The following is a 57,671-nucleotide window of genomic DNA, read 5'->3' as shown; positions in this document are numbered from 1 at the left end:
TTCAGCGAACTTGCAGCGGAAATTGACGCAGTTGAGCCAGACTATCTTGACCTTCGGGACAGGGGTGGCTGGACCAAGGATACGGGCGATTTGCTACCCAAAATGTCCGCACTGGTCGCGGAAAGTGCCCTGACTGTCCCAGCAGCCAAGACGCTGGATGTGCATTCCAATGGGCTGTGCCTTATTATTGGCACAGCTGAAACTGCCCTACCCGCCGCTGAGCGGTTGCGGGACATTTTGGGTGTCACCGTCTTGTTGACTGATACTGCAGAGCCGCCGATGCATCGGGGCTTTGACGTGATCCGTGGCCGCCTTCACAGCGCCCAAGGAGCCTTGGGTCAGTTCACCCTGCGGATCGATGCGCTGCAGCAATTGGACGTGACCGGGCGCGCGTGGGACTGGACCCCGCCCCGGGATGGTGGGCAGTCGGAATGTGATATTCTGCTGGATCTGACCGGGAGCACACCGCTGTTTCCGGCACCCGAAAAACGCGAAGGTTACCTGCGTCCCGACCCCAAGAACCCGCAAGCTGTATCCGACGCCATTCTGACGGCCAGCCAGCTGATCGGCACCTTTGAAAAACCGCTTTATATCCGCGCTGAACCCCTGTTGTGTGCGCATTCCCGCGCCAGCCAATCCGGCTGCAATCGGTGTTTGGACGTCTGCCCAACCGGAGCAATCACGTCGCAGGGCGACCATGTCACGATTGATCCGATGATCTGCGCGGGCTGCGGATCCTGTTCATCGCTCTGCCCTTCCGGCGCGCTGACTTATGATGCGCCACCAACCGACAGCCTGTTTGTCCGTGTTCAGACATTGGCGAAATCCTATCTGGCCGCCGGCGGCGCAGCCCCACGTCTGCTGGTTGTCGACACACATGGCATCGAGATGATCGCCTTGGCCGCTCGTTTTGGCCGCGGCTTGCCCGCCGATGTGATCCCGATGCAGGTGGAAGCGCTCAACAGCTTTGGCCATGCCGAAATCCTGGCGGCACTGGCTGCCGGGTTTGCCAAGGTCGACATCCTGCTGTCCCCCAAGGTCGAGCGCGACGTGCAAGAACGCGAGCAGGCCTTGGCTGCGGCCATCGCAGGCCCTGCCACCAGCGCAATCCTGGATCTCAACGATCCCGACGCGCTGTCGGATGTTTTGTTTTCAGATCAGGCACCTGCCCCACTGGAAACCCCCATTCGCCCCTTGGGAACGCGTCGCCAGATCACCCGTCAGGCCGCCAAAGCGCTGGCTCCGGAAACAGAACAGCTGCAGCTGCCACAGGGTGCCCCCTATGGTGCGGTTCTGGTCGACACAGATGCTTGTTCGCTTTGTTTGTCATGTGTGTCGCTTTGCCCCTCGGGGGCCTTGGGCGACAACGAGGACAAGCCCCAGCTGCGCTTTCAGGAAGACGCCTGTTTGCAATGTGGCATCTGCACCAGCGCCTGTCCCGAAGAGGCCATCACATTGGAGCCCCGCCTGAACCTGACGGATGCAGCCCTGTCCCAAGACGTGCTGCATGAAGAAGAACCGTTTGAGTGTATCTCCTGTGGCAAGCCGTTTGGGGTGAAGTCCACCATCGAAAAGATCACCGAAAAGCTTGCTGGGAAACACGCGATGTTTGCCAATCCAGATGCGGCCCGGATGATCCAGATGTGTGACAACTGTCGGGTAGAGGCACAGTATCACCAGCAAAACGCGCCGATGGCGGGCAGCCCGCGCCCTGCGGTTCGCACCACCGATGACTATTTTAGCAAACGGCGGGACCACTGAATTCGCATGGAGCGAAGGCCGCACCGCGTGGTGCCCTGCGGCGTTCGATGCTAAACCGATATCAACCGATTTCGCGCGGGCATAATCCGCGCGCCCACCAACGAAGGAGCAGACCTGCGTGTCCCTCACCCGTGAAGCCGTTCTTGAGACGCTGAAAACCCTGACTGACCCGGCCTCTGGCCAAGACATCGTTGCCGCCGGAATTGTTCGCGCCCTGAACATCGAAAATGACAGCGTGCGGTTTGTGTTTGAAATCGATCCAGCCCGGGCGCAGGCCTATGAACCGTTGCGCGCCGAGGCCGAAGCAAAGGTCACAGCCCTGGCTGGCGTGGCCAAAGTCACGGCGATGATGACGGCCCATACCGCCAAGGCACCGCCGCCTGATCTGAAACCCTCTCGCCCGGCGGAACCCAAAGGGCCCCAGCACATCCCCGGCGTGAAGAAGATCATCGCCATTGCGTCGGGCAAAGGTGGCGTTGGGAAATCCACCGTCTCTGCCAATATTGCCTGTGCGCTGGCGCAGGCCGGGAAATCCGTTGGCCTGTTGGATGCAGATGTCTATGGCCCCTCACAGCCGCGCATGCTCGGCGTCTCTGGTCGTCCGGCCAGCCCGGATGGGAAAACCATCCTGCCCCTGCGCAATCATGGTGTGACCATGATGTCAATCGGCCTGATGACCAACGAAGATCAGGCGGTTGTCTGGCGCGGTCCGATGCTGATGGGCGCATTGCAGCAAATGATGATGCAGGTGCAATGGGGCGCGTTGGATGTCTTGATCGTGGACCTGCCGCCCGGCACCGGCGATGTGCAGATGACCCTCAGCCAGAAAGCCAATGTAGATGGGGCCATCATTGTCTCGACACCCCAGGACGTCGCTCTGATCGACGCCCGCAAGGGCATCGATATGTTCCAAAAGCTGAACGTGCCGATCCTGGGCATGGTTGAGAACATGTCGACCCATATCTGTTCCAACTGCGGCCACGAAGAGCATTTGTTTGGTCATGGCGGCGTCGCAGCCGAGGCCGAAAAGCTGGGCGTGCCCTTGTTGGCCGAGGTGCCACTGCATCTGGATGTACGTCTGGCGGCGGATGGCGGCGCACCCATTGTGGTCTCCAAACCCGACAGCGCACAGGCGCAAGTGTTCCAGCAGCTTGCCAATGATCTGATTGAGGCCGCCGTCGTATGACCACGCCAACCTTCCCTCCTTTGATGTCGGGTTACGCTCTCAGCGGGCAGGAAGACCCGTTTGAGGTCGCCCGGCAAAAGGCGGTTCTGGGCTGTGACGCGGGGCTTGTGGTCTATAACCTCGGCCACGATCTCATGGCTGCAGCCCTTGTGCTCACCCCCGAAGTGGCATTGCAGCAGGCCATGGCCATGATGCCCGCCTGCGGGGTTGGGTTTCAAAACGCGCTCGGCGCGCTTGCTCCGCCCGAGGTTGCTGTGCATCTTGAATGGAACGGCGCTATCCGCATCAACGGCGCCCGCTGTGGCCGCCTGCGCGCCGCTGCCGTTGAAGGCTCACAGGACCAGATCCCCGATTGGCTGGTGGTGGGCTTTGAGCTCCGCCTTTGGCCCGCAGGCGAAGAGACCGGCCTGACCCCGGATGACACCGCGCTTTATGCCGAAGGCTGCGCCGACGTCAAAGCGCCGGAACTGTTGGAGGCCTGGACCCGCCATACGCTGCACTGGATTTCCCGCTGGGAAGAGCCAGGCGGGGCCAAGGCGCTTCACAGCGAATGGCGCGGGCTTGTGCATGATATGGGCGAAGAGGTGCACCAAGGGGGCAAGACCGGTCAATTTCTTGGTGTAGACGAAGATTTCGGCATGCTGCTGCGCGACGGGCCCACGACGCATCTGTTGCCCCTGACTGACCTTCTGGAGGAATAAGCCATGCTGTTGGCACGCGCGATCCATTTTGACGAAAGCGACATGAATGTCTTTGCCAGCCCTGCCCGCACGGGGGAATGGTGTATCTCTGGCGGGTTTGAATTCTCCAACTGGAGCCAAAGTGATCTGGTCGGCAAACAGCGCCAGGCCTTTGCCAACGGCTGGATGGGGCTAGAGACGGGCGGACGTGTGACCTTTGTTGCGGTGACGCAGATCGAAGCGGCGGAATTGGAACAACTGACCGCGTTACTGGCGCAGCATTTCGTCACCTACTATGGCGCGCCGGATCTGGATGCGGCGCGGCCCGTCGCCGCTGAAGAACTCGCGCATATGGCGGAGCTCTGTGCCGATCACGCGCCCAACACCTTGTTGACGGTCGCGCGCGAGCTGACGGATGCAGGCATTAAGGAAAGCTACCGCATGATCGAGGCACAATCGGCAGATCTGGAACAATTTGCGATCCATTCCACACCCGATAGCTGAGCCAAAACCGCCTTGTTAAACCCTTGTTGATCGCTGCGTGCTATACCGCCTGCGGACACAATCAGGAGCGGTTTATGTTCAAACTATCAGCAACAGCGCTGCTGGCCAGCGTCATTGCATCCGGCGCGTTGGCTCAAGGAAACTATTTCGAAAGCGGCAACTGGGCCGTTGTTCGCATGGGCAAGACGTGCCAGATGTTCACCCTGCGCGCAGACCGCCACACCAGTGGCATGCTCTCGTTTCGGTTTGACGAGCAAGGGTACAACGCCGGATTTTCCTATGAGTACTACCCTTGGTCCAATGACGAAGGTGCGCCCTGGGACCAAAGCTCGGATTACGTCGAGCTCTATGTCGACGATGCCGCGGTCTGGCTCGGGGATGAAATGTTCCTGGGCACCCATATGGGGCGCGATGGCGCCAGCATGACTTCCGGTTTTGTCGGAGAGATGATTGATGCCCTGTCCAAGGCCAAAAACAACATCAGCGTCGCCGTGCATATTTCCGCCAAGGGCGAGACCTGGACCTACGGCGGTTTTTCCACAGACGGCTTTACCGCCGTTGCCCAGCAAGCCGGGGCAATGTGTGAGTTCAACCCCTCGGCGTTGCCTGCATCCTGATCCGCGCATCCTGATCTTCAGCTTCACAAACACAAAAGCCCCCGCACACAGCAGGGGCTTTATCAATTACACAATGGCTAAGCTTACTGTTTGGCGTTAAAGACAAAAAGTGTCTCACCGTTGATTTTATAGCTGTTGATCAACCCTTTCGCCTTGTCTGAAACCAGCCAGCCTTCCAGCTGCTCTGCCAGTTCGGATTTCACATGGGGGTGTTTTCCCGGGTTCACAGGAAGATAGGCGTATTGATTAAACAAGACCGGATCGCCGGAATAGAGCAGCTCCAGATCGCCCTTGTTGCCAAAGTTCAACCAGCTCGCACGGTCCGACATAATATAAGCCCCCATGCCTGAGGCTGTATTTAACGCAGCCCCCATACCTGCGCCCACAGCGCGATACCAATCCCCAAATCCCTCGGCGTCCAGATCCGCCGCATTCCACAGGCTCAGCTCTTTCTTATGGGTGCCGCTGTCGTCCCCACGGCTGACAAAAACAGCCTCAGCACCGGCGATTTTTTGCAGGGCATCCGCTGCGGTTGTTGCGTCATGCACATGGGCTGCATCCCCCTTGGGGCCGATAAACACGAAGTCATTATACATGATCTCGCGGCGGTGGGTGCCGTGGCCCGCTGCCAGAAACGCTTCTTCGGCTTTTTTCGAATGGACCAGAATGGCGTCCACATCCCCGGCTTCGCCCAACCGGATTGCCTGGCCCGTGCCGACCACCAACAGCTGCACCTCCAGGCCAAGATCCGCTTTGATCTCGGGCAGCAGGATCTCTGCCAGGCCCGAGTTGTGAAACGACGTTGTCACCGCCAGTTTCATCTCATCCGCCCAGGCGGCCGTGTGCACCGTCAGGGCAGCAAGCGCGCTCCAAATTACATGTTTCATTCCACAATATCTCCTCTCAAAAACGCGCGTCCCTCAGGGGTTTCGGGTCCAGCGAAAAAATCGCCAGCCGATCTGTGTTCCTGGATCTGGCCACGGGCCACCAGGATAATCTCATTCGCCAATCGCAGTGCCTGGCCCAGATTATGTGTCGACATCACCAGACGGGTGCCTGCGGCCACCGCATCCTGCAACAACGCCTCGATCTCGCGCGTGGCGCGCCCGTCCAGCGATGCGCAGGGTTCGTCCAGAAACAGAACCTCAGGCTTGCGGATCAAGGCACGCGCCAGCGCGAGTTTCTGGCGTTCGCCGCCCGACAGAACATTTGCCGACCGATCCGCGGCCGCTTCCAAGCCGATGCGTTTGACCCACTCCAGCGCCTCTGCCCGCGCGGCGCGACGGGGCACGCCGATCAGGCGCAGCGGATAGGCCACATTGTCCACCACCGAGCGGCGCATCATCACCGGCTGCTGAAACACAAAAGCCTGCCGCTCGCGCGCTTCTTCCACCGGGCAATTCCAGCTGACCGAGCCGGTTCTGAGCCGCACAATGCCATGCAGCATTTTCAACAAGGACGTCTTTCCCGCGCCATTGGGGCCAATCACAATGGTGACCCCCTGCCCGTCCAGACGCAGATCAACCGGCCCGATCAGAACCTTCCCTTGGCGACGCACTGAGGCCCCCGTGGCAACCATAGGCAACAATGACATCACCACCGCCCCGTCCGTTCTGTCTGCCCAAGCCAGTGAATGCAGAGGTTCACCGCCACCGCGAGCCCAATCAGCACAAAGCCAAGCCCCAGCGCCAAGGCGAATTCTCCCTTACCGGTTTCCAAGGCAATCGCCGTCGTCAATACGCGGGTGTGGTGGTCGATATTGCCGCCCACAACCATAATCGCGCCCACTTCGCCAATGGCGCGGCCAAACCCCGCCAGCGCGGCTGTCAACAAGGCGCGCCGCCCATCCCACAGCAACGTGCAGATCCGTTGAAACTGCGAGGTATGCAACGAGATCAGGAGATCGTGGTAGTCGCTCCACAACTCCCGCAGGGACTGATGCGCGATCGAGGCAATCAGCGGTACAATAATGATCACCTGTGCGATGATCATCGCGGTCGGCGTAAACAGCAAACCCAGGACCCCCAGCGGCCCGTCGCGCGACAGAACCACATAGACCAGCAGCCCCACCACAACAGGCGGCAGCCCCATCAGCGCATTCAGAACCGCAATGGTGGCCCGGCGCAGCCAGAACCGGCGCACGGCCAGAACAGCCGCCAGCGGCAGGGCGATCAGCGAGGCGACCACCAGCGCGGACAAGGTCACCCGCAAGGACCGCAAGGTGATCTCTACCAAATCCGCATCCAGCGTCACCACCAACCAGATGGCGCGCGTGATCCCCTCCCAAAGTTCTGACATCGCAGCCTGTGTGCCCCTCTCCGGATCTGCTCACTTCCTCGTCAACCATCTCTTGTTGCTAAGCACAGCCATTGGCAATGAAAAAGCACAAAAATACCATGGCATACCGATTTGGACAAAATGCCCGCGCGGGCCCGCTCTGTCCCAGGGGCTGCGGGCAGAATGACCCGATCCGAAGTGGGGCCTATTCAAACCACTTGGCCCAACCGTCCAGATAATACCCGACCAAGGCATGTGATTGCAGACGGTTTACATCGGCCTCGATGGGGCCTGTATCCGCGCCAAAAACGTGTGACTGTTGCCAGATCGCGGGCGTCAGATATTGCAATCCCGGTGGCACCGCCAAATCGCCTGTCTTTGGCGCAAAAGGTGCCGCCATGACAAAACCCCAATCGCCAAAGCTTGGCACATAGGTATGATAGGGCAATGTCCACGGCCCCGCGCCCACCTGCACCGGGTTACGTGCCGCCGCAACCGTCTGCACAACCGACCAAAACGCCTGGCGTGCATAAAACGGCGACCCCGCCTGTGTCACCATCACGCCGCGCGGGCTGAGGCGTTCCATCAGCAGGCTATAGAACGCGCGGCTGTAAAGCTTTGACAAGGCCAGGTTCTTGGGGTCCGGCAGATCCACAATCACCACATCAAATTGCGTATTTGCGTGTTCGACAAATTGCCAGGCGTCCTGGTTCAGCACGCGCACCCGTGGATCGCGCAGCGCGTTGTCGTTCAAGGCGGCCAGATCGTCGTGACTTTGGAAAAGGCCGGTGACGCGCGGGTCCAGATCCACCAGTGTCACCTGCGCCACATCTGCCCAGCGCAGGACTTCGCGCGCGGCCATGCCATCGCCGCCGCCCAGGATCAACACATCCGCGCGGCGACTGGCGTGGCTCATCGCAGGATGCACCAGCATTTCGTGATAGCGGTATTCATCAAAACTGTCGAATTGGATCGAGTGATCCAGAAACAGCCGCACCCGATCCCGAAAACGGGTCACGGTGATCTGCTGATAGGGCGTGGTCTCGCTAAGGATGATGTCATCTTCATAAAGCGCAGCCTCCGCCACAGTGACCAGCCGTTCCGACTGCACCAACCCTGCGCCCGTCAGCAACAAGGCCAAGGCCCAGACACCCCATTGGCTGCGGGTGGCATCGCTGCGAAACAGCCACAGCGACAGCCCCGCAACGGCGAGGTTCAGCGCGCCAAACACAAGGCTTGCGGACATCAGCCCCAACTGCGGCACAATCAGCAGCGGAAACGCAACCGAAGCCGCAAGCGCGCCGACGTAATCCACGCTGAGGACGTTTTCAAATCGAAATTCCGGCGCGCCGATCTCTTTTAACACGCGGGCGATCAAGGGGATCTCCATCCCCGACAGAATGCCAACCGCGATCAACAGACCAAACAAAGGCAGCTCTACTGCACCGGTCCACGCATAGGCATAAAACACAACGGGCGCGAGGAAGCCGCCCAGGATCCCCAAAAGGATCTGCGCCCAGATAAACCCGCGCAGCGCCTCGCCCACAAATCGCGACAGGTAGGCGCCCACCCCCATGGCCGAGAGGAACACACCGATTACAAGGGAAAACTGACGCACGCTGTCGCCCAGCAGATAGCTGGAGAGTGTGGCCGCGATCAGCTCATAGATCAGCCCGGCCACCGCCACCAAAAAGGTGGCCACCAGCAACCAGATCTCTCGCCTGCGCGCGCCCGTTGGCGCGTGGCTCATGACAGGATCACGGCCGCGATGATGATCGAGATCGACACAAACAACAGGCCGATCAATACAGCCAGCGCCATGTTCTGATCTTTTTCAATCTCTTTCAGGATTGGAAAAGGCGTCATCCAATCAATCACCTTCCACACCAGGAACATCAGCACCACACCGATAAACGTATAGAAAAAGGTGCTGATCACTTCGCTCAGCTGAATGGCGGAAAATAAATCCATAACGTTCCCCGTTATTTGACGTTGCCACCGAAGCCGCGGCCACCGCTGGCAGCTCGGATCGAGTTTGAGATGTCCCGGCTTTCGCCGCCGACCCCATTATAAGAAAGATATGCTGCCCCCGCGACTGTGGCGGTGGCCATAACCAGAAAGATGATGCGAAAGAGGTTCATGGTTTAATCGTCATCCTCCCAATCGCTGCCACGCCACCGCAGCCGGTTGTGCCGCCACGCGCGCCACAAGGGCCAGCCCCCCATCAGACCAAAAAGCAATGCAGCCCAGATCATCCAACCCCATGTCTTGTGCCCCGCTGTGGCTGAGATCCGCAAGGATGTCCATGCCGTGGGGGACGACCCCCCAGAAGAGCGCCAATCCCCGTCACCATCCAAGGCAACACTCAGGCTGTAGTCGCCGTCAAACGGCGCACGAAACGTGGCGCGCGCGCGATTGCTGCCCTCGGACCAGCTGCCCTCGGAATCCCGACCGTTGTAACGTTCAACCGCGCGGATGGTGGAAAACAAGAGCTCATCGTCCGGGTCACTTACTTCCAGTTCCAGTTCAGACCAGGTGTTGATCCCATTGCCCGCCAGATTGACCCGCACCAATTCGCCTGCTTTGACCCCCGGAAGACTTGCCTCAAGCGGCAGATCCGGCCGGCCTGCCTCCAGGGTCGGCAGAACATGCCGCACCGGCGCGCCTGCGATGACGCCCGCGACAATCAGACAGACCAACGCATAGGCAATGCTGGCATACATCTGAAAGCCCGTGTTCTTACCCGATTTATGCGGTTCAAGCGGGTGGACCCAGTCCGGTTTCAGACCGGGGTCAAACCCAAACCCTTTGACGATATCTTCGGCACTTAAAAAGAAGGTCTGCTCCACCTCACGCTCAGTACCGGTTGCGGAAAAGGACAACATGCGCGTATCGCTCATGGCGGAAACGGTGGTGGTTCGGTCTTTCCTGCTTGGCCGCCACGAAAACTCGCCCTCGGCGTAATGAACCTCATGAGTGCTGGTCTCATAATATCGAAACTTTTCACCTGCGTCCCAGACCACGGGGCGATGTTCGGCCCGCGCGGCCTGGTGCTTTGAGATCCAAACCGAACCACGATGGCGCCGGGAAAAGGTGCAATGCCCCTGATCCAGGGTCAGCCAGGCATAGCCATGGGTCGGGGAATAAAGCTGATGATCCAGCCAAGCATAGGTGCGCCCGGCCCAGCGTTCGACCTGTTCCAACAGGCCGATGACCGTATAGTCCACGCCGTGGATTGTCCCTTGGGTTCCAATGGGAAACGGCGTCTTGGGCCGGGCTGTATCGTTGAACCGTTTCAACGCGCGGTAATTGTCGGTCGCATCCAGCTCTGTCCCGCAATAGGGGCAGATATGCGTCGTGACACGCCCGCCGCCCAGCACATCCAGCCCCGCTCCGCAGGAGGTGCAATTGATCGCCTTGACTGCCGTGAGGGTCATCTGTGCACCTCAACCTCAAAGGGATCATACCAGCGGCCCAGATACCAATCCTGCTGATCGCCCTCGATTTCGGCGGACAACAGGCTGCCCATGTGACCTTGAAGGTTGATGTAATCATAGCTCTGGCCCACGGCCAGCGGCTCATCAAAACTGCCGCGCAAGGCAACACATTCCGCCCCTGCAAGCTCAACCACCGTAAAGCGTTCGCTCAGAAACTCGATCTGCTGCCCCAGCTTGAGATAGCCGTCAAACCGGGGCCATTTGGCGGGCGGGATTTCCTGCTGCAGGACCACATCCCCCTCATCCAGTGAGATCCAGGCCACTTGTCCGTCCGGGTCCAGAGCGCAGAATTCATCCCATGTACCGCGCCCATAGGAAAACCGCGCGTGACCCACGATGTGATAGCTGTCAGAGCCAAGGCGAATGTGATCGCCCAACCCAAAAAGTTGCGGGTGGTCGTGCATGACCCCCTGCTCTCCGGCCAAGCGGCTGGCCTGATCGGACAGGAACAGAGAGGATCCGCAGGAGTCACAGGTCACCATTTTGACCTGCTTAAAGGCGGGGGCGACAGGACTGCCGCAGTTGGGACATTGAAATTCAATCATGAGTATTTTCAATCGCTATGGTCCACAGATAACCATTTAAGGCACATAAGCAATGTCTGCAGCCCCCAATCCAAGGGGAATCTGTTGCCTGGATTGCGCGCGTCATGGATGCAACGCGTTTCGTCGCGAAACCACCGGGTTGTGTTTGCCCCACGCCCAATCGCATTGGCCCAAAGATGATTTATTTTTGTGGTTACTTTTAATTCCGTTAGCGCTACCAATGCAGCAAGAGTTCCGAAACTGATTCGCGCTACTAGGGAAACATTTGTGACCCTCTTCTTGGGCGTCGTGTTATGATCCACATGTCGGCGCAAAAGTGCAAAGCATCACTTGGGCGATCGGACGGAAAACCAGAGCAACCCTTTGTTGCCACTCGAGAAAGGCGAGAAGCTGAACCATGGTATCACGCGTTATCCCTGTAGACTCCTTTGATCTGGTGCTGTTCGGCGCGACCGGAGATCTGGCGCGTCGCAAAATCCTGCCAAGCCTGTTTCACAGGTTCATCATCGGCCAGTTTGACCATAACAGCCGTGTCATCGGCGCATCCCGCAGCGAAATGGACCGGGCCGCGTTCTGTGACCTTGTGGCCAAGGCGTTGAATGAATTCGCACATCCCGAAGACACCAGCGCCGACAATATCAAAGCCTTTCTGGATATTCTGGACTACGTGGCGATTGATGCCAAAAGTGAAAATGGTTGGACCGAGCTGGGTGAACATCTCCGCGACGATGTGGTGCGCGCCTTTTACCTGTCGGTTGCACCGGGGCTTTTTGCCGATATCGCGGGCCGTTTGAAAACCACCGGCATCGCCACCGATGACAGCCGCGTGGTGGTCGAAAAACCCTTTGGCAATGATCTGGCCACAGCCAAAGCCTTGAACGCCGCGCTGAGCGCGCATTTCGAAGAGCATCAGATCTATCGCATTGACCACTATCTGGGCAAAGAAACCGTGCAGAACCTGATGGCGCTGCGCTTTGCCAATTCGCTGTTTGAGCCCTTGTGGAACTCGTCGCAGATTGATCACGTCCAGATCACCGTCGCCGAAAGCATCGATGTGGCTGGCCGAGGCGAGTATTACGACAAATCTGGCGCGATGCGCGATATGGTGCAGAACCACCTGATGCAGCTTTTGTGCCTCACGGCGATGGAGCCACCGGCCCGGTTTACACCCAATGCGGTGCGCAACGAAAAGCTGAAGGTGATCGAGGCGCTTAATCCCGTCACCCAGGATGATATCGCGCGTGGTCAGTATCGCGCACGCGAAGGTGGTGACAGCTACCACGATCATGCAGGCGACCCGGACAGCACCACCGAGAGCTTTGTCGCCATGAAAGTCGAGGTCGCGAACTGGCGGTGGGCTGGCACGCCGTTTTATCTGCGTACCGGCAAATGCCTGCGGCAGCGTTCCTCTGAGATTGCGGTGTTTTTCCGCGACCCGCCCCATAACATCTTTGAGGCGGGCCACCCGGTGGCAGGCAATGTGCTGGTCATTCGTCTGCAACCGGATGAAGGCATTACGCTTCACACCACGATCAAGGATCCCGGTCCCGGTGGCATGCGCCTGACCACGGCCAAGTTGGACATGACATTTGCCGACAGCCTGCCCGAAGCGGGCCGTCCGCAGGATGCATATGAACGGCTGATCATGGATGTCATTCGCGGCAACCAGACGCTGTTTATGCGCGGCGATGAGGTTGAGGCCGCCTGGGCCTGGGCAGATCCGATCATCGATGGGTTCGCGGACAACGGCAAAGCCCCCCAGCTTTATGACCAAGGTGGCTCAGGCCCCGATGATTCCCTGTTGCTGATGCACCGTGACGAACGTCGCTGGCGCGAAATCGGGAGATAACCAGACATGTGTACTTCAGGCACCTCTCAGTTTGAAAAGGCCCCCAAATGAGCTTGCACCAAACCGTCAAAACGGTGACCGACCGGATCATCGCACGCAGTGAAACCACCCGTGGCACCTATCTGGAGCGCATGCAGGCGGCCCAGAAAAAAGGGCCCGCGCGCGCGCATCTCAGCTGTTCGGGGCAGGCGCATGCCTATGCCGCCGCGGGTGAGGATCAGGCGCAACTGGCCGAAGGCACCGCGGGTCACCTTGGTATTGTCACCGCCTATAATGACATGCTGTCTGCGCACCAACCGTTTGAAACATACCCCCAGCGGATCCGCGACGCAGTGCGCAAGATCGGCGGCACCGCACAAGTGGCGGGTGGCGTTCCGGCCATGTGCGATGGGGTCACCCAGGGCGAGGCCGGCATGGAATTGTCGCTGTTCTCCCGCGATGTGATTGCAATGGCCGCGGGTGTGGCGATGTCGCATAATGTCTTTGACGCCTCTGTCTATTTGGGTGTCTGTGACAAGATCGTGCCGGGCCTGGTGATCGGCGCACAGTCCTTTGGCCATGTGCCAGCCGTCTTCCTGCCTGCGGGGCCAATGACCTCTGGTATTTCCAACGATGAAAAAGCCAAAACCCGCCAAGCCTTTGCCAAAGGGGAGATTGGCCGGGATGAGCTGTTGAAGTCCGAGATGGGATCCTATCACGGGCCGGGCACCTGCACATTCTATGGCACCGCCAACACCAACCAGATGCTGATGGAGTTCATGGGGCTGCATCTTCCCGGTTCCTCTTTCATCAATCCAGGCACCGAGCTGCGCGATGCGCTGACCGAGGAAGGCGTGCGCCGGGCTCTGTCTTTGTCTGCGCTTGGCAACAATTATACGCCGGTCTGCGACGTGCTGGACGAGAAAGCCTTTGTCAACGGGATCACCGGGCTGATGGCCACGGGGGGCTCGACCAATCTGCTCATTCACCTGATCGCCATGGCGCGCGCGGGTGGGATCATTCTGGATTGGCAGGACTTCTCGGATCTGTCGGATGTGGTGCCGTTGTTGGCGCGCGTTTATCCAAACGGTCTGGCGGATGTGAACCATTTCCACGCCGCAGGCGGCCTCGGTTACCTGATCGGTGAATTGCTGGGCGCAGGCTTCCTGCATCCGGACACCAAAACGGTGGCGGGCGAAGGGCTTGAGAATTACGTCATGGAACCCTTCCTGTCCGAGGACGGGTTGACCTGGCGACGCGGCACCAACACCAGCCTGAACGAGGCGATCGCCCGTCCGGCCACAAATGCATTCCAGAAAACCGGCGGGCTGAAACGCCTGACCGGCAAGCTGGGCACCGGGGTCATCAAGATATCGGCTGTGGCTGAGGAACATCAGGTGGTCGAAGCCCCTGTTCGCGTCTTCCACGATCAGGATGAGGTGAAAGCTGCGTTCAAAGCCGGTGAATTGACCGATGACGTGATTGTTGTTGTGCGCTTCCAGGGCCCCAAAGCCAATGGCATGCCCGAGCTGCATTCGCTGACGCCAATGCTGTCGATCCTGCAGGGGCAAGGTAAGAAAGTCGCGCTGGTCACAGATGGCCGGATGTCGGGTGCCTCTGGCAAAGTCCCCGCCGCAATCCATGTTGTGCCCGAAGCGTTGGACGGCGGACCAATTTCCAAGCTGCAAGACGGCGATATCGTGCGGCTGGACGCGCCCAATGGCGTGCTGGAGATCTTGACAGAGGGCGTTCTGGACCGCGCCGCTGTCACTGCGGATCTGTCGGCCAATGAATTTGGCACTGGCCGCGACCTGTTCCAAGCCTTCCGTCGCAGCGTTGCAGCTGCGGACAAAGGCGCAAGCGTATTTGGAGTGTAAAACCCATGCCCATCACCCCCCAAGAAGCCAGCAAACAGACCCGTAACCTGTGCGGCCTGGCCCCCATTGTCCCGGTTCTGGTGGTCGATGACGTGGCCGATGCCCGCCCTCTGGCTGAAGCGCTCGTGGCCGGTGGCCTGCCCGCGCTGGAAGTCACCCTGCGCACAGATGCGGCGCTGGATGTCATCCGCGAGATGGCGCAGGTCGAAGGCGGCGTGGTTGGCGCGGGTACTTTGGTCACGCCTGCGGATGTTGAGGCAGCGGTCGAGGCCGGCGCAATGTTTGGCGTGTCCCCCGGTGCAACCGCGAAGCTGCTGGATGCGGCCGAAGCCTGTGGACTGCCGATGCTACCAGGTGCTGCCACCGCATCCGAGGCGATGGCTCTGCTGGAGCGTGGCTATGACATGCTCAAGTTCTTTCCCGCCGAAGCATCCGGTGGCGCGCCCGCCCTCAAAGCCATCGGCGCGCCCCTGCCGCAGATCAGTTTTTGCCCAACAGGCGGCGTCAGCCCGCAAAACGCGATGGATTATTTGAGCTTGCCAAATGTAGTCTGCGCAGGCGGAAGCTGGGTTGCACCCAAAAACCTGGTTAAAGCCGGTGATTGGGATGGAATCAAAGATTTAGCCGCTGAGGCAAGTCAACTGTCTGCTGCCTGATTTTGTGACCTAAATAAAAACTAAGTTCTATTTTTTACGATTGGCCGGAGTTTCCCGGCCAATTTTCGTTTTCGCGACCCGACAGTTTTGCACTTTAGACGGAAAATTTACGACTCCTCGGCATCAATTCAGAAAAGCTGAATTTCAGCAGCTCCTTGTTTCATTGAATCGACACCTTTTTCGACCGAGGATGGCCTACGATGACTGTAAAATTATTGTCCCAAGACAGCTGGCTTGTGCGAGCGCTCGGCAGCATCGGCGCAAAGATCTTCTTGATACTCCTTGCCATGGGCACCACGTCCGCCATCGGTAGCCTGATGATCACCTCGGCCTTTGACCGGATTACAACAAATGTTGGCGATCTGACCGAAAAACGCCTGCCTACGCTGGCGCAGACTTCGGATGTAGGCGAAGCCGTCAGTCAAGCGCAAAAGGCGTTGATCAGCCTACTTTTAGCCTCGAACGATGAAGCGCTGCAAGCGGCTCATTCCGGAGAAGCAGAAGCCTTGCACCTGATCGAAGAAGTTCTCCCCAAGTTGCAAAGCGACGAGACCCAAGATTTTCATGCACAGTTGACTACTGTGAATGCAGCATTGAAGTCCCTGGTGGAGAACCGAAGTCGTGAGTTCCAAGCTGCCTTGGACATCCGCGAACAGGTGAACGGTCTATCACAGGCAACACTGGCTGCCCAAAGCCAATTGGCCCGTGCGGCCCAAGACGCCAAGGTCCGTATGCGCAGCAGCAGTCGCGAAATTGTCGAATATATGGACAGCTCGCTGAGCAATATGGTTGAGCGAGAGTTCGCTGCCGTTCAAATGATAATGCAACTGCGAACCGATCTGGCGCTTTTAGCTGTTGATGCGCTCGAAATTGAAACCGCGCAATCCGAGCAAGAGCGTACAGCACGGATCAAAACAGCCGAAGACCATCTCGAACTAACACGAGCGAGTTTGCAAAATGTGCTGGGCCACCCCGCGATCCGCAGCCCACTGGAGGAGACACAAGCGTCTGTAAACGCATGGCAACAGCTTATTCAGTCTGCAAACCGCACCCATTTCACGTTGCTGCATGACGCTGAGGTGCAGCAATTCAAAGCTGATGATGAGCTGTCCAGCCAGATCGACAGAATGATGACGATGCTACAATTTGCATCCGAACATGTCGGGGCAGCAAATCTGGAAGCAACAAACGATCTGTTTGGCAATGAAGTGAGCAACTTGTTACAGCTCCTGAACATCAACAACCGTTTGGGGTTGCTGCGGTCGACATCGCTTGAAGTTGCAGTGGCCGACAACCAGGAAGCCGCGCACAAGATGGGTAAGCGTTTGCCTGGCCTGTACAAGGGGCTCCTAAAAGAAATCAACAAGGCCGAAGTTGTGCTGCGCCAAGATGCAAAAGCTAAGATCGACGCGTTGGTAGCCGAAGGTGGATTGCTAGACACCAAAATTTATGCGCTGGACTCGCGAGATGCTGCGCGAGCTGCGTCACTGTCCGCAGCCTCGGCGATGACCGCAATTGCAGAAACTGCCACTCACCTGAGCCAAACAAGCCGGGAGGAGATCAGTCAGATCGCAACTGCGATTTCTGGCGATGTCGGCTTTGCTTCTGACCGTTTGAACGCCATTTTGGTCATCTCGATGGTGGTTATTGTTCTTGGCCTGATCGCGACACAGTTGTTCATTCTGCGACCATTGGTCCGGTTGAGTGAAACAACAGAACGTCTTGCAGGTGGAGATATGCGCCCGGTTGAGAAGTTCAATCGCTCTGGCACCGAGATTGTGCGTATTGCTCGTGCCCTCACCGTGTTCCGCGACGGGCTTGTTGAAAAAGAAGAAAGTGAGGCCCGCACCAATGCGGAGCGTGAGGCACGACAGGCGCAGCAATCTCTGGCTGTCGACTCGCTGGCCACAGGTCTTGAACGCCTGTCCGAAGGGGATCTGACCGTGCGGGTCACGGCCGAGCTGGAAGGGGCTTATAAAAAGCTGCGCGACGATTTTAATGCGGCTGTTGAACGTCTCGAAGACTCGGTGCGTATGGTGTCAAACAGCGGACGCTCCATTGTTGGCAACAGTGCCGAGATTTCGACCGTCGCACAGGATTTGTCGCAGAAATCCGGAGAAACCGCAGATACATTGGCAGATACGGCCGCCTCACTCAGCCGTTTGTCGGGCTCCATCAGCAACACCGCCAAAGCGTCCGGTTCTGTTTCAGTCTCTGTCAAAGAGGCGCAGGATACAGCCAGCGCCAGCATCCAAGTGGTGGATGACACCATCAAAGCGATGCAGGATCTGCAGCGCAGTTCGGAAAAAATCGCTCAGATCATCGGCGTGATCGATGGGATCGCCCAACAGACCAATCTCTTGGCGCTGAATGCGGGTGTAGAGGCCGCGCGCGCGGGCACGGTGGGCAAAGGTTTTGCCGTTGTGGCATCCGAGGTGCGGCAGCTGGCCAATAAATCCAAAGACGCCGCAAATGAGATCACCCAGCTTGTGCGTGAGAGCAGCGAACAAGTGGAACTGGGATCGGAACTGGTGCAACGCACGGGTCGCGCCATTGGGGAGATTTCAGACTCGGTGTCCCACGCTGCGCAACAGATGAGCGAAATCGCCGCTGCTGCCGAAGAACAGTCCGGCGATCTGCAATCGATCAACCACGCCATGATCGGCCTCGACAATACGACCAAGACCAACGACCAGCTGTGCCAAGGGGTCACCCATTCCAGCGTGGGCCTGTCCGAAGAGGCGCAAGCCATGCAGGCGGCCATCGACCGTTTTCAGGTGGGTTCTGCAGATCGGGTTGTGCGCGAGGACGCCCAGGACGTGGCGTTTCTCAGCGCGATGCCCTAACGGGACGGGTTGCGGCCTGAACCTTTCAGGCTGCGCCCCGTGCCGCTGGCAGCCCACCGATATCTGCCAAAAGCTTTGCTATCTCTTGGACCCCTTCGCCATGGCGCAGGCTTGAAAACACAAACGGCCGACCGGCGCGCATCCGGGTGGCGTCGCGCTCCATCACCTCAAGCGAGGCACCAACATAGGGCGCCAGATCCGTTTTGTTGATGATCAAGATGTCCGAACGCGTGATCGCAGGCCCGCCTTTGCGTGGGATTTCCTCACCGGCCGCCACGTCGATCACATATAGCGTCACATCGGCCAATTCGGGGCTAAAGGTCGCCGACAGATTATCGCCGCCGCTTTCAATCAGAACCATATCAAGATCTGGATGTCTTTTCTGCATCTCGGCCACGGCGGCCAAATTGATCGATGCATCTTCGCGGATCGCCGTATGCGGGCAGCCCCCGGTTTCAACCCCGATGACCCGATCCTGCGGCAGGATCTGCAGCCGCATCAGAGCTTCGGCGTCCTCTTGGGTATAAATGTCATTGGTGATCACGCCAATGGAATGTGTCTGCGCAAAATGACGTGCCAGATTGGCAGTCAAGGTTGTCTTGCCAGCCCCAACCGGGCCACCAATGCCAATGCGAAGCGGGCCGTTCATGCTGCTCATGATCGGAAAATCCTTGAGTATTGGGTTTCATGTTTCATTGCTGCAATATCCGCCAAAAACCCGGCCGAGGCCAGTTCGGACAGATCACCGGTCATCCCACGTTTGGCGGAGGCCTGGATCGCCGGTGTCAACGCACGCAAAATGTCCTGCCCCTGCGACTGGCCGATCGGCAACAAACGCTGGGCGGCGGCAATCAGATTGGACACAAAGGCCTGAAGATAAAGCGGCAAAACCAGTTCAAGCGCGATGTCATGGGCGGCAGCGGCTGCCCCCAGCGCCACCGGGTAACAACGCACGTCCAGATCCGCCTGCCAGACGGCGGCCAATGTGCGCACAAAGGCCTCCCCCTGTTGGGTCATCTCAAAGGCGCGCTCTTTTGAAGGTTGAAAAGCCAGCGCCTGGGCGTCGATCGTGGCCAAGGCCTGCGCATCCGCAGCGTTATAGGCTGCAGATAGGAACAAAGGATCGCTGCGGCCCGCACCAAACGCCAGCAAGTCCTCCAGCCAGCTTTGCACGCCTGACGCATCCGAAATCCAGCCTGCATCCACCGCGCCTTCTATGCCATGGGAATAGGCAAAAGCCCCCACTGGAAAGGCTGGCGACAACCACTGCTGTACCAAAAGCGCGCTATCAATGTTCATGGGTATGACCGGCATCCGGCCCATGACCGTGGCCGTGATCATGGGAATGGGTGCGCCCATGCCCATAGGCTCCGCCTTCTGGCGTAAAAGGTTCAACAACCTCCGCAACCTCAGCGCCCAAAAGTTTCAGCATGTCGCGAATGACGTGATCATGCTGGATCAATAGACGGTCCGTCTCGATCTGGCATGGGGTGTGTCTGTTGCCCACATGCCAAGCGATACGCGTCAGGTGCGATGCGCGAATTTCCAACAGCGGTTCTGCTGCGGCTGCGACTTCTATCTCATCTCCGGCCTGCGTTATCAAAACGCCACCGTGATCTAGCGATGTTGTCTGTTGCAAATCCACCAACAGACGTTCGCCACTCTCAGTCATTAGAACCTTGCGGCGCAGGAAACGGGCCTCATAGTCCAAAATCACACGGTCCACCGGGTCTTGGTGAGCGTGACCGTGATACGTTTGTGCGATCATCTGAGGCACGGTCATTTGCCGCACCCCGTATGATCATCCAAACTCAAATGTAATACTTGTCCGCAAATACGTGCTGGACGATGTCTTCGCGCTTCAGACCGCGCTCTGCGAGCTCTTCGTCGGTCATCGCCATCAAAGCGCGCAGGGCTTTCATACGTGCGTCCTGTTCGGCCAGTGTGACCAGAAACTTGCCCACGGCCGCAAACGGTTTCAGCAAGACCGAAAAGTTCAGGCGGGTGTTTGCAGTTGCTAGAGTTGCCATTGGATATCTCTCCTAATTCAGTGATATCCTCCCCTTGTGAGACAACATAGCTGACCTTTCGTACCAGCGGTAGGCCCGCTTCGGAATAGCCGTCATGCAGATTTTGCAAGGCCAAGTACACTTATTTAACCTCTTGTCTTAGAACAGGAAATACCGCTGCGCCATCGGCAGCTCTACTGCTGGCTGACAGGTCAACAGCTCCCCATCGGCGCGCACCTCATAGGTTTCAGGATGCACTTCAATCTCGGGTGTTGCGTCATTCAGCATCAGATCCTTCTTGCCGATCTGGCGGGTGTGTTTCACCGCAACCGTCTGTTTGGCAAGACCCAGCTTGTCCGCGATCCCTTCGGCCTGCGCTGCCTCGGATACAAAGGTGACCGCAGAATGTTCCACCGAACGGCCATAGGCCCCCCACATCTGACGGGAATAGACCGGCTGCGGCGTCGGGATCGAGGCATTTGGGTCCCCCATCTGCGCACAGACAATGGTGCCAGACATCAAAACCATCTCGGGTTTCACGCCAAAAAATGCCGGATTCCACAGCACCAGATCCGCGCGTTTACCCTCTTCGATCGAGCCGATCTCATGGCTGATCCCATGCGCAATCGCCGGGTTGATGGTGTATTTCGCCACATAACGACGGACGCGAAAATTGTCGTTCTCGCCCGTTTCTTCGGACAAGCGTCCGCGCTGTTTCTTCATCTTGTCGGCGGTCTGCCAGGTGCGGATGATCACTTCGCCGACGCGGCCCATGGCCTGGCTGTCTGACGCAATAATCGAAAACGCGCCCATGTCATGCAGAATGTCTTCAGCCGCAATGGTCTCGCGCCGGATCCGGCTTTCGGCAAAGGCCACATCTTCGGGGATCGATTTGTCCAGATGGTGACAGACCATCAGCATATCCAAATGCTCCTCAACCGTGTTGACGGTAAAGGGCCGCGTTGGATTGGTTGATGACGGCAGGACAAAATCCTCACCGCAGATCTTGATAATATCTGGCGCGTGTCCGCCCCCTGCCCCTTCGGTGTGAAAGGCGTGGATGGTCCGGCCTTTCATGGCCGCAACTGTGTGTTCGACAAAACCGCTCTCGTTCAGCGTATCGGTATGGATCATCACCTGCACATCCATCGCATCGGCCACCCCCAGACAACAGTCAATCGCCGCCGGCGTGGTGCCCCAATCCTCATGCAATTTCAGCGCGCAGGCGCCGCCCTTGATCTGCTCTTCCAAAGCGCCCGGCAGCGACGCGTTGCCCTTGCCCGCAAAGGCCAAGTTCATCGGGAACGCATCTGCGGCCTGCATCATACGACCCAGGTGCCAGGCACCGGGGGTACAGGTGGTGGCCAATGTCCCATGGGCTGGCCCGGTGCCTCCGCCCAGCATGGTGGTCAGACCGGAATGCAGCGCATCGTCAATCTGTTGCGGGCAGATGTAATGGATATGGCTGTCAAAGCCGCCCGCCGTCAGGATCCGCCCCTCGCCCGCAATCGCCTCGGTTCCGGGGCCGACGATAATATCCACGCCCGGTTGCGTGTCCGGATTACCCGCCTTGCCGATCTTGTGGATACGCCCATCTTTCAGCCCCACATCCGCCTTGTAGATCCCGGTGTGATCAACAATCAGCGCATTGGTGATCACGGTATCCACGGCGCCCTCAGTTCGCGTTGTCTGCGCTTGCCCCATGCCATCGCGAATGACCTTGCCACCGCCAAATTTTACTTCCTCGCCATAGGTGGTCAGATCTTTCTCCACCTCAATCACAAGATCCGTATCAGCCAGCCGCAACCGATCGCCGGTCGTGGGGCCAAACATGGCGGCGTAGTCGGAACGAGAGATTTTTGCGGGCATGTTTCTTCCTCAGTTCAGCGAATTGATGGCGCCGTCTACGGCAGCGCGGTTCCGTTCATCGAGCGGTTTCTCTGTGCGGAGAACCCCAGTTATCACTTGGGCAAAACTCCAGTCCTTGGTTTCTAAAGATTGGAGAGGCGTATCAGGGCACGAAACTTGTATTATTTGTGGCCGACCATTTTGCAGTCCTGGCGTAAAGCCAGAACAAGCCACACCGTCGGCACGCCTTAGTCGTACATTGCAGCCTACGAAGCAGAAGCCTTGGCGTCCTTCGAAGAGGAGCTCACCTGACGGGTCTGCAATTAAAAACTTAGGCGAACTGCAAGCCGTAAGGCCAAACAGAAGGAGGCTAGCAAGCGCTTGTAAGCCAGTTAATCGGCCCGGACAACAGGCCGGGCCGCGCCCGATCCTCCCCTCGGGAGGACGCTTTCCCCCGCGTTCGCTAAACGCATGCTTCAAATAGCGCAGTAGCGTTGAGGCGGTCTGGCAATGGATCCATGCCCTCCCAGGCTCAGACCCGGCCCTCGGCACTTGCATCACAGCCCCCCCATGACCTTCTGGTTGAAGCCGAACACTTTCCGCGCGCCGGAAATGGGGATCAGCTGTACTTCGCGCGCTTGGCCGGGCTCAAACCGCACCGCAGTACCAGCCGCAATATCCAGCCGCATGCCATGGGCCGCGGCCCGGTCAAAATCCAGGCCTGGATTGGTTTCCGCAAAATGATAATGGCTACCCACCTGCACCGGGCGGTCGCCGGTATTGGCTACCATCAGCGTCACCGCCTCAGCGCCTTCATTCAGGGTAATCTCACCCTCTGCCGGAAACAGCTCTCCAGGGATCATTTGCGCCCCCACAAATAGCTGGCCGCAATCGCCACAATGCCTGCCGCCAGCGCGCCTGCAATCCAGACCTCTGCCCCATGCGGATGAACATGCGCCCCACCATGGGCCAGCGCCGGACCTGCGGTGAGTGTGGTGGCAAATGCGAGAGCGTGCAGTCGTGTCATTTCGCTATATCCTGTCAAAGGTCCCAAAGCCCCAATCGTTCGGGGCCGGGTGAGAGTGGTTTATCGAATAGGGTTGTGTACGGTGACCAGCTTGGTGCCATCCGGGAAGGTGGCTTCCACCTGGACCTCGTGGATCATTTCGGGAACGCCTGCCATACATTGATCGCGACTGATGACCTCGGCCCCTGCCTGCATCATCTCGGCCACCGAGCGGCCATCGCGTGCGCCTTCCACCACAGCGTCGGTGATCAGCGCAATGGCTTCCGGGTGGTTCAACTTGACGCCGCGCGCCAGCCGTTTGCGTGCCACTTCCGCAGCCATGGCCACCAAAAGCTTGTCTTTTTCACGCGGTGTCAGGTTCATCGAAATACGCCTTTCACGTCAAAATCTCATCTCTCACAGCCGCCAACTGCGCGGCAGGCTGTGCTCGGTCAGCATGTCCAATATCGGCACCAGGGATTTGCGCAGCTGAAACCCGTCACGCGCCACAATCCGCAGCGCCATCACATCCTCCCCCAGCAAGGAGGCACCACCGGTTTCAGGCAACAGTTCGCGCAGCGGATCAATCAGCGCCTCCACCGTCGGCGATACAAAGACAACAGAGGCCATGGCACATCCGCCACCGGCCACGGCGGGCCGGTTCAATTCGGCCTGAATGTCCGGTCCCATCTCCAGACCATCCAGATAAATGGGCACGCCGTTACGGCGCAGCGCGATCCGGTCCCACAGCCGGGCGTTATGCACCGTCTCCCCCATCGCGGTGCGGCCAAACACCAATGGCTCCACCATCAGAAACCGCGCGGTCTCGGCCAGATCAACGGACAGGCGGCGGCGGAATGCGGAGCCTTCAAAAATCAAGGTCTCTTGCGGCAACCAGCGCAGAAACGCCCCTTCTTCAACTCTCAAGTTGGTGGTCAGCTGCCCAATCTGTCCCACAGGGGCGCGATAGGCACGTTCAGCCGCTTGGGTGGTGATCGTCAATTGGCTGCCCGCCTCAGCGGTCGCTGTCACCTCAAATCGGTCGCCGCCCGTAATGCCGCCGGAGGTGTTGACCATGACCGCTTCCAGATCCCTACGCCCATGGGGAAAGACCAGACGCAAAGCGCCCGTTTGAAAAAGTTCACCCAGAACGGAGGTCGCGCCACGGGCCTGTTGCAACAGGCGGCTTGAAACCTGCGCTTGCCCGACCGAGCGCGGCGGCTGCAGTGCCGTTTCATTAGCTGATGCCAGCGTTATGGGCGCGCAAACAGTAATTGTCTCACCTGTCATCAAAGGAGTTCCGACACAGATTGACCATTTCTTCAGCGTCTTGACTATTTCCCCTGCGTCGCGGCACCCAACCCAACGCGACGATGCACAAAATTTAATCACATCGGGAAGGGGCGCGCAATTCTTGGACACAATTTGCGTTAACGCCCCCTTCGGCCGAAACGGTTGATCCGCAGCACATCAGATCCGATGCGAAATGGTCTGAGAAAACGATGCGATCAGCCCCGACAAGGATGGGTTGTGAACATGGGCCGCTGCTTGATCCGCCGGATGCCAGGCCCGCGCCCTGCGGTTTTCAGCCCATTCGCTGTTATCCAGTTGCCCCTCCACGCGCATCGCATGCAGTTGGACAGAACACACGGCGCCCCACTTGGCCACTTTGTAATGACCCAGAACATGATCCGACACGGGACCGGTTATTCCGGCTTCCTCCAGCGCTTCCTTGGCGGCGGAGACCTGGGGCGACAAGCCCGGTTCGCAAATCCCTTTTGGCACCCCCCAACGTTGGCGGCTCTTGTTTGAAATCAACAAGATCCGCGCACCGTCCTTGGTCAACTGATAGGGCACGACGCCAGACTGGGTATAGTAATAGGCAGGCCGGGGACGGCGTTCATCGGATCCCGGAGCCGGAAAGGGGAACCCGTCCGGCAAGGCCCTGTCGCTTTTGATCCGGTCAAGCTCTGCCGCCGCGATTCGCCCCGTGCGCCCGTCCAATTCAATTGACAGCTGCGCCAGACAGGCCAGCCCAAAGTGCGCAGCCGCAACCTCTCCAACCAAATGCAGCAACAGATCCTGCATCGCCGCAGCATGGCCAAAATAGATGAGATCATTGCGCATCAAGTGGCGGGACAGAATGTCGATCTGCTCTGGCAGGCCCGGTCGATAAAGCCATTTGTCGTATTGGATACGCCGCACGGGCTTGCCGCAGACCTTGGCCGCTTTTTCCGCGCTCAGGCGCGTCCGCACCGCAGGGGAGGCCAGCACAGGGCAGTCGATCTGATGTTCCAGCAGAAAAGAGCCAAACTTCTGCGCCGCGCGTTTGGCCGAGGGGCGCAATGGGCGCAACATATCCTCGCCTTGCCAATCGGGCTCTGTTTTGCCATGACAGATCAGTATCAGGGTTCGATGGTGTGTCATCCTCCGCTCCTTTCCGTCTGGCAGGGAGCATAGCAGAAAACACACGCCGGGTCAGGTCCGGTCAGATCCAGCGCGAAACCCGGCCCCTTAGACCATGGAGATCAAGGCCGCGCTGACCAAATCCGGGTCATAACGATCCGCACGGTCCCGGCGTGCAAGCGGCACTGCAACACAGGCCACGTTGTGTTTTTCCTGGATCCTATTGGCAATCCTGGGGTCAAAGGCCGCGCCATCACACAGGACCACCGACAACAGCGCATCGGTTGGGCAATTGCCACCCGCATCCGCACGCAATGTTGCAATCAACGCGTCCACCTGATCCAATAATGTCATGCCCGGACATTCCGGATCAGCCCCAAGGCTTGGGATGTACACTTTGGGCACATGGCGACGGGCAATCGACAGCCCGGTGTCCAGCGGCAGAAGATTGGCCAGAACAGATGTGTAAAGGCTGCCCGGCGAGTAGCAGATCAAATCCGCCTCTTTGATGAGCTTGCGGTTGCGTTTTGGCAGTTTGACAACGTCGCGTTCCACGCGTTTGCCGTCTTCAACCAGAAACAGTTCGCTTATCCGGTCATGGATCGGCGCGACCTCCTTGCCGGTGATATTGCGCTGGCCAATGATGGTGGTGCCATCATTTAAAACAACACCCAGATCCAGATTGCGGTCAATGATCGACCGCACCGTGCCCTGCACCGCAACCATTTTGGACATCAGGAACAACACAGGCTCCAATGCGCGCTCATTGGCCAGATAGCCGCCCGCCAGGATAAGGTTGCCGATACTGGCCCCTGCAAAGGAAAATTCCGGAGGGCGGCGGCTTTCGAACTGTTTGAGCTGGGTCAAAATCAAACTGCGCATCGGTTGTGAAATCGCACGCATCAAAGGGTGGCGCCCAGTCAGAAGCGTCGTGAACTCTTCCTGCAACACCTCTGGCCCGGCATCCTTGGCAAAGCGATAGGTAAACAGACGATAGATATCCGGCTGCCCCATCACCGTTTCATCGGCCAGGGCCATCAGGCGGCTGCGCAAATCCCCGACGGCCGGCATGTCGAACGCCTCTCGCAAGACCTGAGAACTGCCACCGCTGTCAAAAGGGGTGATCAAATGCATTGAATTATGCGTATAATGCTTTAACGCACGGGACACGTCGTTCAAGGCACTCCCGCCGCTGAAGAACAACAAACGCGGGCCCATATTCGGGAGGCTTTTGGCGCGCGCAACACGCAATGTGTCCGGCAGCTCGACCTTACGGGTGAGTTTCAGGTTCGCCACTGAGATCATCTCCAACTCGTTTGGTCCGCACTATCATATACCTTTTGCAAGACAATCCTATTACGCAATGAGCATGAGTAACCACATCGTCCTGGAACCGATCCGGCCCTGTGTCCGGGCTGTCGTTTTGCGCGCAGGTTGCGTGCTGGTGCAAGTAAAGGAAAAACCGGGCAAAGGGACCTATTTGACCCTTCCCGGCGGCAAGCAAGAGGCAGGGGAAACCTTGACACAAGCATTGAAGCGCGAATGTTTCGAAGAGGTGGGCGCAGATGTTGTGCCCCGCCAGCTGTTGGCCGTTGCCGATGTTTTTAAACCCAAAGAAACAGGCCTGCGTCATCAAATGGAAATTCTGTTTCTGTGCACGGTTGACGAAACTTATCAGCCTGCCGTAGGCCCACACCCGGATCCGTCGCAAATCGCCACCCGCTGGGCTGACCCTGTGACAGAGGCCGATTTGTTCCGACCTGCCTATGCGCCGCATCTGCGCGCAGACTTGAAAACTGAATATCTGGGGACCTTTGATGGGTAGTCTGCCGCGCTCTGTGAGCGAGAACTTGCATTTTCTGTGCGCCGAACTGGATGGTCAGCTGACCAGCCTTGAGGCCTATTTTGACGACCCACAACCGGCGCGCGCGCAAAAAGTGATCCTGCGGGCGGGCTATTCCTATAACCTGTGGTCGCGGGTCCAACGTGGGTGTCAGGACGCGATCAAAGGCAAAAAGACCCGCCGCGATACCCAGCTTTTGATGCACAATTGCGCGCTGGTGGCGCAGAACTTGGATTTGATTGCCCGGATGGCGCGGCGCTGCCTGCAACACGCCGAAGATGTTGCGCGCCCCGAACTCTTGCGCCCAGCCGCCTATCCCAAAACCATCAAAATCCTGCGCAAACAGATCAAGGATATCATCCCCGCTATCGAAGCCCGCGACAGCGAGCGCGCCGTCAAGATGGGACAAGTCAAAACAGATTTGGACGCGCTTTATGACCAGCTGTTTCGCACCCTCACCCGTGACATGCGCAAGCTGAAACAGACCGAGGATCTGTCCAACAGCCTGTTGGCTGCCAATGAGGTCCGCCGCATGGGCGAGGCGATCCAAGGCATCAGCGAGGCGATCTTGTCTGTGTCCATTGGGCAATCGGTGCATTTTGACCGCTATTTCACCCTGAAAAACATCCTGTCCGATGCCGATGGCGACCATGAGGACGTCGCGCTTGAACCTTTGGCCGAAACCCGGTCAGGCAGCGCAATTTCTGCGATCCGGTCAAAATCCGGCGCGCGTGATCAGATTGATGCGGTGTTCAAGGATGGTGAGCTGGAAAAGGTCAAGGAAGAGCGCGCAGGCGTCAAAAGCTGGGAAGCGATCTATCCGGGCCTTGCGCCCAAGATCCTGTCATACAAGAAAAACGGCCAATCCGCCGCTTTGTTGATCGAGTACCTCCAAGGTCAGACCTTTGAACATGTCCTGCTGAACGAAGATGACGCAACCCTGGCCCAGGCGCAAACCGCGCTGTCGCGCACCCTGCGCGATGTCTGGAAGCGCACGCGCCATGATGATCCAGCAGAAATGGCATCCATGAAACAGCTGCGTGCGCGTATGGCAGGCGTCCACCGCGTGCACCCTGAGTTTCGCACCAAATCCATGCATATCGGCAACCTGCAACGCCCCAGTTTCGAGAGCCTTGTGAAACAGGCCGAAACCCGTGAAAACGCCTTGCCCGCGCCGTTTTCCGTGCACATCCATGGCGATTTCAACCTGGACAATGTGATCTTTGACAGCAGCGACAAGCGGATCCACTTCATCGACCTGCATCGCTCGCGTTATATGGATTACGTTCAGGATGTTTCGGTCTTTATGGTGTCAAATTACCGTCTGCAAATTCAGGACTCAGACATCCGGCGACGGGTTGCAACCGTCGCAAGTGACTTCCACAAAATGGCGGCGAAATTTGCCAAATCCCAAGGCGACAGCGGTTTTGAATACCGGCTGGCCCTGGGGCTTGCACGCAGTTTCGCCTCTTCCACCCGCTTTGTTTTTGACAAGGCCCACGCCCGCCGGATGATGATCCGCGCCCGTTACCTGTTGGAACAGGCGGTACATTGTCCCCAAGGAAAAGAAGCGCGGCTCAAACTGCCGATAAAGGAGCTGTTCAGTGACTGAACTCAAAATCGGGGTGATTGGTATTCCCGGCAAATGGTCCACCGAAGCCTTGGCGGATGCGGTTGAGGCCAAAACGGGCTTTCGTCGGGTGATCGACATGGGAGCCGTGGCGCTGGATCTGGATCAGGGCCGTCTGATGCACGCGGGTGAGGATCTGTGTACCTATGATGCGTTGATCATCAAAAAGATCAGCGAGATCTACAGCCCCGAGGTCTTGGACCGTTTAGAACTGTTGCGCCTGGCCGAAGCCAAAGGCGTCAAGGTGTTCTCGCGCCCCGAAGCGATCATTCGGCTGATCGACCGGCTGGCCTGCACGGTCTCTTTGCGCATGGCGGACATCCCCATGCCGCGCACTGTGGTGACAGAGGACAAGGCCGCTGCGCTGGCTGCCGTCAATGACTTTGGCAGCGCGGTGTTCAAACCGCTCTATTCCACCAAAGCACGCGGGATGACCCTGATCGATGCAGGCGACAGCGCGGCCATCGATGCCTTTTCTGCTGAACACCAGGTGATGTACATTCAAGAAAAACTGGATCTGTCTGGTCAGGATCTGGGCATGGTGTTTCTGAACGGCGAATACCTGTGCACCTATGCGCGGGTCTCAGGCTCGGACACATGGAACACCACCATTCACGCGGGCGGCAAATATGCACCGTTTGAACCCGATGCCGCGCTGATCGAACTGGCACGCCGTGCCCAAGCGCCCTTTGGACTGAGTTTTACAACCGTCGATGTGGCGTTGACCGATCAGGGGCCGATTGTGTTTGAAGTCTCGGCCTTTGGTGGCTTCCGCGGCGTGCGCGATGGCTGTGGCCTGGATGCCGCAGCCCTGGTGACCGACCACGTTATTGCTGAGATCACCCAATGAACACCCAAGACATTCTGAATCGCCTCGACCGGTCAGCGCTGGACGATACCGCCCCTTTGACCCTGAAGGTCGGGCATCTGCGGGTTCAGATCCGCGCGTTGCCGCCATTGATGGACGAGCTGCGCAGTTATTTTGCGGATGCAGTGGCGGACGATGGACCGGTGGATGCGCGAATTGACGTGCTGGAAGGTCAGGCGCTGGATCCCGCGCCGGATTGGCAGGATTGGGCCCGCGAACCCGGCAAAACCGGACGCAAGGACGCCTATGTCGATCTGCAGGACGCGCGGCTGATCTACAAGGTGCGCACCGGGGTGACCTTTTTACAATCCGCAGATCATATCGTCGCCTTTGGCCCAACCGCTTCGCATCCCAATCAGGTGGTGAATTTCATCAACACCCAGATCCTGAACCAATGCCTGCGCGAGGGCTGGCAGATCTGCCATGCCGCCGCTGTAACCAATGGCACGCGATCTCTGGCCATTGCCGGTCTTTCGGGCGGAGGCAAGTCGACCTCGATCCTGCGGATGATGGATTTGGACAACACACGGTTTGTGACCAACGACCGGCTGATGGTCCAGGTGGGCACACCGGTGCCAACGGGCCTTGGCATCCCGAAACATCCGCGCATCAACCCGGGCACCATTCTGGGCAACCCGCGGCTGCATCCGATGCTGAGCAAGGCCGAGATGGAGCGCCTGCATGCCATGGAAACCGATGAGCTGTGGGATCTGGAAGAGAAACATGATCTGTTGGTGCCCGACATTTATGGCGCAGATCGCATCCAATACAGCGCACCTCTGACCGATTTCTGGGTGTTGAACTGGCAACGCGGCGGCGCAGAGCCGACCCAAGTGACCCAGGTTGATCTCGCCACGCGCCCGGATCTTCTGTCCGCCATTATGAAAAGCGCGGGTCCGTTTTATCAGGATCAAACCGGACGGTTCCTGCAGGACAGTGATCCGCTGGATCCGGCACCTTATCTGGCGGCCTTGTCCGGGGTGACCATCAGCGAAGTCTCAGGCCGGGTGGACTTTGACGCCCTGGCCCAAATCGGCGCAAAGCTGTTCGAATGAGCACGCCCAAAGGCTACATCGCGCTGATCCGTCACGGCGCCTACCACCAGCGCGCTGACACGCCCAGCGCGCTGCAGCCCCATCCCTTGACCGAGGAAGGCCAGCAACAGGCGCGCGATTGCGCGTCATTGCTGCAGGACCTGCACGCGCCGCTTGGCGTCACCTGGAACCGGACCGCCTATTCCTCCCACCAATTGCGGGCCTGGCAAACCGCGAAACTCACCACTGATCAGCTGGACCTGCCCTTCACCCTCTCCCAGACCGAGGCCTTGTCAGAGCGCGCTTTGGGAAGTGCCGCAAATATGACCCTGACCGAGATTGAGACGGCCCTGGCTTTGGATCCGCGGTTTGAAGCCCCACCTAAGGGGTGGAAATCGCAAAGCGATTATTGCCTGCCGCTTCAAGGGGCCGAAAGCCTGATGATGGCCGGTGCGCGGGTCGCCGGGTTCCTGTCGCGGCTGGCCCAGAACACCGAAGCCCAAGGAAAACTGACGCTGACTTTTGGCCATGGTGCGGCCTTTCGCCATGCGGCGTATCTGTTGGGCGTCATGCGCAAGCCAGAGATCGCCGCGCACAGCATGTATCATGCGCGCCCGTTACTCCTCTGTTACAATGACGATGGTACATGGTCCCACTGCGGCGGCGCTTGGAAAGTGCGTCGCAAAGATGAGACTTCGCTGGACTAAAGGACCTGTGCCTTGGCTGACTTTCAGCTTTTGCAGCCCCGTGGCGGGCCGCTTTTGCCCCCCGTTTTTGACGCGTTTTGTGATTTTGAACCGTTGCCGCTGAATTGTGAGGCCTGGCCTGTATCAGAACCCCACTCGGGTGGGGCTGTTCAGGAATTCCACAGCTCACTGGCGACATCCAACAGCAGTGACTGGAACTGGCCCACGCGACCGGTTGTGTTTGTCTCGGACCCGCATGCGGATGCCGAAAGCTTTCTGCGATCACTGGTGGCGGCAGGTGTAATCTGCCGAACCGGGGCGGGGCTTGCGGATTTCACCCTCACCGGGTTTGGCCATCTGGCCCATGTGGTGGTCGGCGGCGATTGCCTGGACAAAGGTCCCTCTAATCTGGATATGTTGGACACGCTGTCTGCCCTGTTTGCCACCGGTGCCAAGGTCACATTGCTGGCGGGGAACCACGATCTGCGCCTGATGCTTGCCGTGCGCGCTCTTGCCACACCACGCAATCCGCTGACAGAACATTTGTTTGTGCGCATGGGTCGCAAGGCGCTGCCGCTGCTGCGTGAGGTCTGGCACAGGTTCGGCAGCGATCAGCGTCTGACCCGCCTGCCCAGCGAAGCCAAATGCCGCGAACGCATCTGCCCCAGCGAAAGCTGGTTTGACGAATTTCCAAAAGCCGCCGCGCCGCATCTGGCACCAGAAGCGATCAACAAGGAATTGCGCCGCTTGCGCGAAAAAGGCAGCCAATTCACGCAGAATGTGGCTGACGCGGGCCTCACCATGCGCGAGGTCTTTGGCGCAGCCCTTCTGTGTCATGAATTATTCCTGCAGCCCACCGGCCCCTATCATTGGTTTTTCCAGCGGATGGATGTGATCTTGCAAACAGGCTCTGTTCTGTTTGTTCATGCGGGTCTGGATGACAGCATGTGTGAACTGCTGGTCCAGGACGGCCCTGCAGCTGTGAACACGCGGTTCCGGCGGGATGCCAAACGCGATCTGTTTGCGTTTTATTTTGGCCCTATCGCCAATCTGGTGCGCACCAAATACCGCGCCTCAGATAAAGTGCTGACCGATCACGGCGTGCGCCTGCTGCATCAGGCTGGGCTAAAACTGGTGGTTCAGGGCCATGTGAACAACCACAATGGCCAGCGGTTGCTGGCAAAACGCGGATTGTTGCATCTTGAGGCGGATGTGACCCTGGACCGGGCGTCGCGCGCGCGCGAAGGGCTGTCGGGCATTGGCGCGGGCGCAACTTTGATTTATCCCTCGGGTGACATTATCGGCCTCAGCTCGGATTATCCAAAGGCCAAGCATTTTCACCCACACTGTGTGGGCTTGCAGGCACAGATGCCGCAGCCGCGCGCACAACAGAAAGAGTTCGCCTGACATGGGTTACGCCGACGGCAAGTTTCGCCACGAGTCGCTTCAGGATCGCAAGACCATCAAATCCCTGCTGGAAGCCCTGACCAAAGGCATCAGCAAAGGAGAGCTGACACTGGGCGAAGGGGATGACGAATTGGTCCTGCCAGTAGATGGGCTGATGACCCTGCGGCTCAAGGCGGACCGATCCGACGGGCAATGCAAGGTCGACATGCGGATCAGCTGGAGCGAACAGCAGGAGAAGCCTGCCAAATCCGCCGCTCCAACTGTCAAGTAATCAGACCGACACTTTGGCCAGCAATGCGTCCCGCTCGGTCTCAGCCCGCAGCGCGTTATGCACCACCTCACCGCGGGTCAGCACGACAAAATGGTCGCCCAGCTCATAGCCAAAGTCAAAGAACTGCTCGACCAGAACAATCGCCATATCGCCGCGTTCCCGCAGGTATTTAATGACCTCACCGATCTGTTTGATGATATTGGGTTGAATGCCTTCTGTGGGCTCATCCAACAACAACAGCTTGGGCTTGGTGATCAACGCACGGGCAATCGCCAGCTGTTGCTGCTGCCCACCTGACAGGTCCCCTCCCCGGCGGTTCTGCATCTCTTTCAACACCGGAAACAGCTCATAGATCTCATCCGGGATCCTATGTTCACTGCGCTCCAGGCAGGCAAATCCGGTTTCCAGGTTTTCCTTCACTGTCATCAGCGGAAAGACATCGCGCCCTTGCGGAACATAGCCCACGCCCATCTGCGCCAGAATATGGGCGGGCGTCGACTTCGCGACCGTCTCACCATTCAGGACCATGTCACCACCAGACCGCGCATGGGTGCCCGATATGGCTTTCAATAGGCTGGTTTTGCCAACGCCATTGGTGCCCATCAAACAGGTGACAGCCCCGGATTCGGCCTCCATGGAGATGTCATAGAGGATCTGGGAATGCCCATAATGCAAAGTCAGGTTTTCAAGTTTCAGCATTGTTCAGCGCCCCAGATAGACTTCGATGACTTCGGGATTCTGGGTCACGTGATCCAGCGACCCTTCGGCCAAAACCGCGCCTTCGTGCAGCACGGTCACTTTGCAGTTCAGCCGACGGACAAACTCCATGTCATGTTCCACCACCACAACCGCGCGGGTTTTGGCAGCTTCGACCAACATCGACGTGGTTTTCTCCCGCTCGGCCGGAGTCATGCCCGCGGCGGGTTCATCCACCAACAACAAGCGCGGCTCTTGTGCCAGCAACATGCCAATTTCCAACCATTGTTTCTGGCCATGGCTCAGCTCGCCCGCCACGCGCGTCAACTCATCCGACAGGCCGATCTGCTCCGCCAGCGCTTCGATCCGGTCAGCACCCAGTTTGGTCTTGCGATAAAACAACACCTCAAACGGGCCGCGCGGGTTCTTCAACGCCATGGCCAGGTTTTCCCGCACGGTTTGCTGTTCAAACACCGTGGGTTTCTGGAACTTGCGCCCGACCCCTTCGCGGGCAATCTTGCTTTCGGACATCCCGATCAGCGAGATGTTTTTCTCCCCAAACACAATGCGGCCTTCATCGGGTTTGGTTTTGCCCGTGACAATATCCATAAACGTTGTCTTGCCTGCGCCGTTTGGGCCGATAATGGCGCGCAGCTCGGGCTCGCCAATTTGAAACGACAGGTTGTTGATCGCCTTGAACCCGTCAAAAGAGACGGACACACCAGAGAGTTCGAGAAGCGTGCTCATTTGGCCTCTCCTTTCAACCGATCAAACAAGGATCCGATACCACCGGGGAAGAAGAGCGTCACCGCGACAAAGCTTGCGCCCAACAGGACCAGCCACCATTCGGTCCATTGGATGGTGTAAAAGCCCAGGTTGATATTGGGTGCGCCGCCGCCGGTGAACCAGCTCGCCAAGAGCGAGACAAAGGCCGCCCCGATGACCGAGCCATAAAGCCGCCCGCGCCCGCCAATTGCCACCCAGACCGCCAAGTAGATCGAGGCGATCGGCGCAACCTCGGTCGGGTTGATGATGCCTGCCTGCGGGTAATAGAGCGCGCCTGCAATACCAGCCACAATCGCCGTCAAGGTAAAGACGAACAGCTTATAGCTTTCCACGTGATAGCCCAGGAAGCGCACCCGCACCTCATCATCGCGCACCGCGCGGATCACGCTGCCCATTTTGCCGGACAGAACCCGCGCAAACAGAAGATACCCCGCGCCCAAAGCCACCGCAGAGGCCCAGAAAAACACGATGGAAACCGTCGATTGCGGCAAATGGTCAAAGCCGGGAATATTCTGCAAGCCCGACAGCCCGTTATTGCCGCGCAGACCAGAATCGTTTTGCAACAGGTACAAGGACAGCGCCAGCGTCATCGCCTGTGTCAGGATCGACAGGTATACGCCCGTCACCCGACTGCGAAACGCCAGCCAGCCAAACACAAGCGCCAGAACGCCCGGCACCAGCACCACCATCAGCAATTGCAGCACCAAGGAGTGCGAGAACATCCAGATCGCCGGAAATTCAGACGCGCCCACCACACCAAAAATCTGAGCCGCAATTGCATCCTGCACCTCGCCCGGTGTCGGAGGGATCACGCTTGAGGCCATGCTGGTTTCAACAATCGCCTCGGTCCGGGCGTACATCAACCACATGCCGACCGAATAACCGCCGATGCCAAAGAAGGCAAAATGGCCAAGCGACAGGATCCCGCAATAGCCCCAGACCACATCCATCGCGATTGCAATCAGGCACAGGCACAGGACCTTGCCCAAAGTCTTCACAAACGAGGTGGAGATCACCGAAGAACCAGTCCCCTCGGCCAAGAGCGTGACCACAACGGTGAACAGGCCAAGGGCTGCCAGGAACCACATCACGGATGGGTTTTGCGCAAGAAAAGAACGTTGCATCAGATCAATCTCCCGCCGCGCGGCCTTTGAGGGCGACGATGCCCTTGGGCCGGAATTGGATAAACAGGATGATAAAGAGGATCATATAAGTCTGCGCCGCCAGGGTGTTGGAAGGGTTTAACCATTCGACACCCTTTTGGAAGCCGCCAATCATGGTCGCCCCCGCAAGCGTGCCCCAGACATTACCGACGCCGCCCACAACCACCGTCATAAAGCTTTGAACGATGTAATCGGCCCCCATTTCAGACGTCACCTTGGCATAAAGCCCGATAGCCACCCCAGCGATGCCGGCAATCCCGGAACCAAGGCCAAAAGTCAGAATTTTGATCTTCTCTGGGTTAATCCCCATCGACGCCGCCATGCGTGGGTTCTGGGTAACGGCGCGCACCTCAAGCCCCAGTCGCGTGCGTTTCAAAATGAACAGCAACAGACACAGGAAGGCGAGCGCGAGAACAAAGATGGCAATCCGGATGTAACTGATCTGGATCACATCATTTATCACCCAGGCCCCGTCCAGCCACCCCGGAGAGGTCAAAGGTCGCGCCTGCGTGCCAAATATGTTTTTGGCCAGCTGTTGCAAGGCGATTGAAATCCCAAAGGTTGCCAGCAAGGTCTCCAGTGGACGGTGATATAGCCATCGGATCACCAGCCGCTCCATCGCGACACCTGCGCCAAAAGTCACAGCAAAGGCCAGCGGCAGCGCGACAATCAGTGAAAGCGTGTAATCCGGCACGATCTGCTGCACCACATATCCAGTGTAAGCGCCCATCATGATGAACTCACCATGGGCCATGTTGATCACACCCATCACGCCAAACGTCACCGCGAGGCCAATCGCGGCAAGGAAATAGATCGACGCTAATGAGATCGCGTCCATCCCAATATCCGCCGTTTGGCTCAACCCTACGCGGGTTTTCACGCTGGCCTGCGCGGTTTCTGCCGCTTCGGTAATGGTCGGGTCGCTTTCGACATAAACGGTGTAAAATCCCCAATCGGCAAAGGCCGCATCCATCGCTTCTGCATCCACACGGGCCGGAACTGCGCCCTCGGTTACCAAGGCGTCATAGGCCCGTAGGCGCATGTCATCACTGTCCAGCTGTGCAACAGGCACGCCGCCCACGGTGCCACCATCCAGATTGGCCTCCAAAGCACGACGGATGTCGGCGGGTCCTACGCGGGCAGGCAGATCATGGTCATCGACTAACATCTGATAGGCCACGTCGCGCGCGAGCCCACCCTCACCCGGCGTCAGGATCGACGCGACATTGGTGCCATCTGGAAGTTCCTGGGCCACCAGTGTAGTGGTCTCAAGGATCTGCGACAGGACCGCGCGTCCTTCCACGCTGAGGTCGCTTGAAAGGTTTTGGATTGCGGCCACACGGATTGTCGGGGTCTCACCAAACCGGGCCTGCAAATAATTGGCTAATTTCTGTTTACGCGCTTTCAATGCGGCGTCAGGCTCGCCATCGATCGAGGCCACCAAAGGGCCCAGCTGGGCAGGGTCCAGCGCCCGCGCCAGCGCATCCAAGGCCTGAGTGCGGCGGGCAATATCCGGATCGCTCAGCTGAAACGCCACCAGGGCGGAGCCGATTTCGCGACGAACGCCGCCGTTGGGCTTGATCTGTTTGGCGTCTTTCTTGCCAATGCCTGCGACAACCTCCGCGCCGGTTTCGACATCCAGCAAAACCAGACCCGCGCCACCTGTGGTGCCGACATAAAAAAGGTCATCCTCGGCCCGCAAGTAGATGGATTTATCCTGCCAAGCTTCCAGAAATCCGGGCACTGTCGGCAGACCAGAGGCCACCAAGGTATCCAGCACCGGGCCAACTGACTTGCGTGAGGGTTTGATAATGACGTCGCGGTGGCTTTGCAAAAGGGTCTGCAGCTCTTGGGCAGACACAGCAAAGGGCAGCCACGCCAAAGCGATGACGAGTGAAAAAATTCGCAACATAGGAGAGACGTGCCCCGATCCGGGGCCAGCGACGCGTGTGTGCGCCACTGGCCGGTCTTGGGTGAATTAGTAGTTCGAGGTCAGCTGAACACAGGTCTTGGTCTCGGTGTTGTACATACCGCAACCCAGCTCTTTCCAGTCAGACTTCAGAACCGCCGATTCCGGCAGGAAGTCGGTCCAGGCATCGCCCGGAACTTCAGTTGTTTGAGAGATGATGTCGAACTGACCATCGGCCTGGATCTCACCGATCAGAACCGGTTTCGCCAGGTGGTGGTTCGGCAGCATAACGGCCGTGCCGCCAGTCAGGTTCGGGAATTCCTGACCGTACATCGCCGTCCGCACTGCATCCACATCGGTGGAGCCTGCTGCAGTTGCGGCGTTCACCCACATGTTAAAGCCGATGTAGTGCGCTTCCATCGGGTCGTTGGTCACACGCTCAGCGCCTGCAAACTCTTTCCATGCGTCAATGAATTCCGCGTTGGCATCCGTTTCTGCAGACTGGAAGTAGTTCCATGCCGCCAGGTGACCCACCAGGTTGGCGGTATCCAGACCGGACAGTTCTTCTTCACCCACAGAGAAGGCCACAACCGGCAGATCATCCGCGGATACACCCGCAGCTGCCAGCTCTTTGTAGAAGCCGATGTTCGCGTCGCCGTTGATGGTAGAGATCACGCCAACCTGCTTGCCACCTTCACCCAGTGCCACAACGTCGGACACGATGGTTGCCCAGTCCGAATGACCAAACGGGGTGTAGTTCACAAAGATGTCTTCTGACGCAATGCCTTTATCTTGCAGGTACTGCTCAAGAATGTTGTTGGTGGTACGCGGATAAACATAGTCGGTGCCCAGCAGAGCGAAACGCTCGATGCCCAGCTCTTCGAGGAAGTAATCAACCGCAGGGATCGCCTGTTGGTTTGGTGCCGCACCAGTGTAGAAGACGTTTTTGGAGCTTTCTTCGCCCTCATACTGAACCGGGTAGAACAGCAGGCCGTTCAGCTCTTCGATCACCGGCAGGACGGATTTGCGGGACACGGATGTCCAGTTGCCAAAGATCACGTCAACCTCGTGAACGGTCAGCAATTCGCGTGCTTTTTCCGCAAACAGCGGCCAGTCGGACGCGGGGTCAACAACAACGGGTTCGATCTGGCAGCCCAGGATACCACCTGCTTTGTTTTGCTGGTCGATCAGCATCAGCATGGTGTCTTTGAGAGTGGTCTCAGAGATCGCCATCGTGCCGGAGAGTGAGTGCAGAACACCAACTTTAACCGGGCAATCCGCAGCAGCTGCGGCACCTGCAACCAGCATCGAAGCCGCGGTTGTTGCCATAAGTTTGGTGAGACGGGTCATGTCATTCCTCCTGGCGGGCACGCGCAAACACATTGCGCCCAAGGGCGCAAACGCGTAGCAAGGTCCCGCAACAATGTTGCAATTTGGTGTGGCGGCCTAATCGAGGTCCAATTCGCAAGGTCGTCACACGCTCATGCCTGAGGTTTTCCTCGTTGGGTCATGAGCGAGTACAGTATGAGCCTTTCCACTGCCTAGAAATCAATCATCCTGACCTTTGCGGAGGGATCACAGTGAGGTTTGTTTATTTTTTGAGCACGAATGCGGAAATGCGACAGGAAAATGGGCAATCCGCGACCTCGCACCGCCCAATTGCTGGGCGACGTAGGAACCCCTTCGAATTTATGATCAAATCTTGAGCGTGCAAAAATATTAATAAATTGCAAACCTTTAAAGTATTTGTCACCAATCCGTGCAGCAGCTCCCCTGCCCGCCCGTTGATGGAGACCAGCTGAAATTAGCCAATGCACAAAAAACGCCCGATGCGATTCGTCGCAACCGGGCGTTTTGAATTTCAGGGGCCGCCCCACCTGGGGGCGACCATAAGTAGATGCGATTAATCGCGGCTTTCCGGAGTTTCTACAAGATTGTCCAGATCGTCGACCATATCGTCCTCAACAACCGGGGCAGCCAAGGCAGCTGCGGCTGCAGCTTCTTCGCGGCGGGCTTCCAGAACCACGTTGTCGCGCGCCTGTGCAACCTGACGCATACGCTGGGTTGCACCACCGGTACCGGCCGGGATGAGACGGCCCACGATGACGTTTTCCTTCAGGCCAACCAGCTTGTCCTTCTTACCCTGAACCGAGGCTTCGGTCAGAACGCGGGTGGTCTCCTGGAAGGAGGCCGCCGAGATGAAGGAACGGGTCTGCAACGACGCCTTGGTGATACCCAACAGGATGGGTTCGCCTTTGGCCGGACGCTTGCCACGCGCAATCGCCTTTTCGTTGGCGTGATCGAACTCTTGCTTGTCCACGTGCTCCCCTTTGAGCAGCGTGGTCTCACCAGAGTCTGAGATCTCCCACTTTTGCAGCATCTGGCGAACGATCACCTCGATATGCTTGTCGTTGATCTTCACACCTTGCAGGCGATAAACGTCCTGAACTTCGTCGATCATATAGTTCGCCAGAGCCTCGACCCCCATGATGGACAGGATGTCGTGCGGCGCCGGGTTACCATCCATGATGTAGTCACCCTTCTGGACAAAATCGCCTTCCTGAACAGGAATGTGCTTGCCCTTGGGGACCATGTATTCGACGGTTTCCAGTGCGTCATCCACCGGCTCGATCGAGATGCGGCGCTTGTTCTTGTAGTCGCGGCCAAAGCGGACGTAACCATCGATTTCGGCGATGATCGCGTGGTCCTTTGGACGACGGGCTTCGAACAGTTCCGCAACGCGCGGCAGACCACCGGTAATGTCCTTGGTCTTGGCACCTTCACGCGGGATACGCGCAACGATGTCACCGGCCTGCATCTGCTGGCCATCTTCACAGGACAGGATCGCATCCACAGACATCGGATAGGTCACCGGATTGCCCAAGCTGTTGCGGATCGGCTCACCATCTGCATCGATCAGGATGACCTCAGGCTTCAGGTCAGACCCTTTGGGGGCCGCACGCCAGTCGATCACGATCTTCTGGGTCATGCCGGTCGCTTCGTCGGTCTCTTCACGAACCGCCAGACCTGAGACCAGGTCGACATATTTCGCTGTACCGGCCTTTTCGGCGATGATCGGCAGTGTGTACGGATCCCATTCGAACAGCTTGTCACCACGGGCAATCTGCTGGCCTTCTTTGACGAACAGCTTAGAGCCGTAACCCAGCTTGTGGCTGGCGCGCTCTTCACCGTGATCGTCTTCGATGATCAGCTTCATGTTGCGGCCCATAACCAGGATCTCGCCATTGGCGTTTTCCAGGATGTTCGGGTTTTCGAACACGATCTTACCTTCTTGGCTGGCTTCCAGGAACGACTGTTGGCCACCCTGCGCAACACCACCAATGTGGAAGGTCCGCATGGTCAGCTGTGTACCAGGTTCACCAATCGACTGCGCCGCGATGATACCAACAGCTTCGCCTTCGTTCACCTTGGTGCCGCGTGCCAGGTCACGACCGTAACACTGCGCACAAACGCCCTCTTCGCTTTCACAGGTCAGAGGCGAGCGAATACGCATGGACTGAACGCCTGCTTCTTCGATTGCGTCGGCCATACGTTCGTCGATGATCTGACCTGCAGCCACCAGCACCTCTTCGGTGCCCGGACGTTTGACATCATCCGCAGCCACACGACCCAGAACACGTTCGCCCAACGACGCCACAACCTCGCCATCATTCACAGCCGCTTCGGCAGTGATGGCACGGTCGGTGCCACAATCGTCTTCACGCACAATGCAATCCTGGGCCACATCCACCAGACGGCGGGTCAGGTAACCAGAGTTCGCAGTCTTCAAAGCCGTATCCGACAGACCCTTACGGGCACCGTGTGTCGAGTTGAAGTACTCAAGAACGGTCAGACCTTCTTTAAAGTTCGAGATGATCGGTGTCTCGATGATGTCGCCGTTCGGCTTGGCCATCAGGCCGCGCATCCCGCCGAGCTGTTTCATCTGAGTGACCGAGCCCCGCGCACCGGAGTGAGCCATCATGTAGACCGAGTTCGGCTCCATGACCGCACCATTCTCATCGCGCTTGTCATCCGAAATCGTGGTCATCATGGCTTCGGTGACCTTGTCGTTACACTTCGACCAGGCATCCACAACTTTGTTGTACTTTTCGCCCTGAGTGATCAGACCGTCCATGTACTGTTGTTCAAAGTCTTTCACCTGATCGCGGGTGTCGTCGACGATGGTCCATTTGGTATCGGGGATCACCATGTCGTCCTTACCGAACGAGATGCCCGCCTTGAACGCTTCGCGGAAGCCCATGGTCATGATCTGGTCACAGAAGATCACGGACTCTTTCTGACCGCAGTACCGGTAGACGGTGTCGATGACCTGCTGAACTTCTTTCTTCCGCAGAAGACGGTTCACCAGTTCAAACGGTGCCTTGGCGTTCTTCGGCAGCAGCGCACCCAGTCGGACACGGCCCGGCGTGGTTTCAAAGCGCTGATAGACCTCGTTGCCTTCTTCGTCGATCTGCAGAACACGAGCGGTGACTTTGGAGTGCAGATGCACCTCACCAGCGTCCAGCGCGTGCTGAACTTCGTCCATAGTGCCGAAGACTTTGCCTTCACCAATCATGCCTTCACGTTCCAGGGTCAGGTAATAGAGACCCAAGATCATATCCTGCGACGGAACGATGATCGGCGCACCGTTTGCTGGTGACAGAACGTTGTTGGTGGACATCATCAGAACGCGTGCTTCCAGCTGGGCCTCAAGGCTCAGTGGAACGTGAACCGCCATCTGGTCCCCGTCAAAGTCCGCGTTAAACGCCGAACAGACCAGCGGGTGCAGCTGGATCGCTTTCCCTTCGATCAGCGTGGGTTCAAACGCCTGAATACCCAGACGGTGCAGCGTCGGCGCGCGGTTCAGCATGACCGGGTGCTCGCGGATCACCTCGTCGAGGATATCCCAAACTTCCGGACGCTCTTTCTCAACCAGCTTTTTCGCCTGCTTCACGGTGGAGGACAGACCTTTGGCCTCCAGACGCGAATAGATGAAGGGCTTGAAGAGTTCCAAGGCCATCTTCTTCGGCAGACCACATTGGTGCAGCTTCAGTTCCGGACCGGTCACAATCACCGAACGACCAGAGAAGTCGACGCGTTTACCCAAAAGGTTTTGACGGAAACGACCCTGCTTACCTTTCAGCATGTCAGACAGCGATTTCAGCGGGCGCTTGTTGGCGCCGGTGATCACGCGGCCACGACGACCGTTGTCGAACAATGCGTCAACAGATTCCTGCAGCATCCGCTTTTCGTTGCGGACGATGATGTCAGGCGCGCGCAGTTCAATCAGACGTTTTAGACGGTTGTTCCGGTTGATCACACGACGGTACAGATCGTTCAGATCCGAGGTCGCGAAACGGCCCCCATCCAGCGGCACCAGCGGGCGCAGTTCTGGCGGGATAACCGGAACAACGGTCATGATCATCCACTCTGGACGGTTGCCGGATTCCAGGAAGGATTCCACAACTTTCAGACGTTTGATGATCTTCTTGGGCTTCAGCTCGCCGGTGGCTTCGGCCAGCTCAGCGCGCAGCTGCTCTGCTTCCGCCTCCAGGTCGATCTGGGACAGCATCTCACGGATCGCTTCGGCACCGATATTGGCGGTGAACGCGTCCATGCCGAACTGGTCCTGAGCGTCCATGTACTCTTCTTCGGTCATCATCTGGCCGTATTGCAGGTCGGTCAGACCCGGCTCGATGACAACGTAGTTTTCGAAATACAGAACCCGTTCCAGATCACGCAGGGTCATGTCCAGCATCAGGCCGATACGGGACGGCAGCGATTTCAGGAACCAGATGTGCGCAACAGGTGCCGCCAGTTCGATGTGGCCCATACGCTCGCGGCGCACTTTTTGCAGGGTAACTTCAACACCGCATTTTTCGCAGACAACGCCGCGATACTTCATGCGTTTATATTTACCACACAGGCATTCGTAGTCTTTGATCGGGCCAAAGATACGCGCGCAGAACAGACCGTCACGTTCGGGTTTGAACGTCCGGTAGTTGATGGTTTCGGGTTTCTTGATCTCACCATAGGACCAAGACAGGATCCGTTCCGGCGACGCCAGTGAGACTTTGATTTCATCAAAAACCTTAGGCGGCGTCAGCGGGTTGAACGGGTTGTTGGTGATTTCCTGGTTCATTGGATGTCCTTTGCAGGCTCGGTGCAGCTAAAGAAGTGCACTGTATGTGTAATGACTGGGAGAAAACTGTTCGTTTCGATGGGCATAAAGGAAGAAGCCTCTTCTAACCCACAAGCGATACGTACCTTTTTCTGTGCGGTTTCGACCGAAGAGAAAGCCCCGACGCGAACCATGCCGCTGTCGGAACCATCGGCAAACTCGATGGTTGTGCAGCCCGCCATCGCAGCTAGCACAAGGCTACCCGCAACTTTCGACGAAGCTGAACAACCAAATCGTTGCATTACTCCTCAACCTCCGCATCCAGGAGTTCCATATTCAGGCCGAGGCCGCGGACTTCTTTCACCAGAACGTTGAACGATTCTGGGATGCCCGCTTCAAAGTTGTCCTCGCCCTTGACGATGCTCTCATAGACCTTGGTCCGGCCCGCGACGTCATCCGACTTCACGGTCAGCATTTCCTGCAGGGTGTATGCGGCGCCGTAAGCTTCCAGAGCCCAGACTTCCATTTCACCAAAGCGCTGACCACCGAACTGCGCCTTACCACCCAGCGGCTGCTGCGTAACAAGCGAGTATGGACCGGTGGAACGGGCGTGGATCTTGTCGTCGACCAGGTGGTGCAGTTTCAGCAGGTATTTGACGCCCACAGTCACCGGACGCGCGAACTGTTCACCGGTACGGCCGTCAAACAGAACCGACTGACCGGAGCTGTCAAAGCCTGCACGCACCAGCGCGTCGTTCACATCGCCTTCTTTGGCGCCGTCGAAAACCGGGGTCGCAATCGGAACACCGCGGGCAACATTGCCTGCCGCTTCCAACAGCTGGTCTTCTTCCATGCCGGTGATGCCTTCTTCATAGACATCCTCACCATAGGCCAGACGCATGGCTTCACGCACCGGCGTCAGATCGCCAGAACGACGGTATTCCTGCATCGCATCGTCAACCTTGATGCCCAGACCGCGTGCGGCCCAGCCCATGTGGGTTTCAAGGATCTGACCAACGTTCATCCGCGACGGAACGCCCAGCGGGTTCAGACAGAAGTCAACCGGGGTACCATCGGCCAGGAACGGCATGTCTTCCATGGGAACAACGCGGGAGATAACACCCTTGTTCCCGTGGCGACCCGCCATTTTGTCACCCGGCTGCAGCTTACGCTTCACGGCGATGAAGACTTTGACCATCTTCATCACACCCGGCGGCAGATCGTCGCCACGGCGGACCTTCTCGACCTTGTCCTCAAAACGGGCGTCCAGGGCACGTTTCTGTGCTTCGTACTGCTCGTTCAGGGCTTCGACGATCTGTGCAGACTGTTCGTCTTCCAGCGCCAGCATCCACCATTGGCCGCGCGGCATGGAATCCAGCAGCTCTTCGGTGATTTCAGCACCGGCACGGATGCCTTTGGGGCCTTTGACGGCAACCTTGCCGACCAGCATCCCACGCAGACGCGCATAGATGTTACGGTCCAGGATCACCAGTTCGTCGTCGCGGTCACGCGCCAGACGTTCAACTTCCTCACGCTCGATCTGCAGGGCACGTTCGTCTTTTTCCACACCATGGCGGTTAAAGACGCGTACCTCAACAACGGTACCGTAATCACCCGGTTTCACACGCAACGAGGTATCGCGGACGTCAGATGCTTTTTCACCAAAGATGGCGCGCAGCAGCTTCTCTTCCGGGGTCATTGGAGATTCACCTTTGGGGGTGATCTTACCAACCAGAATGTCGCCCGGTTCAACGTCGGCACCGATGTAGACAACGCCGGCTTCGTCGAGGTTGCGCAGGGCTTCCTCACCAACGTTCGGAATGTCGCGGGTGATCTCTTCCGGGCCAAGCTTGGTGTCACGCGCGGCGACCTCAAACTCTTCGATGTGCACAGAGGTAAAGACGTCATCCTTGGCGATCCGTTCCGAGATCAGGATGGAGTCTTCATAGTTGTAGCCGTTCCAAGGCATAAACGCGACGACCACGTTTTTACCCAGCGCCAGTTCACCCATATCGGTGGACGGGCCATCCGCAATCACTTCGCCCTTTTGAACCGTGTCACCCACCTTCACCAGCGGACGCTGGTTGATGCAGGTGTTCTGGTTCGAACGCTGGAATTTGCGCATGCGATAGATATCAACACCCGCATCACCCAGTTCCAGATCCGAGGTCGCGCGAACAACGATACGCTGTGCATCAACTTGGTCGATGATACCCGCACGTTTCGCCTGGATCGCAGCGCCAGAGTCGATCGCCACTTTTTCCTCGATGCCGGTGCCCACCAGCGGCGCTTCTGCGCGCAGCAGCGGAACCGCCTGACGTTGCATGTTCGAACCCATCAGAGCGCGGTTTGCGTCGTCGTTTTCCAGGAACGGGATCAATGATGCCGCAACCGAGACCAACTGCTTTGGCGAAACGTCGATCAGATCAACCGCATCGCTGGGCGCCATGGTATAGTCGCCGGACTGACGTGTATTGACCAGATCGTTGACGAACTTACCGTCGCCGTCCAGGCTCGCGTTCGCCTGCGCAACAGTGTGGCGCATTTCTTCGGTCGCCGACATGTAGTGCACTTCGTCGGTAACCTTGGAATCCACAACCTTGCGATACGGTGTCTCGATGAAACCGTATTTGTTCACGCGGGCAAATGTCGCCAGCGAGTTGATCAGACCAATGTTCGGACCTTCCGGTGTTTCAATCGGACACATCCGGCCGTAGTGGGTCGGGTGAACGTCGCGAACCTCAAAGCCTGCACGTTCGCGGGTCAGACCGCCGGGGCCAAGCGCCGACAGACGACGCTTGTGCGTCACTTCCGACAGCGGGTTGGTTTGGTCCATGAACTGCGACAGCTGCGAGGAGCCGAAGAATTCACGTACCGCAGCCGCGGCCGGTTTTGCGTTGATCAGGTCTTGCGGCATGATGGTGTCGATCTCGACCGAGGACATACGTTCCTTGATCGCGCGTTCCATCCGCAAGAGGCCAACACGGTACTGGTTTTCCATCAGCTCGCCAACGGAACGTACACGACGGTTGCCCAGGTGGTCGATATCGTCGATGTCACCCTTGCCGTCACGCAGCTCTACCAGCGCTTTGATACATGCGATGATGTCCGCCTTGCGCAGGGTGCGCATGGTGTCTTCGGCATCCAATGCCAGACGCATGTTCATCTTGACCCGGCCAACAGCCGACAGGTCATAACGCTCGCTGTCAAAGAACAGCGTGTCAAACAGCGCAGACGCAGCTTCAACGGTGGGCGGCTCACCCGGGCGCATCACGCGATAGATATCCATCAGCGCGGTGTCGCGGGACATGTTTTTGTCCTGCGCCATGGTGTTACGCATGTACGGGCCGACATTGACGTTGTCGATGTCCAGAACCGGGATCTCGTCGATGCCCGCGTCCATCAGCTCTTTCAACGAACCACCAATCAGGTCGCCGTCTTTGTCGTACTCCAGGGTCAGCTCATCACCGGCTTCGACATAGATCGCGCCGTTTTCTTCGTTGATGATATCCTTAGAGACGTATTTGCCGACGATGTGATCAAACGGAACCAGCAGCTCGGTGATCTTGCCTTCGTCGATCATCTTCTTCACGGCGCGCGGCGTAACTTTTTTGCCGGCCTCGCAGATGATCTCACCGGTGGCGGCGTCAACCAGATCATAGGTCGGACGGGTGCCACGTACGCGCTCGGGGAAGAACGGGGTCACCCAGCCGCGTGTTTTTTCCAGTTTGAACGGAACGGTGTTGTAATAGGCGTCACAGATACCTTCCTGATCCAGACCCAGCGCATAAAGCAACGTGGTCACAGGCAGCTTACGGCGTCGGTCGATCCGGGCAAAGACGATGTCTTTTGCGTCGAATTCAAAATCCAGCCAAGAGCCACGGTAAGGAATGATGCGGCAAGCAAACAGCAGTTTACCAGACGAATGCGTCTTGCCCTTGTCGTGGTCAAAGAACACACCCGGCGACCGGTGCATCTGCGACACGATCACACGCTCGGTACCGTTCACAACAAAGGTCCCGTTCGGCGTCATCAGAGGCATATCGCCCATAAAGACGTCTTGTTCTTTGATGTCTTTGACCGATTTGGCACCGGTGTCTTCATCGACATCAAATACGATCAGACGCAAAGTCACCTTCAGCGGCGCGCTGTAGGTCATGTCGCGCTGCATACATTCTTCGACGTCGTATTTCGGCTTTTCCAGCTCGTATTTCACGAACTCCAGAACGGAGGTTTCGTTGAAATCCTTGATGGGGAAAACAGATTGAAACACGCCCATGATGCCTTCGCCATCAGTCGGCATTTCAGCATCGCCAGAGCGCAAGAAAAGATCATATGAAGATTTCTGCACCTCAATGAGGTTCGGCATGTCCAGCACTTCGCGGATCTTGCCGTAGTATTTCCGAAGACGTTTCTGGCCAAGGAACGTTTGAGCCATGTCAGATGTCACCTTTCGATATTCTCACGGAAACAAGAGTGCCGCCGGGCTCCGGCACCTTGCCCATACGAGACAGCGCGTTCGGATCAATTCATGGCCGTCGTCCCGTATGACGGCCTTCCCGATCCTTTGAACCTCGCCTTAGAAAACGCCCCCCACATCTGGGGCCCTTGCTAAGACAGGTACGGCTGGGCACGGGAGACCCCGTACCCAGCCTGAAACTTGGGAATATAGAGAGCAATTTCACAGGGAAATTGCTACCCTCTTTTCCCCAAAGCAGCGATTAAGCCAGCTCGACTTCCGCGCCAGCTGCTTCCAGCTTCGCTTTGATGTCTTCTGCTTCGGCTTTGTCGACGCCTTCTTTGATCTTGCCGCCTTCTTCGACCAGACCTTTTGCTTCTTTCAGGCCCAGACCGGTGATCGCGCGAACTTCTTTGATCACGTTGATTTTCGAAGCGCCGGCGTTCTTCAGAACGACGTCGAATTCGGTTTTTTCTTCTTCAGCTGCGCCACCTGCGTCGCCACCAGCTGCCATTACAACGGCGCCACCAGCAGCCGGCTCGATGCCGTACTCGTCTTTCAGGATGGTTTTCAGTTCTTGTGCTTCCAGCAGGGTCAGACCAACGATGCTTTCCGCGAGTGCTTTCAGATCAGCCATTTTCTTAGCTCTTTCCGTATAAAAGTGTATGTGTTCCAACGTAAGGTTTTGCCCTACGCCAGCCATTCAGTTCCAACCGCTTACGCAGCTTCCGCCTTCTCTTCGATGGTCGAAAGGATGCTTGCGATGTTGCTTGCAGGTGCGCCAATTGCGCCAGCGATGTTCGAAGCAGGTGCGCCAATGCAGCCAACGATAGAAGCAATAAGCTCATCGCGGGACGGCATTTTGGACACAACTTCAACGCCAGCACGATCCAGTGCGTTTTCACCCATTGCACCACCAAGGATCTCGAACTTGTCGTTCTCCTTGGCAAAGCCCTCGGCAACCTTGGCCGCAGCCACAGGATCCTCGGAATAGGTGAGCACGGTCATACCCGTCAGCAGGTTAGACATGCTTTCACACGGCTTACCCTCGAGGGCGATTTTGGCGAGCCTGTTCTTGGCAACACGCACAGAACACTCCGCGTCACGAGCACGCGCGCGCAGGTCTTGCATCTCAGCAACTGTCAGACCGGCATAGTGGGCTACGACCACAACGCCAGAGCTTTCGAAGATCTGGCCGAGTTCCTCGACCACTTTCTCTTTCTGGGCTCTATCCACAGTTCTCTCCAAGTTTTGGGGTGTAACAACACCCCGGCTCATAATTTGCCCGACCTTGTCACCAAGGCCTGGCGTTCGGGTCCGTTTTACGGGATGAGCCAAAATCTGCCCGAGGGTCAAAAATCCCTCGATCTTTTTGGTCTTACCCGTCTCAGGAGGGAAATTAAGGCCAGATCGACAAGCCACCCACCATCTTGGACGAAACGAAATGAAGCGCACGACGAATCGCACGCTTCATTGCGTGCTCGTACTTAGTCCCAATTGCAGAGATTTCCAAGGGGTAAATCAGCCCGCCTGCCCGCTTTGCGATGACTTTGCGACGGCTCCAAACAAAACAGGGCGAGCCCCGCAGGACCCGCCCCAATCAATCCTTCAAAAGGATCGAAAATTACTCGCTGACAGCGCCTTCGACGTCAACGGTGACGCCCGGACCCATGGTGGAGGACAGAGCAATTTTCTTCATATATGCGCCTTTGGCACCCGACGGTTTTGCCTTGGCAACCGCAGAGATGAAGGCTTTGACGTTCTCAACCAGCTTGGCTTCGTCAAAAGACGCTTTGCCAACACCGGCGTGCACAACGCCACCTTTTTCCGCTTTGAACTGAACTTCACCACCCTTGGCTGCTTCCACGGCCGCTTTCACGTCCATGGTCACAGTGCCAACTTTGGGGTTCGGCATAAGGTTGCGCGGGCCCAGGATTTTACCCAGACGACCAACGATCGGCATCATGTCCGGAGTCGCGATGCAGCGATCAAAGTCCAGGTTGCCGCCTTGGATGGATTCCATCAGATCTTCTGCGCCCACAACATCTGCGCCAGCAGCTTGTGCTTCTTCGGCCTTGGGGCCGCGTGCAAATACTGCAACACGCATGGCTTTACCGGTGCCGTTTGGCAGGCCGATCACGCCGCGAACCATCTGGTCTGCGTGACGGGTGTCAACGCCCAGGTTCATTGCAATTTCGATGGTCTCGTCGAACTTGGAAGTTGCGTTGGCCTTAACCAGTGCAACAGCCTCCTCAACGGTCAGGTTCTCTTTGCCAGCGAAGGCTTCGCGCGCTGCGCGGGTACGTTTACCGAGCTTTGCCATGATTTAGCCTTTCACCTCGATACCCATAGAACGGGCGGAGCCCAGGATGATCTGCATCGCCGCTTCGACGTCGTTTGCAGACAGGTCTTTCATCTTTGCTTCGGCGATTTCGCGAACCTGTGCCGCGGTCACGGATGCAACGATTTCACGACCTGGGTTTTCAGCACCACGCGGACGGTTCCGCTTGCCAACCGGCTTCAGGCCAGCCGCTTTTTTCAGGTAGTAAGACGCAGGCGGCGTCTTGATGTCCATGGTGAAGGACTTGTCCTGATAATAGGTGATCACGGTCGGGCAAGGCGCGCCAGGATCCATTTCCTGGGTCTTTGCGTTAAACGCCTTACAGAATTCCATGATATTGATGCCGCGCTGACCCAGCGCCGGACCAACCGGCGGGGAGGGGTTCGCTTGACCTGCAGGGATCTGCAGCTTCATTGTACCAGCAAGCTTCTTTGCCATCTGGTTATCTCCTTTTCAACACCCCGCCGACGCGTCATTGGGGCTTCTCATGTTGTGTGGTCCGGCTTTGGCATCGCGATGCCGTGGCCTCCCACGCTCAAAGCCGCGCAATCAAGGCGCGGCTTTCTTTCATCAGGTCTGTTTATTGACCTGAGTGAAGTCCAGTTCGACCGGGGTTTCCCGACCAAAGATCGACACGGTAACCTTGAGCTTTTGGTTGTCGTCGTCGACCTCTTCGACCATGCCGTCGAAATCTTCGAACGGGCCGTCGTTAACCTTGACCTTCTCACCCACTTCAAAGGTGATCAGGGTGCGCGGCGCTTCTTCGTTCTCGCTGACGCGGTTCAGAATGCCGTTCACTTCTGCATCACGCATCGGCATCGGGCGCCCTTGTGGGCCCAAAAATCCGGTCACGCGGTTGATCGAGGAAATCAGGTGATAGCCGCGATCAGACATTTCCATATGGACCAGAACATAACCGGGCATAAAGCGACGCTCAGTGGTCACTTTCTTGCCGCGACGAACCTCGATCACCTCTTCGGTGGGGACCAGAACCTCGTCGATCTCGTCCTCAAGACCCTTCTCGATCACTTCGGCACGGATTTGCTCTGCGATTTTCTTTTCGAAGTTCGAAAGAACGCTGACCGAATACCACCGTTTCGCCATGAACCTGATCGTCCTTGTCCTGCCACGCGAGCCCATGCTGACCCGCACCGTCGTTTCAAAATCCTTCCGCTGACAGGCCAAATATGGCGTGTCGCGGCCCCAACAAAAAGCGGCGTGCAACCGAATCGCCACACGCCAACGTCAGGGATAGCGGCTCAAGTACTCTGACTGTTTGCTAAGATCAAGTCCAAGCCGCCGAGCACACAGAGAAAAAAGAGCAGTCCCCTGCCCTCAAAAGGCCTTAGCCCAGGATCACTTCCAGACCCGAGCGAATGGCCAGATCGACCAAGGCAAAGAAGACAGCCGTCAATGCCGCCATGACGAACACCATGACGGTGGTCAGCAAAACCTCACGACGGGTCGGCCAAACAACTTTGGACACCTCAGCGCGGACCTGCTGGATAAACTGTACGGGATTGATGCTGGCCATTTGGCTGCGTCTCTTTTGCTATGTTGCGATCTGCCGGGATTTAACCGGAGCTGCGCCTGAATTCAAGGGGCGAGGCTGAATTCGCCTTTTACTCTACATTCAAGCCATGCAAATCCCGGCATAATAGAACGGCCCACCTGTCCGCCGGATCGCGGCCAAAGTGGCCGTTGTTTTTCTCAACCTTTATTCGTTCATGTTTTCAAACCGATACCCGGGGAAACCATTAAGGGCGTGGCGCGGTCGGAAGCTGAATCAATTCTATCTTAATTTTCTGATCTTACGAATGATTCAAAGCGGACCCTCGGTTGTTGAAACGCACCGCCCGCACCTCAGTATCGTAGTGAGATAGGATTCCATGACCGTCGCAAGCAGCCTCCATAAAGCGCAACGTTATGAACGCGATCAGAATTTTGAAGACGCGGCCGAAACATATGGCGAAATTCTCGCGCGGTTTCCACAAAATCAAAGGGCGCGCAGCGCGCTGGATGCACTTCGAAACCGTATCGCCACTATTGATGAGCCCCCTGCCGACCTGGTCGCCCGGATCAAGACTCAGATCGCCAATGGCAATGTTTCACAAGCTGCAACCCTGTGCGCGAGCAACCTGAACAAATACCGCAAGTCGCATTTCCTTTGGAAGTCGCTGGGCCAGTGCCACATGCTGCTTGGCGCGCTTAACGAGGCCGCGACATGTTTGAACAAAGCGCTGGAACTCAACAGCAAACAGGGTGACACCTATGGGTTTATGGCACAAGTCAGCCGACGCCAGGGTCAGCTTGACAATGCCCAGGCCCTGTTTCGCAAAGCGCTCTCGCTTGAGCCGGAAAACCTGACTCTGCTGAATGACTTTGGCAACCTGCTTGTGCAGGTTGGTCAAATTGGCGAAGCCGCTGATGTTTTGAAACATGCCAGCGACTTGGCGCCGACAAACGCGCGCGTCCTCTTTAATTATGCCTCAGCCCTTCGTATCGCCGGGCAAATGGATGCTGCGCAAGAGATGCTTGAAAAGGCAATCGAACACGACCAGAGCTTGCAACCGGCACATTTCAACCTGGGCCAGCTGCATGTGCTGAACGGGCGCAACGAAGACGCCCTGCCGTATCTTGAACGCGCAACCGAGCTCAGCGGCTCAAACGATCACGCCCGCGCCGCCAAGCTCCACGCCATGGCCCATCTGAACGACTGGCGCTGGGTGGATGAATATGCCAGCAGCCGCCGTTTCTTGGGTCTGCAAGGGATCGCCTGTTCTCCGTTTCTGTTGATGGCGATGGAGGACAACCCGGACCTTCTGCGCATTCGCACCCAGGCCTATGCCGGCGAACAGATCCCGCAATTGACCGCCCCAACCCGTACCGCCCCCTTATCACGTCCCCAACGTCTACGGATCGGGTATTTTTCCGCAGACTTCCACTCCCATGCAACGATGCATCTGATGGGTGGCATGTTCCAAGCCCATGACCGTGACCGGTTTGAGATCTTTGCCTATTCCTTCGGACCCAATGTGGATGATGAAGGCCGTGCGCAGGTGCGCGACAATGTCGACCACTTCATCGAAGCTTCTGCGATGTCTGACGCCGATTTGGCGAAACGTGCTCATGACGACAGGCTGGATATCGCCATCGATCTGAAGGGCTTCACCAGTGGCAACCGCAGCGCGATCTTTGGCGCGCGCCTGGCACCGATCCAAATCGCATACCTTGGATATCCCGGATCCATGGGCACCAATGTCTATGACTATATGATCACCGATTGGCAGGTCTGCCCGCCGGGGAGCGAGCGTCACTATGATGAACATCTGCTGCGTATGCCGCACAGCTATCAGGTAAATGATCGCAATCGGCAAACCTCTGATCGTGTCTTCAGCCGGTCGGAATGCGGTCTGCCGGAAAACGGGTTTGTGTTCTGTTGCTTCAACAACAGCTACAAAATCACCCCGCAGGAATTCGACATCTGGATGCGCCTGCTGGACCAGGTGGACGGCAGCGTCCTGTGGCTTTTGGAAACAAGCGCCACGTCCAAGGCCAACCTGCGCACAGAAGCCCAGGCACGTGGGATATCACCGGATCGCCTGATCTTTGCGCCCCGTATGGACCAGGCCGACCATCTGGCGCGCCACAATCTGGCGGATCTGTTCCTGGATACTTTTGTGGTCAACGCCCATACCACGGCAAGTGACGCCCTGTGGGCCGGTCTCCCAGTTCTGACGATGGCGGGCAAGCAGTTTGCCGCCCGCGTCAGCGCCAGCCTCTTGTCGGCGGTGGGCCTGCCCGAGCTGATCACCCACAGCCCGGCCGCTTATGAACGCCACGCGCTGGCCATCGCACAGGACCCTTTGCGCCTGGCCGATATCAAGGCCCGCCTCAACGCCAATCGCCTGACAACGCCGCTGTTTGACACCCAATGTTTCACGCGCGACTTTGAAGAGGGTTTGGATCTGGCCTATGGTCGTTGGCTCAAAGGCGAAGGCCCGGACCACATCGATGTGGCCACGTCCTCCAGCGGTTATTTGCAAATGCCGAACTCTGCCGCATTGGCCTGAAGGCCCCGTTGACCCAAACAGAATGTACCAACGCCCTCCTGCGTTGGTACACGCACGTCAAATGGCCGCCAGCCACTCGGCGGAAACATAATTCGCTATCATGTCATGGATTTGGTAACTGGCAGGGGCAGCAGGGTTCGAACCCGCGACCTACGGTTTTGGAGACCGTCGCTCTACCAACTGAGCTATACCCCTGTGGTGCCGGTGTTCCTAAGCCACTGGCGCAGCGGTAGCAAGAGGGAAATCACGACAAATTCCGTTCATTCGCGCCCAAGGCTGGTGAGGCCGCGTCTGCTGGTCTATGACAGGCGGAAAACTTGGGTAAAAAGGACCCGAATTCGTGAGCCTTCGCAGAAAAATCGCCGACAGCCGCCGTTTCAACCGCATGGTCGAGGGCTTCTTTGCCACATACGTGCGATTCGCCTATTGGACTTCCCGATGGCAACGCCTTGGTTTTGAAGAGATGGATGCCTGCGTCGCCCGTGGCGAGCCCATCATTTTTGTGTTGTGGCACCAGCGTTTGATTATGGCACCCTATATTTTTGATACGCGACAGGGGCGGATCTGCGCTTTGACATCCTCTGCCCGCGCCGGCCGTCTGGCCGGTCAAATTCTGGTCCGCCTTGGGTTTGAAACGATCCCCATGTCCAGCCACCAACGCCATGTGGCCCTCTCCCGCGAGGTGCTGCGCCGCACCAAAGACGGCTGCTCCATTGGACTGGCCGCAGATGGCCCTCGCGGCCCTGCCCGCCAATCCTCGCAAGTCCCGATCATGTGGGCGCGAATGACCGGCTGCCGGGTTTTTACTGTCACATTTGCCGAACACCGTGTCATCAAACTGCCGACATGGGACAAACAAATGCTGCCCCTGCCCTTTTCTCGTGGTGTGTTCCTCTGCGAAGAATGGACAGAAACCGTGCCTAAGAAACCCTCCGAAGAGGAAGTCGCACGTCTTCAGTCCAATATCTCCCAAGCTCTGGATGAGGTCACGGACAAAGCTGATCAAATCGCAGGCAGGCACTTCAGCGGACAGTGATGTTATTACCTGTCGGCTTTCCGCGCTGTTAGAACAGCAGAAACAATCGTTATAATCCCCGCCTCCAATTCCGCTTCGCTTTGGGCGCGCTGGGAAATTCCCCCGGCACAAGCCAGCAACAACCAGGCGAGTTCTGCCGCCTGCCGCCCATAGTCTGGCTCTAAAACGGGTATCAGCAGATCGATGACCCACTGTTCTTCGGAATTGCGGCGATCTTGATACAAGGATTTTTTCCCAGCCAGCAGCTCGTCGGCATGCGGGGATCCTTGCAGAACGCGAAAGACAGTTAGCGATTTACCAACAAGAGCCGCGGCGATCCTATCTGGCACCGGGGCGTCCCCGTCCAGGTTTTCCCGCAATTCTGCATCCAACCGCTTCTGAAACCGGTCGACCACTGCGGCAAACACGGTGTCTTTGTCCGGGAAATATCCATAAAGCGTGGCCTTTGCGACTCCTGCTTCCTTGGACAAACCTCCCATTGTCGCGGCCTGCAGACCAAGTCGCAGGAACAAGGCTTCCGCCGCGTCCAGAATAGTTTCCTGTTTTCGCAAACCACGGGTTGAAACTGTCATGCTACTTTTCTTATATCATATTGAACGATTTAAGTTCATATAGTTCATTTTAGAGGTCAGACAATGGCGACCAATTCCAATACTACGATTCTTTTGACCGGGGTAACAGGGTACCTCGGAGGTCATATCGCGCTGGAGCTGCTGCGGCTCGGTTACCACGTACGGGGTTCCATGCGAGATCTGGCACGCGCCGATCACGTGCGGCAGGCGCTTTCGGCGCAGGGGGCAGATTTGTCGAAGATGACATTTGTGCAACTAGATCTCACACAAGATGCCGGCTGGGACGAGGCTTCTACAGGAGCTGATTACCTTATGCATGTGGCATCGCCCTTTGTCACCGCGATGCCAAAGGATAAAATGCAGTTGATTGGCCCCGCAGTCGAAGGGACGGAACGCGCGCTTCAAGCGGCGCTGAAAGCTGGCGTAAAGCGTGTGGTTTTGACATCCTCTAGCGTCGCAATTGTAAACGGCCGAGGCGCTTCAGGCCCATCTGAGCTCGGGCCCTCTGATTGGGCGGATCCGGAAAGTGGCAAATTGAATGCCTATGCAGAATCAAAAACACGGGCCGAAATGCGTGCCTGGGAAATTATGCAAGCGGCTGGACGCGGCAAAGATCTGACCGTTATCAATCCAGGGTTTATACTTGGCCCTCTGTTGGACGAGGATCCTGGCACGTCAGGGGACCTGATGCGCCGCATGCTCAATGGAGAATTCCCGGCTGTTCCAGATCTTTATCTGCATCTCATTGACGTGCGCGATCTGGCAAGAATCCACTGCGCGGCCCTGACAAATGAGGTGACCTTTGGTTGCCGTGTCCCAGCGGCATTTGAAATCCAATCGCTGCGCGAGTTCGGCGACGCGCTCAAGGCTGCGCTCCCTGAACGTGCCGACCAATTGCCCAAGCTGACACTCCCCAATTGGGCCGTTCGAATCTACGCTCTGTTTAATCCCGATATTCGGGCAAATCTGGTGGAGCTTGGCTACCATCCAAGCCTTGACGCCAGCCGTGGTCAGACTCTGCTCAAACAAGATCCTGTTCCAACGCAAGACACAATAGCTGATATGGCCAGAAGCCTTGCGCATCATGGGTTGTTGTCTGGGTGATGGCCCAGCGATTGCACCTACCAAAGTTAGTGCAAACAAAAAGGGCGCTCCTTGGGGCGCCCTTTCCGTAAGTCAAATCAGACGAGTTGATTACTCGATGATTTTGGAGACAACGCCCGCGCCGACGGT

53 protein-coding genes and 1 tRNA gene (1 of these 54 running past the window's edge) are annotated in these 57,671 nt (G+C 57.7%); 19 read left to right on the top strand and 35 right to left on the bottom strand.

Annotation, left to right across the window (positions count from 1 at the left end; translation table 11 throughout):
- The 5 genes from GFB49_RS17360 to GFB49_RS17340 form a co-directional block, all read left to right on the top strand.
- On the top strand, nucleotides 1–1,761 hold the 3' portion of the coding sequence (locus tag GFB49_RS17360; RefSeq protein WP_153217204.1) for a 4Fe-4S binding protein. The gene continues 189 nt to the left of window position 1, outside the view; the window shows 1,761 of its 1,950 coding nt (coding positions 190–1,950); its start codon lies beyond the left edge, outside the window; its stop codon occupies nucleotides 1,759–1,761.
- A gap of 118 nt (nucleotides 1,762–1,879) precedes the next feature.
- Entirely contained in the window at nucleotides 1,880–2,947 is a 1,068-nt protein-coding gene (apbC, locus tag GFB49_RS17355) for an iron-sulfur cluster carrier protein ApbC (protein ID WP_343032624.1), read from the top strand.
- Nucleotides 2,944–3,648 (top strand): biotin/lipoate--protein ligase family protein, encoded by a 705-nt coding sequence (locus GFB49_RS17350; RefSeq protein ID WP_153217203.1) that lies wholly within the window; start codon nucleotides 2,944–2,946, stop codon nucleotides 3,646–3,648. Before apbC ends, GFB49_RS17350 begins: the two co-directional genes overlap by 4 nt.
- A gap of 3 nt (nucleotides 3,649–3,651) precedes the next feature.
- Nucleotides 3,652–4,131, top strand: a complete 480-nt coding sequence (locus tag GFB49_RS17345) for a DUF6505 family protein (RefSeq protein ID WP_153217202.1) — start codon at nucleotides 3,652–3,654, stop codon at nucleotides 4,129–4,131.
- 74 nt (nucleotides 4,132–4,205) lie between these two features.
- On the top strand, nucleotides 4,206–4,748 hold the full coding sequence (locus tag GFB49_RS17340) for a hypothetical protein (RefSeq protein WP_153217201.1): 543 nt from the start codon (nucleotides 4,206–4,208) through the stop codon (nucleotides 4,746–4,748).
- Between the two features lie 83 nt (nucleotides 4,749–4,831).
- Here the strand turns inward: GFB49_RS17340 and GFB49_RS17335 are convergent, their stop codons facing one another.
- The 8 genes from GFB49_RS17335 to GFB49_RS17305 all read right to left on the bottom strand — a co-directional run bounded on the left by GFB49_RS17335 (nucleotide 4,832) and on the right by GFB49_RS17305 (nucleotide 11,004).
- Nucleotides 4,832–5,635, bottom strand: a complete 804-nt coding sequence (locus GFB49_RS17335; RefSeq protein ID WP_153217200.1) for an ABC transporter substrate-binding protein — start codon at nucleotides 5,633–5,635, stop codon at nucleotides 4,832–4,834.
- Nucleotides 5,632–6,342, bottom strand: coding sequence for an ATP-binding cassette domain-containing protein (locus GFB49_RS17330; protein WP_153217199.1), 711 nt, complete (start codon nucleotides 6,340–6,342; stop codon nucleotides 5,632–5,634). Before GFB49_RS17330 ends, GFB49_RS17335 begins: the two co-directional genes overlap by 4 nt.
- The gene (locus tag GFB49_RS17325; protein WP_153217198.1) at nucleotides 6,342–7,046 is read right to left on the bottom strand and encodes an ABC transporter permease; all 705 of its coding nucleotides are present in this window, start codon (nucleotides 7,044–7,046) and stop codon (nucleotides 6,342–6,344) included. The genes GFB49_RS17330 and GFB49_RS17325 overlap by 1 nt, the downstream gene beginning before the upstream one ends.
- A gap of 184 nt (nucleotides 7,047–7,230) precedes the next feature.
- Nucleotides 7,231–8,775 (bottom strand): polyamine aminopropyltransferase, encoded by a 1,545-nt coding sequence (locus GFB49_RS17320; protein ID WP_153217197.1) that lies wholly within the window; start codon nucleotides 8,773–8,775, stop codon nucleotides 7,231–7,233.
- Nucleotides 8,772–8,996 (bottom strand): DUF350 domain-containing protein, encoded by a 225-nt coding sequence (locus tag GFB49_RS17315; protein ID WP_153217196.1) that lies wholly within the window; start codon nucleotides 8,994–8,996, stop codon nucleotides 8,772–8,774. Before GFB49_RS17315 ends, GFB49_RS17320 begins: the two co-directional genes overlap by 4 nt.
- Nucleotides 8,997–9,007: 11 nt before the next feature.
- The gene (locus GFB49_RS21055) at nucleotides 9,008–9,166 is read right to left on the bottom strand and encodes a hypothetical protein (RefSeq protein WP_194269380.1); all 159 of its coding nucleotides are present in this window, start codon (nucleotides 9,164–9,166) and stop codon (nucleotides 9,008–9,010) included.
- 3 nt (nucleotides 9,167–9,169) lie between these two features.
- Entirely contained in the window at nucleotides 9,170–10,462 is a 1,293-nt protein-coding gene (locus tag GFB49_RS17310) for a DUF4178 domain-containing protein (RefSeq protein WP_153217195.1), read from the bottom strand.
- Nucleotides 10,459–11,004 (bottom strand): DUF4178 domain-containing protein, encoded by a 546-nt coding sequence (locus tag GFB49_RS17305; protein WP_246149777.1) that lies wholly within the window; start codon nucleotides 11,002–11,004, stop codon nucleotides 10,459–10,461. Before GFB49_RS17305 ends, GFB49_RS17310 begins: the two co-directional genes overlap by 4 nt.
- A 460-nt stretch (nucleotides 11,005–11,464) precedes the next feature.
- Here GFB49_RS17305 and zwf point away from each other — a divergent pair, with 460 nt between their 5' ends.
- The 4 genes from zwf to GFB49_RS17285 all read left to right on the top strand — a co-directional run bounded on the left by zwf (nucleotide 11,465) and on the right by GFB49_RS17285 (nucleotide 18,274).
- Nucleotides 11,465–12,916 carry a glucose-6-phosphate dehydrogenase gene (gene zwf, locus GFB49_RS17300; protein WP_153217193.1) on the top strand — a complete coding sequence of 484 codons (1,452 nt, stop codon included), beginning with the start codon at nucleotides 11,465–11,467 and terminating at the stop codon, nucleotides 12,914–12,916.
- A 47-nt stretch (nucleotides 12,917–12,963) separates the two neighbouring features.
- Complete coding sequence (gene edd / locus GFB49_RS17295; RefSeq protein WP_153217192.1) at nucleotides 12,964–14,772, top strand: phosphogluconate dehydratase; 1,809 nt, start codon at nucleotides 12,964–12,966, stop codon at nucleotides 14,770–14,772.
- 5 nt (nucleotides 14,773–14,777) lie between these two features.
- A complete protein-coding gene (gene eda / locus GFB49_RS17290; RefSeq protein ID WP_153217191.1) occupies nucleotides 14,778–15,428 on the top strand; it encodes a bifunctional 4-hydroxy-2-oxoglutarate aldolase/2-dehydro-3-deoxy-phosphogluconate aldolase in 651 nt (216 codons plus the stop codon).
- A 200-nt stretch (nucleotides 15,429–15,628) separates the two neighbouring features.
- Complete coding sequence (locus GFB49_RS17285) at nucleotides 15,629–18,274, top strand: methyl-accepting chemotaxis protein (protein WP_153217190.1); 2,646 nt, start codon at nucleotides 15,629–15,631, stop codon at nucleotides 18,272–18,274.
- Nucleotides 18,275–18,299: 25 nt separating this feature from the next.
- On the opposite strand, the gene ureG is transcribed toward GFB49_RS17285, so the two are convergent.
- From ureG to GFB49_RS17235, 11 genes are all read right to left on the bottom strand, one after another.
- Nucleotides 18,300–18,932 (bottom strand): urease accessory protein UreG, encoded by a 633-nt coding sequence (gene ureG / locus GFB49_RS17280; protein WP_153217189.1) that lies wholly within the window; start codon nucleotides 18,930–18,932, stop codon nucleotides 18,300–18,302.
- On the bottom strand, nucleotides 18,929–19,633 hold the full coding sequence (locus tag GFB49_RS17275; RefSeq protein ID WP_246149776.1) for an urease accessory protein UreF: 705 nt from the start codon (nucleotides 19,631–19,633) through the stop codon (nucleotides 18,929–18,931). Before GFB49_RS17275 ends, ureG begins: the two co-directional genes overlap by 4 nt.
- A complete protein-coding gene (ureE, locus tag GFB49_RS17270) occupies nucleotides 19,563–20,057 on the bottom strand; it encodes an urease accessory protein UreE (RefSeq protein ID WP_153217188.1) in 495 nt (164 codons plus the stop codon). Before ureE ends, GFB49_RS17275 begins: the two co-directional genes overlap by 71 nt.
- Nucleotides 20,058–20,085: 28 nt before the next feature.
- Nucleotides 20,086–20,304 carry a DUF1127 domain-containing protein gene (locus GFB49_RS17265; RefSeq protein ID WP_153217187.1) on the bottom strand — a complete coding sequence of 73 codons (219 nt, stop codon included), beginning with the start codon at nucleotides 20,302–20,304 and terminating at the stop codon, nucleotides 20,086–20,088.
- Between the two features lie 138 nt (nucleotides 20,305–20,442).
- Complete coding sequence (gene ureC, locus GFB49_RS17260; RefSeq protein WP_153217186.1) at nucleotides 20,443–22,152, bottom strand: urease subunit alpha; 1,710 nt, start codon at nucleotides 22,150–22,152, stop codon at nucleotides 20,443–20,445.
- Nucleotides 22,153–22,688: 536 nt separating this feature from the next.
- Entirely contained in the window at nucleotides 22,689–22,994 is a 306-nt protein-coding gene (locus GFB49_RS17255; protein WP_153217185.1) for an urease subunit beta, read from the bottom strand.
- Nucleotides 22,991–23,158, bottom strand: coding sequence for a hypothetical protein (locus tag GFB49_RS21050; RefSeq protein WP_194269379.1), 168 nt, complete (start codon nucleotides 23,156–23,158; stop codon nucleotides 22,991–22,993). The genes GFB49_RS17255 and GFB49_RS21050 overlap by 4 nt, the downstream gene beginning before the upstream one ends.
- 60 nt (nucleotides 23,159–23,218) lie before the next feature.
- Nucleotides 23,219–23,521: an urease subunit gamma gene (locus GFB49_RS17250; protein WP_153217184.1), complete on the bottom strand. Its 303-nt coding sequence runs from the start codon at nucleotides 23,519–23,521 to the stop codon at nucleotides 23,219–23,221.
- Nucleotides 23,522–23,554: 33 nt separating this feature from the next.
- Entirely contained in the window at nucleotides 23,555–24,427 is an 873-nt protein-coding gene (locus GFB49_RS17245; RefSeq protein ID WP_153217183.1) for an urease accessory protein UreD, read from the bottom strand.
- A 180-nt stretch (nucleotides 24,428–24,607) separates the two neighbouring features.
- Nucleotides 24,608–25,564, bottom strand: coding sequence for an NUDIX domain-containing protein (locus tag GFB49_RS17240; RefSeq protein WP_153217182.1), 957 nt, complete (start codon nucleotides 25,562–25,564; stop codon nucleotides 24,608–24,610).
- 87 nt (nucleotides 25,565–25,651) lie between these two features.
- The gene (locus tag GFB49_RS17235) at nucleotides 25,652–26,848 is read right to left on the bottom strand and encodes a GAK system CofD-like protein (protein ID WP_153217281.1); all 1,197 of its coding nucleotides are present in this window, start codon (nucleotides 26,846–26,848) and stop codon (nucleotides 25,652–25,654) included.
- A gap of 64 nt (nucleotides 26,849–26,912) precedes the next feature.
- Here GFB49_RS17235 and GFB49_RS17230 point away from each other — a divergent pair, with 64 nt between their 5' ends.
- The 7 genes from GFB49_RS17230 to GFB49_RS17200 are packed head-to-tail and all read left to right on the top strand — an operon-like array spanning nucleotide 26,913 to nucleotide 33,282.
- Complete coding sequence (locus GFB49_RS17230; RefSeq protein ID WP_214644981.1) at nucleotides 26,913–27,368, top strand: NUDIX domain-containing protein; 456 nt, start codon at nucleotides 26,913–26,915, stop codon at nucleotides 27,366–27,368.
- Nucleotides 27,361–28,998, top strand: coding sequence for a phosphotransferase (locus tag GFB49_RS17225; protein ID WP_153217180.1), 1,638 nt, complete (start codon nucleotides 27,361–27,363; stop codon nucleotides 28,996–28,998). Before GFB49_RS17230 ends, GFB49_RS17225 begins: the two co-directional genes overlap by 8 nt.
- The gene (locus GFB49_RS17220) at nucleotides 28,991–29,866 is read left to right on the top strand and encodes a GAK system ATP-grasp enzyme (protein WP_343032623.1); all 876 of its coding nucleotides are present in this window, start codon (nucleotides 28,991–28,993) and stop codon (nucleotides 29,864–29,866) included. Before GFB49_RS17225 ends, GFB49_RS17220 begins: the two co-directional genes overlap by 8 nt.
- Entirely contained in the window at nucleotides 29,863–30,939 is a 1,077-nt protein-coding gene (locus GFB49_RS17215) for an HprK-related kinase B (RefSeq protein ID WP_153217179.1), read from the top strand. The genes GFB49_RS17220 and GFB49_RS17215 overlap by 4 nt, the downstream gene beginning before the upstream one ends.
- The gene (locus GFB49_RS17210; protein WP_153217178.1) at nucleotides 30,936–31,625 is read left to right on the top strand and encodes a histidine phosphatase family protein; all 690 of its coding nucleotides are present in this window, start codon (nucleotides 30,936–30,938) and stop codon (nucleotides 31,623–31,625) included. The genes GFB49_RS17215 and GFB49_RS17210 overlap by 4 nt, the downstream gene beginning before the upstream one ends.
- A gap of 12 nt (nucleotides 31,626–31,637) precedes the next feature.
- Complete coding sequence (locus GFB49_RS17205; RefSeq protein ID WP_246149775.1) at nucleotides 31,638–33,011, top strand: metallophosphoesterase; 1,374 nt, start codon at nucleotides 31,638–31,640, stop codon at nucleotides 33,009–33,011.
- Between the two features lies 1 nt (nucleotide 33,012).
- Nucleotides 33,013–33,282, top strand: a complete 270-nt coding sequence (locus GFB49_RS17200) for an amphi-Trp domain-containing protein (protein ID WP_153217177.1) — start codon at nucleotides 33,013–33,015, stop codon at nucleotides 33,280–33,282.
- On the opposite strand, the gene urtE is transcribed toward GFB49_RS17200, so the two are convergent.
- From urtE to secE, 14 genes are all read right to left on the bottom strand, one after another.
- A complete protein-coding gene (urtE, locus tag GFB49_RS17195; RefSeq protein WP_153217176.1) occupies nucleotides 33,283–33,981 on the bottom strand; it encodes an urea ABC transporter ATP-binding subunit UrtE in 699 nt (232 codons plus the stop codon).
- A 3-nt stretch (nucleotides 33,982–33,984) separates the two neighbouring features.
- Nucleotides 33,985–34,725: an urea ABC transporter ATP-binding protein UrtD gene (gene urtD / locus GFB49_RS17190; protein ID WP_153217175.1), complete on the bottom strand. Its 741-nt coding sequence runs from the start codon at nucleotides 34,723–34,725 to the stop codon at nucleotides 33,985–33,987.
- Complete coding sequence (gene urtC, locus GFB49_RS17185) at nucleotides 34,722–35,888, bottom strand: urea ABC transporter permease subunit UrtC (RefSeq protein ID WP_153217174.1); 1,167 nt, start codon at nucleotides 35,886–35,888, stop codon at nucleotides 34,722–34,724. Before urtC ends, urtD begins: the two co-directional genes overlap by 4 nt.
- 4 nt (nucleotides 35,889–35,892) lie before the next feature.
- A complete protein-coding gene (urtB, locus tag GFB49_RS17180; RefSeq protein WP_153217173.1) occupies nucleotides 35,893–37,839 on the bottom strand; it encodes an urea ABC transporter permease subunit UrtB in 1,947 nt (648 codons plus the stop codon).
- A gap of 66 nt (nucleotides 37,840–37,905) precedes the next feature.
- Nucleotides 37,906–39,165, bottom strand: coding sequence for an urea ABC transporter substrate-binding protein (urtA, locus tag GFB49_RS17175; protein ID WP_425505241.1), 1,260 nt, complete (start codon nucleotides 39,163–39,165; stop codon nucleotides 37,906–37,908).
- 574 nt (nucleotides 39,166–39,739) lie between these two features.
- Entirely contained in the window at nucleotides 39,740–43,978 is a 4,239-nt protein-coding gene (rpoC, locus tag GFB49_RS17170; RefSeq protein ID WP_153217171.1) for a DNA-directed RNA polymerase subunit beta', read from the bottom strand.
- Nucleotides 43,975–44,259, bottom strand: coding sequence for a hypothetical protein (locus tag GFB49_RS17165; protein ID WP_153217170.1), 285 nt, complete (start codon nucleotides 44,257–44,259; stop codon nucleotides 43,975–43,977). The genes rpoC and GFB49_RS17165 overlap by 4 nt, the downstream gene beginning before the upstream one ends.
- Nucleotides 44,259–48,395, bottom strand: a complete 4,137-nt coding sequence (rpoB, locus tag GFB49_RS17160) for a DNA-directed RNA polymerase subunit beta (RefSeq protein WP_153217169.1) — start codon at nucleotides 48,393–48,395, stop codon at nucleotides 44,259–44,261. Before rpoB ends, GFB49_RS17165 begins: the two co-directional genes overlap by 1 nt.
- A 283-nt stretch (nucleotides 48,396–48,678) precedes the next feature.
- Nucleotides 48,679–49,053, bottom strand: coding sequence for a 50S ribosomal protein L7/L12 (gene rplL, locus GFB49_RS17155; protein ID WP_153217278.1), 375 nt, complete (start codon nucleotides 49,051–49,053; stop codon nucleotides 48,679–48,681).
- Between the two features lie 80 nt (nucleotides 49,054–49,133).
- On the bottom strand, nucleotides 49,134–49,652 hold the full coding sequence (gene rplJ, locus GFB49_RS17150; protein WP_343032622.1) for a 50S ribosomal protein L10: 519 nt from the start codon (nucleotides 49,650–49,652) through the stop codon (nucleotides 49,134–49,136).
- A gap of 388 nt (nucleotides 49,653–50,040) precedes the next feature.
- Nucleotides 50,041–50,739, bottom strand: coding sequence for a 50S ribosomal protein L1 (rplA, locus tag GFB49_RS17145; protein ID WP_153217168.1), 699 nt, complete (start codon nucleotides 50,737–50,739; stop codon nucleotides 50,041–50,043).
- Nucleotides 50,740–50,742: 3 nt separating this feature from the next.
- Entirely contained in the window at nucleotides 50,743–51,195 is a 453-nt protein-coding gene (rplK, locus tag GFB49_RS17140; RefSeq protein WP_153217167.1) for a 50S ribosomal protein L11, read from the bottom strand.
- A gap of 132 nt (nucleotides 51,196–51,327) precedes the next feature.
- Nucleotides 51,328–51,861 carry a transcription termination/antitermination protein NusG gene (gene nusG / locus GFB49_RS17135; protein ID WP_153217166.1) on the bottom strand — a complete coding sequence of 178 codons (534 nt, stop codon included), beginning with the start codon at nucleotides 51,859–51,861 and terminating at the stop codon, nucleotides 51,328–51,330.
- A gap of 241 nt (nucleotides 51,862–52,102) precedes the next feature.
- Nucleotides 52,103–52,291, bottom strand: coding sequence for a preprotein translocase subunit SecE (secE, locus tag GFB49_RS17130; RefSeq protein WP_153217165.1), 189 nt, complete (start codon nucleotides 52,289–52,291; stop codon nucleotides 52,103–52,105).
- Between the two features lie 355 nt (nucleotides 52,292–52,646).
- Here secE and GFB49_RS17125 point away from each other — a divergent pair, with 355 nt between their 5' ends.
- Complete coding sequence (locus GFB49_RS17125; RefSeq protein WP_153217164.1) at nucleotides 52,647–54,830, top strand: tetratricopeptide repeat protein; 2,184 nt, start codon at nucleotides 52,647–52,649, stop codon at nucleotides 54,828–54,830.
- Nucleotides 54,831–54,949: 119 nt separating this feature from the next.
- On the opposite strand, the gene GFB49_RS17120 is transcribed toward GFB49_RS17125, so the two are convergent.
- Nucleotides 54,950–55,025 (bottom strand) — tRNA-Trp (locus GFB49_RS17120).
- A gap of 145 nt (nucleotides 55,026–55,170) precedes the next feature.
- Here GFB49_RS17120 and GFB49_RS17115 point away from each other — a divergent pair.
- A complete protein-coding gene (locus tag GFB49_RS17115; protein ID WP_343032621.1) occupies nucleotides 55,171–55,866 on the top strand; it encodes a lysophospholipid acyltransferase family protein in 696 nt (231 codons plus the stop codon).
- A gap of 5 nt (nucleotides 55,867–55,871) precedes the next feature.
- On the opposite strand, the gene GFB49_RS17110 is transcribed toward GFB49_RS17115, so the two are convergent.
- Nucleotides 55,872–56,438 carry a TetR/AcrR family transcriptional regulator gene (locus tag GFB49_RS17110; protein ID WP_153217163.1) on the bottom strand — a complete coding sequence of 189 codons (567 nt, stop codon included), beginning with the start codon at nucleotides 56,436–56,438 and terminating at the stop codon, nucleotides 55,872–55,874.
- A 63-nt stretch (nucleotides 56,439–56,501) separates the two neighbouring features.
- On the opposite strand from GFB49_RS17110, the gene GFB49_RS17105 reads away from it, so the two are divergent.
- The gene (locus GFB49_RS17105; RefSeq protein ID WP_153217162.1) at nucleotides 56,502–57,542 is read left to right on the top strand and encodes an NAD-dependent epimerase/dehydratase family protein; all 1,041 of its coding nucleotides are present in this window, start codon (nucleotides 56,502–56,504) and stop codon (nucleotides 57,540–57,542) included.
- Nucleotides 57,543–57,671 lie beyond the last annotated feature (129 nt).

Origin of the sequence: Tritonibacter litoralis (assembly GCF_009496005.1) — a bacterium.
Classification (GTDB): Bacteria; Pseudomonadota; Alphaproteobacteria; order Rhodobacterales; family Rhodobacteraceae; genus Epibacterium; species Epibacterium litoralis.
The sequence above is the reverse complement of the archived record's forward strand: the minus strand, read 5'-3'. Positions and strand labels throughout refer to the sequence as shown.

Bases quoted from the DNA above. Each gene is read 5' to 3' on its own strand.
- GFB49_RS17350 (WP_153217203.1), top strand. From the start codon at position 2,944: ATGACCACGCCAACCTTCCCTCCTTTGATGTCGGGTTACGCTCTCAGC.
- GFB49_RS17345 (WP_153217202.1), top strand. From the start codon at position 3,652: ATGCTGTTGGCACGCGCGATCCATTTTGACGAAAGCGACATGAATGTC.
- GFB49_RS17340 (WP_153217201.1), top strand. From the start codon at position 4,206: ATGTTCAAACTATCAGCAACAGCGCTGCTGGCCAGCGTCATTGCATCC.
- GFB49_RS17335 (WP_153217200.1), bottom strand. From the start codon at position 5,635: ATGAAACATGTAATTTGGAGCGCGCTTGCTGCCCTGACGGTGCACACG.
- GFB49_RS17330 (WP_153217199.1), bottom strand. From the start codon at position 6,342: ATGTCATTGTTGCCTATGGTTGCCACGGGGGCCTCAGTGCGTCGCCAA.
- GFB49_RS17325 (WP_153217198.1), bottom strand. From the start codon at position 7,046: ATGTCAGAACTTTGGGAGGGGATCACGCGCGCCATCTGGTTGGTGGTG.
- GFB49_RS17320 (WP_153217197.1), bottom strand. From the start codon at position 8,775: ATGAGCCACGCGCCAACGGGCGCGCGCAGGCGAGAGATCTGGTTGCTG.
- GFB49_RS17315 (WP_153217196.1), bottom strand. From the start codon at position 8,996: ATGGATTTATTTTCCGCCATTCAGCTGAGCGAAGTGATCAGCACCTTT.
- GFB49_RS21055 (WP_194269380.1), bottom strand. From the start codon at position 9,166: ATGAACCTCTTTCGCATCATCTTTCTGGTTATGGCCACCGCCACAGTC.
- GFB49_RS17310 (WP_153217195.1), bottom strand. From the start codon at position 10,462: ATGACCCTCACGGCAGTCAAGGCGATCAATTGCACCTCCTGCGGAGCG.
- GFB49_RS17305 (WP_246149777.1), bottom strand. From the start codon at position 11,004: ATGGTGACCTGTGACTCCTGCGGATCCTCTCTGTTCCTGTCCGATCAG.
- zwf (WP_153217193.1), top strand. From the start codon at position 11,465: ATGGTATCACGCGTTATCCCTGTAGACTCCTTTGATCTGGTGCTGTTC.
- edd (WP_153217192.1), top strand. From the start codon at position 12,964: ATGAGCTTGCACCAAACCGTCAAAACGGTGACCGACCGGATCATCGCA.
- eda (WP_153217191.1), top strand. From the start codon at position 14,778: ATGCCCATCACCCCCCAAGAAGCCAGCAAACAGACCCGTAACCTGTGC.
- GFB49_RS17285 (WP_153217190.1), top strand. From the start codon at position 15,629: ATGACTGTAAAATTATTGTCCCAAGACAGCTGGCTTGTGCGAGCGCTC.
- ureG (WP_153217189.1), bottom strand. From the start codon at position 18,932: ATGAGCAGCATGAACGGCCCGCTTCGCATTGGCATTGGTGGCCCGGTT.
- GFB49_RS17275 (WP_246149776.1), bottom strand. From the start codon at position 19,633: ATGGGCGCACCCATTCCCATGATCACGGCCACGGTCATGGGCCGGATG.
- ureE (WP_153217188.1), bottom strand. From the start codon at position 20,057: ATGACCGTGCCTCAGATGATCGCACAAACGTATCACGGTCACGCTCAC.
- GFB49_RS17265 (WP_153217187.1), bottom strand. From the start codon at position 20,304: ATGGCAACTCTAGCAACTGCAAACACCCGCCTGAACTTTTCGGTCTTG.
- ureC (WP_153217186.1), bottom strand. From the start codon at position 22,152: ATGCCCGCAAAAATCTCTCGTTCCGACTACGCCGCCATGTTTGGCCCC.
- GFB49_RS17255 (WP_153217185.1), bottom strand. From the start codon at position 22,994: ATGATCCCTGGAGAGCTGTTTCCGGCAGAGGGTGAGATTACCCTGAAT.
- GFB49_RS21050 (WP_194269379.1), bottom strand. From the start codon at position 23,158: ATGACACGACTGCACGCTCTCGCATTTGCCACCACACTCACCGCAGGT.
- GFB49_RS17250 (WP_153217184.1), bottom strand. From the start codon at position 23,521: ATGAACCTGACACCGCGTGAAAAAGACAAGCTTTTGGTGGCCATGGCT.
- GFB49_RS17245 (WP_153217183.1), bottom strand. From the start codon at position 24,427: ATGACAGGTGAGACAATTACTGTTTGCGCGCCCATAACGCTGGCATCA.
- GFB49_RS17240 (WP_153217182.1), bottom strand. From the start codon at position 25,564: ATGACACACCATCGAACCCTGATACTGATCTGTCATGGCAAAACAGAG.
- GFB49_RS17235 (WP_153217281.1), bottom strand. From the start codon at position 26,848: ATGATCTCAGTGGCGAACCTGAAACTCACCCGTAAGGTCGAGCTGCCG.
- GFB49_RS17230 (WP_214644981.1), top strand. From the start codon at position 26,913: ATGAGTAACCACATCGTCCTGGAACCGATCCGGCCCTGTGTCCGGGCT.
- GFB49_RS17225 (WP_153217180.1), top strand. From the start codon at position 27,361: ATGGGTAGTCTGCCGCGCTCTGTGAGCGAGAACTTGCATTTTCTGTGC.
- GFB49_RS17215 (WP_153217179.1), top strand. From the start codon at position 29,863: ATGAACACCCAAGACATTCTGAATCGCCTCGACCGGTCAGCGCTGGAC.
- GFB49_RS17210 (WP_153217178.1), top strand. From the start codon at position 30,936: ATGAGCACGCCCAAAGGCTACATCGCGCTGATCCGTCACGGCGCCTAC.
- GFB49_RS17200 (WP_153217177.1), top strand. From the start codon at position 33,013: ATGGGTTACGCCGACGGCAAGTTTCGCCACGAGTCGCTTCAGGATCGC.
- urtE (WP_153217176.1), bottom strand. From the start codon at position 33,981: ATGCTGAAACTTGAAAACCTGACTTTGCATTATGGGCATTCCCAGATC.
- urtD (WP_153217175.1), bottom strand. From the start codon at position 34,725: ATGAGCACGCTTCTCGAACTCTCTGGTGTGTCCGTCTCTTTTGACGGG.
- urtC (WP_153217174.1), bottom strand. From the start codon at position 35,888: ATGCAACGTTCTTTTCTTGCGCAAAACCCATCCGTGATGTGGTTCCTG.
- urtB (WP_153217173.1), bottom strand. From the start codon at position 37,839: ATGTTGCGAATTTTTTCACTCGTCATCGCTTTGGCGTGGCTGCCCTTT.
- urtA (WP_425505241.1), bottom strand. From the start codon at position 39,165: ATGGCAACAACCGCGGCTTCGATGCTGGTTGCAGGTGCCGCAGCTGCT.
- rpoC (WP_153217171.1), bottom strand. From the start codon at position 43,978: ATGAACCAGGAAATCACCAACAACCCGTTCAACCCGCTGACGCCGCCT.
- GFB49_RS17165 (WP_153217170.1), bottom strand. From the start codon at position 44,259: ATGCAACGATTTGGTTGTTCAGCTTCGTCGAAAGTTGCGGGTAGCCTT.
- rpoB (WP_153217169.1), bottom strand. From the start codon at position 48,395: ATGGCTCAAACGTTCCTTGGCCAGAAACGTCTTCGGAAATACTACGGC.
- rplL (WP_153217278.1), bottom strand. From the start codon at position 49,053: ATGGCTGATCTGAAAGCACTCGCGGAAAGCATCGTTGGTCTGACCCTG.
- rplA (WP_153217168.1), bottom strand. From the start codon at position 50,739: ATGGCAAAGCTCGGTAAACGTACCCGCGCAGCGCGCGAAGCCTTCGCT.
- rplK (WP_153217167.1), bottom strand. From the start codon at position 51,195: ATGGCAAAGAAGCTTGCTGGTACAATGAAGCTGCAGATCCCTGCAGGT.
- nusG (WP_153217166.1), bottom strand. From the start codon at position 51,861: ATGGCGAAACGGTGGTATTCGGTCAGCGTTCTTTCGAACTTCGAAAAG.
- secE (WP_153217165.1), bottom strand. From the start codon at position 52,291: ATGGCCAGCATCAATCCCGTACAGTTTATCCAGCAGGTCCGCGCTGAG.
- GFB49_RS17125 (WP_153217164.1), top strand. From the start codon at position 52,647: ATGACCGTCGCAAGCAGCCTCCATAAAGCGCAACGTTATGAACGCGAT.
- GFB49_RS17110 (WP_153217163.1), bottom strand. From the start codon at position 56,438: ATGACAGTTTCAACCCGTGGTTTGCGAAAACAGGAAACTATTCTGGAC.
- GFB49_RS17105 (WP_153217162.1), top strand. From the start codon at position 56,502: ATGGCGACCAATTCCAATACTACGATTCTTTTGACCGGGGTAACAGGG.